Annotated in this window: 55 protein-coding genes and 2 tRNA genes (2 of these 57 cut by a window edge); 24 read left to right on the plus strand and 33 right to left on the minus strand. The window is 71.4% G+C overall.

The window, feature by feature from the left end:
- The 6 genes in view from H7A73_RS04425 to H7A73_RS04450 are tightly spaced (at most 33 nt apart) and all read right to left on the minus strand, a layout consistent with a single transcriptional unit that may run on beyond the window.
- Window positions 1–120 carry the beginning of an endo-beta-N-acetylglucosaminidase H gene (locus tag H7A73_RS04425; protein ID WP_182064844.1) on the minus strand. 849 nt of this gene lie to the left of the window's left edge, so the window shows 120 of its 969 coding nt (coding positions 1–120); it begins with the start codon at window positions 118–120; its stop codon lies off the left edge, out of view.
- Between the two features lie 28 nt (window positions 121–148).
- Complete coding sequence (locus H7A73_RS04430; protein WP_182064845.1) at window positions 149–3,169, minus strand: alpha-mannosidase; 3,021 nt, start codon at window positions 3,167–3,169, stop codon at window positions 149–151.
- A 14-nt stretch (window positions 3,170–3,183) separates the two neighbouring features.
- A complete protein-coding gene (locus H7A73_RS04435) occupies window positions 3,184–4,581 on the minus strand; it encodes a glycoside hydrolase 5 family protein (protein WP_182064846.1) in 1,398 nt (465 codons plus the stop codon).
- Window positions 4,581–5,549, minus strand: a complete 969-nt coding sequence (locus tag H7A73_RS04440; protein WP_220456588.1) for a carbohydrate ABC transporter permease — start codon at window positions 5,547–5,549, stop codon at window positions 4,581–4,583. The genes H7A73_RS04435 and H7A73_RS04440 overlap by 1 nt, the downstream gene beginning before the upstream one ends.
- A complete protein-coding gene (locus H7A73_RS04445; protein WP_182064847.1) occupies window positions 5,546–6,424 on the minus strand; it encodes a carbohydrate ABC transporter permease in 879 nt (292 codons plus the stop codon). The genes H7A73_RS04440 and H7A73_RS04445 overlap by 4 nt, the downstream gene beginning before the upstream one ends.
- A 33-nt stretch (window positions 6,425–6,457) precedes the next feature.
- A complete protein-coding gene (locus H7A73_RS04450) occupies window positions 6,458–7,732 on the minus strand; it encodes an ABC transporter substrate-binding protein (protein ID WP_182064848.1) in 1,275 nt (424 codons plus the stop codon).
- A gap of 118 nt (window positions 7,733–7,850) precedes the next feature.
- Between H7A73_RS04450 and H7A73_RS04455 the strand changes: the two genes are divergently transcribed.
- The gene (locus H7A73_RS04455; protein WP_182064849.1) at window positions 7,851–8,882 is read left to right on the plus strand and encodes a LacI family DNA-binding transcriptional regulator; all 1,032 of its coding nucleotides are present in this window, start codon (window positions 7,851–7,853) and stop codon (window positions 8,880–8,882) included.
- Between the two features lie 209 nt (window positions 8,883–9,091).
- Here H7A73_RS04455 and H7A73_RS04460 read toward each other — a convergent pair whose 3' ends face one another.
- Window positions 9,092–9,922, minus strand: a complete 831-nt coding sequence (locus H7A73_RS04460) for an AraC family transcriptional regulator (RefSeq protein ID WP_182064850.1) — start codon at window positions 9,920–9,922, stop codon at window positions 9,092–9,094.
- A 132-nt stretch (window positions 9,923–10,054) separates the two neighbouring features.
- On the opposite strand from H7A73_RS04460, the gene H7A73_RS04465 reads away from it, so the two are divergent.
- From H7A73_RS04465 to H7A73_RS04475, 3 genes are read left to right on the plus strand one after another with little or no spacing between them, the layout of a single operon-like run.
- On the plus strand, window positions 10,055–11,623 hold the full coding sequence (locus H7A73_RS04465; RefSeq protein ID WP_182064851.1) for a sensor histidine kinase: 1,569 nt from the start codon (window positions 10,055–10,057) through the stop codon (window positions 11,621–11,623).
- Between the two features lie 39 nt (window positions 11,624–11,662).
- Window positions 11,663–12,325: a response regulator transcription factor gene (locus H7A73_RS04470; protein ID WP_182064852.1), complete on the plus strand. Its 663-nt coding sequence runs from the start codon at window positions 11,663–11,665 to the stop codon at window positions 12,323–12,325.
- Window positions 12,322–13,179, plus strand: a complete 858-nt coding sequence (locus tag H7A73_RS04475) for an EamA family transporter (RefSeq protein WP_182064853.1) — start codon at window positions 12,322–12,324, stop codon at window positions 13,177–13,179. The genes H7A73_RS04470 and H7A73_RS04475 overlap by 4 nt, the downstream gene beginning before the upstream one ends.
- A 67-nt stretch (window positions 13,180–13,246) precedes the next feature.
- On the opposite strand, the gene H7A73_RS04480 is transcribed toward H7A73_RS04475, so the two are convergent.
- Both H7A73_RS04480 and H7A73_RS04485 read right to left on the minus strand, forming a co-directional pair.
- On the minus strand, window positions 13,247–13,399 hold the full coding sequence (locus H7A73_RS04480; RefSeq protein WP_017886018.1) for a hypothetical protein: 153 nt from the start codon (window positions 13,397–13,399) through the stop codon (window positions 13,247–13,249).
- Window positions 13,400–13,500: 101 nt separating this feature from the next.
- On the minus strand, window positions 13,501–13,830 hold the full coding sequence (locus H7A73_RS04485; RefSeq protein ID WP_035807629.1) for a hypothetical protein: 330 nt from the start codon (window positions 13,828–13,830) through the stop codon (window positions 13,501–13,503).
- 145 nt (window positions 13,831–13,975) lie between these two features.
- Here H7A73_RS04485 and H7A73_RS04490 point away from each other — a divergent pair, with 145 nt between their 5' ends.
- Window positions 13,976–14,557: a hypothetical protein gene (locus H7A73_RS04490; RefSeq protein WP_182064854.1), complete on the plus strand. Its 582-nt coding sequence runs from the start codon at window positions 13,976–13,978 to the stop codon at window positions 14,555–14,557.
- An 18-nt stretch (window positions 14,558–14,575) separates the two neighbouring features.
- On the opposite strand, the gene H7A73_RS04495 is transcribed toward H7A73_RS04490, so the two are convergent.
- The 7 genes from H7A73_RS04495 to H7A73_RS04525 all read right to left on the minus strand — a co-directional run bounded on the left by H7A73_RS04495 (window position 14,576) and on the right by H7A73_RS04525 (window position 23,171).
- Window positions 14,576–16,237 carry a dipeptide ABC transporter ATP-binding protein gene (locus tag H7A73_RS04495; RefSeq protein WP_182064855.1) on the minus strand — a complete coding sequence of 554 codons (1,662 nt, stop codon included), beginning with the start codon at window positions 16,235–16,237 and terminating at the stop codon, window positions 14,576–14,578.
- Complete coding sequence (locus tag H7A73_RS04500) at window positions 16,234–16,839, minus strand: GbsR/MarR family transcriptional regulator (protein ID WP_182064856.1); 606 nt, start codon at window positions 16,837–16,839, stop codon at window positions 16,234–16,236. The genes H7A73_RS04495 and H7A73_RS04500 overlap by 4 nt, the downstream gene beginning before the upstream one ends.
- Window positions 16,836–18,245 (minus strand): serine hydrolase, encoded by a 1,410-nt coding sequence (locus H7A73_RS04505; protein WP_259362703.1) that lies wholly within the window; start codon window positions 18,243–18,245, stop codon window positions 16,836–16,838. Before H7A73_RS04505 ends, H7A73_RS04500 begins: the two co-directional genes overlap by 4 nt.
- A gap of 105 nt (window positions 18,246–18,350) precedes the next feature.
- Window positions 18,351–19,241, minus strand: a complete 891-nt coding sequence (locus H7A73_RS04510) for an ABC transporter permease (RefSeq protein WP_182064857.1) — start codon at window positions 19,239–19,241, stop codon at window positions 18,351–18,353.
- On the minus strand, window positions 19,238–20,179 hold the full coding sequence (locus H7A73_RS04515) for an ABC transporter permease (RefSeq protein WP_182064858.1): 942 nt from the start codon (window positions 20,177–20,179) through the stop codon (window positions 19,238–19,240). Before H7A73_RS04515 ends, H7A73_RS04510 begins: the two co-directional genes overlap by 4 nt.
- On the minus strand, window positions 20,179–21,579 hold the full coding sequence (locus H7A73_RS04520) for a M14 family zinc carboxypeptidase (protein ID WP_182064859.1): 1,401 nt from the start codon (window positions 21,577–21,579) through the stop codon (window positions 20,179–20,181). Before H7A73_RS04520 ends, H7A73_RS04515 begins: the two co-directional genes overlap by 1 nt.
- An 8-nt stretch (window positions 21,580–21,587) precedes the next feature.
- Entirely contained in the window at window positions 21,588–23,171 is a 1,584-nt protein-coding gene (locus H7A73_RS04525; protein ID WP_247737503.1) for an ABC transporter substrate-binding protein, read from the minus strand.
- A gap of 179 nt (window positions 23,172–23,350) precedes the next feature.
- Here H7A73_RS04525 and H7A73_RS04530 point away from each other — a divergent pair, with 179 nt between their 5' ends.
- The gene (locus H7A73_RS04530; RefSeq protein WP_182064860.1) at window positions 23,351–24,010 is read left to right on the plus strand and encodes an FMN-binding negative transcriptional regulator; all 660 of its coding nucleotides are present in this window, start codon (window positions 23,351–23,353) and stop codon (window positions 24,008–24,010) included.
- Window positions 24,007–25,479: an amidohydrolase gene (locus H7A73_RS04535; protein WP_182064861.1), complete on the plus strand. Its 1,473-nt coding sequence runs from the start codon at window positions 24,007–24,009 to the stop codon at window positions 25,477–25,479. Before H7A73_RS04530 ends, H7A73_RS04535 begins: the two co-directional genes overlap by 4 nt.
- A 27-nt stretch (window positions 25,480–25,506) precedes the next feature.
- Here the strand turns inward: H7A73_RS04535 and H7A73_RS04540 are convergent, their stop codons facing one another.
- From H7A73_RS04540 to H7A73_RS04550, 3 genes are read right to left on the minus strand one after another with little or no spacing between them, the layout of a single operon-like run.
- On the minus strand, window positions 25,507–26,436 hold the full coding sequence (locus tag H7A73_RS04540; protein ID WP_071246661.1) for an Fpg/Nei family DNA glycosylase: 930 nt from the start codon (window positions 26,434–26,436) through the stop codon (window positions 25,507–25,509).
- A gap of 36 nt (window positions 26,437–26,472) precedes the next feature.
- Window positions 26,473–26,961 carry a ribose-5-phosphate isomerase gene (locus H7A73_RS04545; RefSeq protein ID WP_182064862.1) on the minus strand — a complete coding sequence of 163 codons (489 nt, stop codon included), beginning with the start codon at window positions 26,959–26,961 and terminating at the stop codon, window positions 26,473–26,475.
- Window positions 26,962–27,007: 46 nt separating this feature from the next.
- Complete coding sequence (locus H7A73_RS04550) at window positions 27,008–27,649, minus strand: helix-turn-helix domain-containing protein (RefSeq protein ID WP_182064863.1); 642 nt, start codon at window positions 27,647–27,649, stop codon at window positions 27,008–27,010.
- Between H7A73_RS04550 and H7A73_RS04555 the strand changes: the two genes are divergently transcribed.
- On the plus strand, window positions 27,648–28,166 hold the full coding sequence (locus H7A73_RS04555; RefSeq protein ID WP_247737504.1) for a GNAT family N-acetyltransferase: 519 nt from the start codon (window positions 27,648–27,650) through the stop codon (window positions 28,164–28,166). The two genes, H7A73_RS04550 and H7A73_RS04555, sit on opposite strands and share 2 nt — an antisense overlap.
- Before the next feature lie 72 nt (window positions 28,167–28,238).
- On the opposite strand, the gene H7A73_RS04560 is transcribed toward H7A73_RS04555, so the two are convergent.
- Complete coding sequence (locus tag H7A73_RS04560; RefSeq protein ID WP_247737562.1) at window positions 28,239–28,799, minus strand: disulfide bond formation protein DsbA; 561 nt, start codon at window positions 28,797–28,799, stop codon at window positions 28,239–28,241.
- A 213-nt stretch (window positions 28,800–29,012) separates the two neighbouring features.
- Here H7A73_RS04560 and pepN point away from each other — a divergent pair, with 213 nt between their 5' ends.
- The 3 genes from pepN to H7A73_RS04575 all read left to right on the plus strand — a co-directional run bounded on the left by pepN (window position 29,013) and on the right by H7A73_RS04575 (window position 33,250).
- Window positions 29,013–31,592, plus strand: a complete 2,580-nt coding sequence (gene pepN, locus H7A73_RS04565) for an aminopeptidase N (protein ID WP_182064864.1) — start codon at window positions 29,013–29,015, stop codon at window positions 31,590–31,592.
- 75 nt (window positions 31,593–31,667) lie between these two features.
- Window positions 31,668–32,732 carry a mechanosensitive ion channel family protein gene (locus H7A73_RS04570; RefSeq protein ID WP_182064865.1) on the plus strand — a complete coding sequence of 355 codons (1,065 nt, stop codon included), beginning with the start codon at window positions 31,668–31,670 and terminating at the stop codon, window positions 32,730–32,732.
- Window positions 32,733–32,788: 56 nt separating this feature from the next.
- On the plus strand, window positions 32,789–33,250 hold the full coding sequence (locus H7A73_RS04575) for a globin (RefSeq protein WP_247737563.1): 462 nt from the start codon (window positions 32,789–32,791) through the stop codon (window positions 33,248–33,250).
- A gap of 140 nt (window positions 33,251–33,390) precedes the next feature.
- Here H7A73_RS04575 and H7A73_RS04580 read toward each other — a convergent pair whose 3' ends face one another.
- Both H7A73_RS04580 and H7A73_RS04585 read right to left on the minus strand, forming a co-directional pair.
- Window positions 33,391–34,233: an NAD(P)H-binding protein gene (locus H7A73_RS04580; RefSeq protein WP_182064866.1), complete on the minus strand. Its 843-nt coding sequence runs from the start codon at window positions 34,231–34,233 to the stop codon at window positions 33,391–33,393.
- Window positions 34,234–34,303: 70 nt separating this feature from the next.
- Window positions 34,304–35,005, minus strand: a complete 702-nt coding sequence (locus H7A73_RS04585; RefSeq protein ID WP_071405518.1) for a hypothetical protein — start codon at window positions 35,003–35,005, stop codon at window positions 34,304–34,306.
- A gap of 91 nt (window positions 35,006–35,096) precedes the next feature.
- Between H7A73_RS04585 and H7A73_RS04590 the strand changes: the two genes are divergently transcribed.
- Window positions 35,097–35,960: an acyl-CoA thioesterase gene (locus tag H7A73_RS04590; RefSeq protein ID WP_182064867.1), complete on the plus strand. Its 864-nt coding sequence runs from the start codon at window positions 35,097–35,099 to the stop codon at window positions 35,958–35,960.
- Here the strand turns inward: H7A73_RS04590 and H7A73_RS04595 are convergent.
- Together H7A73_RS04595 and ettA are read right to left on the minus strand one after the other, a co-directional pair.
- Window positions 35,947–36,399 (minus strand): acyl-CoA thioesterase, encoded by a 453-nt coding sequence (locus H7A73_RS04595; RefSeq protein WP_182064868.1) that lies wholly within the window; start codon window positions 36,397–36,399, stop codon window positions 35,947–35,949. The genes H7A73_RS04590 and H7A73_RS04595 overlap by 14 nt on opposite strands.
- Before the next feature lie 32 nt (window positions 36,400–36,431).
- Window positions 36,432–38,117, minus strand: a complete 1,686-nt coding sequence (gene ettA / locus H7A73_RS04600) for an energy-dependent translational throttle protein EttA (protein ID WP_071405516.1) — start codon at window positions 38,115–38,117, stop codon at window positions 36,432–36,434.
- Between the two features lie 189 nt (window positions 38,118–38,306).
- On the opposite strand from ettA, the gene H7A73_RS04605 reads away from it, so the two are divergent.
- Complete coding sequence (locus tag H7A73_RS04605) at window positions 38,307–39,044, plus strand: hypothetical protein (RefSeq protein WP_182064869.1); 738 nt, start codon at window positions 38,307–38,309, stop codon at window positions 39,042–39,044.
- A gap of 72 nt (window positions 39,045–39,116) precedes the next feature.
- Here the strand turns inward: H7A73_RS04605 and H7A73_RS04610 are convergent, their stop codons facing one another.
- From H7A73_RS04610 to msrA, 3 genes are all read right to left on the minus strand, one after another.
- Complete coding sequence (locus H7A73_RS04610) at window positions 39,117–39,812, minus strand: single-stranded DNA-binding protein (protein WP_182064870.1); 696 nt, start codon at window positions 39,810–39,812, stop codon at window positions 39,117–39,119.
- A 119-nt stretch (window positions 39,813–39,931) separates the two neighbouring features.
- Window positions 39,932–40,135: a hypothetical protein gene (locus H7A73_RS04615; RefSeq protein WP_027464651.1), complete on the minus strand. Its 204-nt coding sequence runs from the start codon at window positions 40,133–40,135 to the stop codon at window positions 39,932–39,934.
- Window positions 40,136–40,172: 37 nt separating this feature from the next.
- The gene (gene msrA / locus H7A73_RS04620; protein WP_182064871.1) at window positions 40,173–40,700 is read right to left on the minus strand and encodes a peptide-methionine (S)-S-oxide reductase MsrA; all 528 of its coding nucleotides are present in this window, start codon (window positions 40,698–40,700) and stop codon (window positions 40,173–40,175) included.
- 149 nt (window positions 40,701–40,849) lie between these two features.
- Between msrA and H7A73_RS04625 the strand changes: the two genes are divergently transcribed.
- Both H7A73_RS04625 and H7A73_RS04630 read left to right on the plus strand, forming a co-directional pair.
- Complete coding sequence (locus H7A73_RS04625; RefSeq protein WP_182064872.1) at window positions 40,850–41,116, plus strand: hypothetical protein; 267 nt, start codon at window positions 40,850–40,852, stop codon at window positions 41,114–41,116.
- Window positions 41,117–41,205: 89 nt separating this feature from the next.
- Entirely contained in the window at window positions 41,206–42,537 is a 1,332-nt protein-coding gene (locus H7A73_RS04630) for a hypothetical protein (RefSeq protein WP_182064873.1), read from the plus strand.
- Window positions 42,538–42,598: 61 nt separating this feature from the next.
- On the opposite strand, the gene H7A73_RS04635 is transcribed toward H7A73_RS04630, so the two are convergent.
- Window positions 42,599–42,671, minus strand: a tRNA-Arg gene (locus H7A73_RS04635).
- A gap of 152 nt (window positions 42,672–42,823) precedes the next feature.
- Between H7A73_RS04635 and H7A73_RS04640 the strand changes: the two genes are divergently transcribed.
- The 3 genes from H7A73_RS04640 to H7A73_RS04650 all read left to right on the plus strand — a co-directional run bounded on the left by H7A73_RS04640 (window position 42,824) and on the right by H7A73_RS04650 (window position 46,170).
- Window positions 42,824–43,618 carry a cytidylyltransferase domain-containing protein gene (locus tag H7A73_RS04640; protein WP_182064874.1) on the plus strand — a complete coding sequence of 265 codons (795 nt, stop codon included), beginning with the start codon at window positions 42,824–42,826 and terminating at the stop codon, window positions 43,616–43,618.
- Window positions 43,615–44,487, plus strand: a complete 873-nt coding sequence (locus tag H7A73_RS04645) for an N-acetylneuraminate synthase family protein (protein ID WP_071405510.1) — start codon at window positions 43,615–43,617, stop codon at window positions 44,485–44,487. The genes H7A73_RS04640 and H7A73_RS04645 overlap by 4 nt, the downstream gene beginning before the upstream one ends.
- A 117-nt stretch (window positions 44,488–44,604) precedes the next feature.
- Window positions 44,605–46,170 carry a DUF6716 putative glycosyltransferase gene (locus H7A73_RS04650; RefSeq protein WP_182064875.1) on the plus strand — a complete coding sequence of 522 codons (1,566 nt, stop codon included), beginning with the start codon at window positions 44,605–44,607 and terminating at the stop codon, window positions 46,168–46,170.
- Here H7A73_RS04650 and H7A73_RS04655 read toward each other — a convergent pair.
- Window positions 46,114–46,374 (minus strand): thioredoxin family protein, encoded by a 261-nt coding sequence (locus tag H7A73_RS04655; protein WP_110859168.1) that lies wholly within the window; start codon window positions 46,372–46,374, stop codon window positions 46,114–46,116. The genes H7A73_RS04650 and H7A73_RS04655 overlap by 57 nt on opposite strands.
- Window positions 46,375–46,403: 29 nt before the next feature.
- Entirely contained in the window at window positions 46,404–46,694 is a 291-nt protein-coding gene (locus H7A73_RS04660; RefSeq protein WP_017886051.1) for a hypothetical protein, read from the minus strand.
- 82 nt (window positions 46,695–46,776) lie between these two features.
- Between H7A73_RS04660 and H7A73_RS04665 the strand changes: the two genes are divergently transcribed.
- The 5 genes from H7A73_RS04665 (at window position 46,777) to H7A73_RS04685 (ending at window position 50,436) form a co-directional block, all read left to right on the plus strand.
- The gene (locus H7A73_RS04665; protein ID WP_027464646.1) at window positions 46,777–47,226 is read left to right on the plus strand and encodes a MarR family winged helix-turn-helix transcriptional regulator; all 450 of its coding nucleotides are present in this window, start codon (window positions 46,777–46,779) and stop codon (window positions 47,224–47,226) included.
- Complete coding sequence (locus H7A73_RS04670; RefSeq protein WP_182064876.1) at window positions 47,223–48,464, plus strand: MFS transporter; 1,242 nt, start codon at window positions 47,223–47,225, stop codon at window positions 48,462–48,464. Before H7A73_RS04665 ends, H7A73_RS04670 begins: the two co-directional genes overlap by 4 nt.
- Before the next feature lie 745 nt (window positions 48,465–49,209).
- Window positions 49,210–49,848: an oligoribonuclease gene (gene orn / locus H7A73_RS04675; protein WP_182064877.1), complete on the plus strand. Its 639-nt coding sequence runs from the start codon at window positions 49,210–49,212 to the stop codon at window positions 49,846–49,848.
- 75 nt (window positions 49,849–49,923) lie between these two features.
- A tRNA-His gene (locus H7A73_RS04680) sits at window positions 49,924–49,999 on the plus strand.
- Window positions 50,000–50,091: 92 nt separating this feature from the next.
- Window positions 50,092–50,436, plus strand: coding sequence for a metallopeptidase family protein (locus H7A73_RS04685; protein ID WP_182064896.1), 345 nt, complete (start codon window positions 50,092–50,094; stop codon window positions 50,434–50,436).
- A 50-nt stretch (window positions 50,437–50,486) separates the two neighbouring features.
- Here H7A73_RS04685 and H7A73_RS04690 read toward each other — a convergent pair whose 3' ends face one another.
- Together H7A73_RS04690 and H7A73_RS04695 are read right to left on the minus strand one after the other, a co-directional pair.
- Window positions 50,487–51,752, minus strand: coding sequence for an acyl-CoA dehydrogenase family protein (locus H7A73_RS04690; RefSeq protein ID WP_259362705.1), 1,266 nt, complete (start codon window positions 51,750–51,752; stop codon window positions 50,487–50,489).
- On the minus strand, window positions 51,749–53,170 hold the full coding sequence (locus tag H7A73_RS04695; RefSeq protein ID WP_182064878.1) for an LLM class flavin-dependent oxidoreductase: 1,422 nt from the start codon (window positions 53,168–53,170) through the stop codon (window positions 51,749–51,751). The genes H7A73_RS04690 and H7A73_RS04695 overlap by 4 nt, the downstream gene beginning before the upstream one ends.
- Before the next feature lie 102 nt (window positions 53,171–53,272).
- Here H7A73_RS04695 and H7A73_RS04700 point away from each other — a divergent pair, with 102 nt between their 5' ends.
- Window positions 53,273–54,661, plus strand: coding sequence for an MFS transporter (locus tag H7A73_RS04700; protein WP_182064879.1), 1,389 nt, complete (start codon window positions 53,273–53,275; stop codon window positions 54,659–54,661).
- An 86-nt stretch (window positions 54,662–54,747) separates the two neighbouring features.
- Here H7A73_RS04700 and H7A73_RS04705 read toward each other — a convergent pair whose 3' ends face one another.
- Window positions 54,748–54,932: the final stretch of an ATP-binding protein gene (locus H7A73_RS04705; protein ID WP_259362706.1), read on the minus strand. Its footprint extends 418 nt past the window's final position; the window shows 185 of its 603 coding nt (coding positions 419–603); its start codon lies beyond the right edge, outside the window; it ends in the stop codon at window positions 54,748–54,750.

Consider the following 54,932-nt stretch of genomic DNA (forward strand, 5'->3'; position numbering starts at 1 on the left):
GCCCTGCCCGTGGCTGGCCCCGGACGAGGACGGCGCCGCGGATGCTGCAGCGGGTACCAGTGGTGCCGCGAGCATGGCGACCAGTGCGGTCGCGATGCCGAACTTCGTGGACTTCTTCATGGCGTTCCTCCTTGCGTGGATGGATGGATCACTTGCGTGGGAAGCGGAAGGTGCGGACCTCGTAGGCGTCGACGGCGAACGAGGACGCGTCGACGGTGCCGGCCGAGGCCAGCGCCTCTTCGAGCAGGGTCACCTCGGCAGCCGGCCCGAACGCAGCACCGTCGGCCTCGGACAGGGCGATGGCCCCGGTCCCCCGCTGCCCGGTCGGCTCGTACACGCGCACGACCAGGTCACCGGACCGGTCGTCGGCGAGCTTGACGCTCGACAGCACGACGTCGCCGGAGACCTGCACGAGCGGGTCGAAGCCGTGCGCCCCGGTGATGGTTCGCGCGCCCGCGTTCATCCGCACGCCGGCCGACGTGGCTCCGAGCTGGTCGGTGCCGATGACGATGCCGTACCGGTGCGTCTGCACGCCCTGGTCGGTCTCGGGGTCCGGGAACCGCGGTGCCCGCAGCAGCGACAGCCGCACGGTGGTGGTGACGTGCCCGTCGACGGCGTCGCGCGTGGTGTCGAAGCCGTGGATCGAGTCGTTCACGAGCGCGACGCCGAAGCCCGGCTCGGACACCAGCACGTAGCGGTGCATCGAGGTCTCGAACTTCGCGGCCTCCCACGAGGTGTTCGTGTGCGTCACCCGCTTCTGCGCGCCGAACTGCGTCTCGGCGACGGTGTGCTCGGCGCGGACGTCGAGCGGGAACGCGACCTTGAGGAACTTCTCGGTCTCGTGCCAGTCGGTCACCTGGTCGAACTCCAGGGTGCGCGACTCCGGCGCCAGGGCGATCTCCTGGCGGACCGTCGAGTCACCGAACGCCCGCTCGACGACCACGCGGGCGACCCCGGCGTCGTCGACCGACGCGGTCAGCCCGGTGGTCGACACGAGTTCCTCGACGCGGTTGCGGTAGTACCGGTCGACGTCCCACGCGTCCCACATGTTCGGGAAGTCCTGGTGCAGCTGCAGCAGGTTCGCCGCCTGGCCGGCCGCGATCGCCTCGCGCCCGCTCGCCAGGTCGACGGCGCTCGTCACGAGCCCCTGCGCGTCGACGACGACCCGCACCAGGTCGTTCGCCAGCACGTACCCGCCGTCCTGCTCGGTCAGGGACACGGCGGTCGCCGCCGGCACGTCGGTCGCCACGACGGCGCCCTGCGCGGGTGCACCGGCCTGGAGGAACGGGGCCGGGTTCACGACGACGGCCGCGTCCCCGGCACCGGCGAGCGCCGAGAGCGCCTGCTCGATGATCGCGGTCAGCGCCGCGGCCGTCTCGGCGTAGCGTTCGACCGCTTCGCGGTGCACCCACGCGATCGAGGTGCCCGGCAGGATGTCGTGGAACTGCTGGAGCAGGACCTGCTGCCACAGGGCGTCGAGCTCGTCGTACGGGTAGGTGAAGTCGGTGCGGGCGGCGGCGGTCGCGGCCCAGAGCTCGGCCTCGATGAGCAGCTGCTCGCACCGGCGGTTGCCCTGCTTCGTGCCGTGCTGCGACGTGAGCGTGGCCCGGTGCAGTTCGAGGTACAGCTCCCCCACCCACACGGGCGGGTCGGTCAGCTCGGCCTTCGCGCGGTCGAAGAACGTGTCCGGGTGCTCCCACCGGACCTTCGCGCTGCCCTCGAGGTCCGCCAACCGCGCGGCGGTGCCGGTCATCTCGCGGGTCGTACCGCCACCGCCGTCGCCCCAGCCGACCGGGGCGATCGATCCGGTGGCGAGCCGGTTCTCGCGGAACTGACGGGAGGCCTTCGCGACCTCGCTGCCCGACAAGCGCGAGTTGTAGGTGTCCATCGACGGGAAGTGCGAGAACACCCGCGACCCGTCGATGCCCTCCCACAGGAACGTGTGGTGCGGGAACTTGTTCACCTGGTTCCACGAGATCTTCTGCGTGAAGAACCACTCGAAGCCCGCGCGGCGCATGAGCTGCGGCAGCGCCGGCGAGTACCCGAAGCTGTCGGGCAGCCAGACGCCCTTCGGTCGGATGCCGAACTCGCGCTCGAAGAACCGCTGCCCCTGCGAGAACTGCCGGACGATGCTCTCGCCGGTGGGCATCACGGTGTCGGACTCGACCCACATGCCGCCGATCGGCAGGAACCGGCCGGCCTCGACCGCCGCCTTGACCCGGGCGTAGACCTCGGGGCGGTGCTCCTTGATCCACGCGTACTGCTGCGCGCTCGACATGCCGTACAGGAAGTCGTCGGTCTGGTCGATGAGCTCGGTCATGGTCGACGTGGTGCGGGCGACCTTGCGGATGGTCTCGCGCACGGGCCAGAGCCAGGCGGAGTCGATGTGGGCGTGCCCGACGGCCGAGATCGTGTGCGCCGAGGCCTCGGCGGGAGCGGCGAGCACCTCGGCGAGCGCCGCGCGGGCGTCCCCGGCGGTCTCCGGGATGTGCTGCAGGTCGAGCGCGTCGAGGGCGTCGTCGAGGGCCTGCAGGATCCGCATGCGTCGGGGCCCGGCGGGCAGCTCGGCCTGCAGCTCGAGCAGGACGTCGATGTCCAGGGCGAGCTCGTGCACCTCGGACTCGAAGACGGCGAGCTCCATCCGGCGGGTGGCGTAGAGGCGCTTCGAGGACGAGGTCTGCACGTCGCCCTCCTGCGTCGGCAGGAAGGGGTGGTAGTCGAGCAGGACGGGGTTCGACGCGGCCTCGACGAAGAGCTCGACGGTCTCGCCACCCTCGGCCCGCTCGGTGACCAGGACCCACTGGTTGCGTGGGTTGATCGACTTCACGGGGGTACCGTCGGCCAGGTACACGAGCCCCTCGCACTGGAACCCGGGCATGTTCTTGTCGAAGCCGAGGTCGATCACGGCCTCGACCCGGCGTCCGGCCCACTCGGTCGGCACCGTCCCGGTCAGCCGGAACCACGTCGTGCCCCAGGCCGCGCCCCACGGGGTGCCGACCTCGTAGGGCGCGAACGTGAGCGCGAGCCCCTCGGCCGGCGGGACCGGCTCCCCCGGCAGCTCGTGCCAGGCGGCCTGGAGTGCCGTCGTGGTCGCGTGCACCGCGGGGGTGATCCGCTCGTCGAGCACCCGTCGGGCGCGTCCGGTGGTGAGGGGGATGTCGTCGTGCATGGAGCCTTCCGGGGTCAGGGCGTCGTCGCCGGGTGGGCGACGCGGACGGTGGTGGTGTCGAGGTCGGACGGCACGTCGACGCAGCGGTCGATGCCTCGGGCGGCCAGCAGCGCGGTGTCCGACAGTCGGGAGCGCAGGACGACCTGCGGGCCGCGGCCGTCCGGTGCGGCCTCGGCCAGGGCGAGCCAGGCGGCGGCGAACCGACCCCCGGGGGCGCAGTCGGCGCGGGTGCCGTGCCGGACGGTGCCGTCGGAGAGCACGTCGTCGAGGACGAGCGCGGTGGTCGTCGGTGCGGCACGGGCGTCGCGGGTGTGCTCGGCGCGGGCGAGGGCGGCGAACGCCTCGCCGGCGGGCTTCAGTCGTCCGTCGTTCGTGAACAGCCCGAGGTCGTACTCGAGCTCGGGGAAGTCGGCGAGCGACCGGGCGACGTCGTGGGAGCACCACCAGGTCACCCCGAGCACCTGCTGCGCGTCGAGCACGTGCCGGATGGTCTGCTCGGTGAACGCGGCGGCGTCGGCGGGGTCGACGACGTTGGTGGGGGCGCCGACCTCCTGCAGCCAGTTCGGCCGGGCGGCGTCGTGGTTCCAGGCGGCGGCGAGCTGGAGCAGGTACTCCCCGTGCCGCACCGACCCGGCCCCGAGTGCGCCGTGCAGTGCCGCGGAGCCGTTGAACACCCACGAGTGCGTGACCGTCGCGTCGCCGTGGTCCGCCGCGTGCTCCGGGCCGAAGGGCTGGGCGTCGTCGTACCACGCCGCGTCGTACTGCGCGACGGTGACCAGCGGCCCGGGACGCGACCCGGTGGCGGGCGGGACCGACGAGGCGGGGTCGAGCCGCGCCTCCAGGCCGACCGACACGGGCGACGCAGGCAACGCCGATGATCCGTCCGACAGCCCCGCTCGCGCCGCCGCGACCATCGCCGCCGCCCACGCGTGCCCCTGCTCCGCCGTGATCGCGTGCGGTGCGGGGTGCGGCGCGTGCGCGAACTGGTTGACCTCGTTGCCGATGGTGATGCCGAGCAGGTTCGGCCTGTCGGCGACCGCTGCGGCGAGCGCCCGGACGTACGCGGCGGTCGAGGCGACCACGTCCGGGTCGGTGAACATGTTCCGGCGGTGCCAGCTGTCCAGCCAGGACGGCACGAAGTCGAAGCTCGACAGGTGCCCCTGCAGCGCGTCCACGTTGACGTCGAGCCCGAACGACCCGGCGAGGTCGACGACCGTCGCGACGTCGTCGAGGGCCTGCTGCCGGATGAGCGTCCGGTTCGGCTGGACGACCGGCCAGAGCGGGAAGATCCGCACGTGGTCTGCGCCGATCGACGCGATCGCCTCGAGGTCCCTGGCGGTGTCCGACCGCGAGAAGTCGAGCCACGAGTGGAACCAGCCGACCGAGGGCGTGTAGTTGACCCCGAAGCGCATCAGCCCTTCACACCGCCCTCTTCGACGCCCTTGAAGAAGAAGCGCTGCAGGACGGCGAAGATCACGGCGATCGGGATGAAGGCGATCATGGTGCCGGCCGCGATCATCCGCTGGTCGGTGGCGAACGTGCCCTGCAGGTACTGCAACCCGACGGTCAGGGTGAGGTTCTCGGGCGACTGCAGCACGATGAGCGGCCAGAGGAAGTCGTCCCACGCGCCGATGAACGAGAAGATCGCGATGACCGCGATGGTCCCCTGCACGGCGGGCAGCGAGATGTACCGCAGGCGTTGCAGGGCGTTCGCACCGTCCATCACCGCCGCCTGGTCGATCTCCTCGGGGATCTGCCGGAACGCGTTGAACATCAGCAGGACGTTGAGTGCCGCGATCATGCCGGGCAGGGCGACGCCGACCAGGTTGTCGGCCAGGCCGAGGTCCTTCACGGTGACGAACTGCGAGATGATCGTCGCCTCGCCGGGCAGCACCAGGGTGCCGAGGAACAGGCCGAGCACGAGCTTCCGGTGCCGCCACTGCAGACGGGCGAGGGCGAATCCGGCCAGGGTCGCGAACACGATGTTGCCGAGGACGTCGATCGCGGCGACGAGCAACGAGTTGCCGATGTACCGCCACACCGGGATCGCGGCGGCGACCTTGAGGTAGTTCTCGAAGGTCGGCTCCGTCGGGATGAAGGACGGGTTCGCGGTGTAGATGTCCTCGCCGGCACCCTTGAGCGACGTGGACAGCTGCCACAGGAACGGGCCGATCGTGATGAAGAGCACCACGATGAGCAGTGCGTAGCGCAGCACCTTCTCGCGGGTGGACATGACGCCCCAGACCGCGCGGCGCCGCCCGCGTCCGTTCTGCCTGGAGGCCCGTCCCGCGTCGGTCGCGCCGGTCACGTCCGGCGTCGGGCTGGCAGCACCCTGCGCGCCGCCGACGACGGGTTCGGTCGTGCTGGTCGTGTTCGTCACTTGTCCGCCTTGCTGTTCATCCGGGCGAGGGCCAGCATCGGGACGAGCGTCACGACGAAGAGCAGGAGGCTCAGGGCGGACGCGTAGCCGAGGTTGCCGGTGAAGCCGCGGGCGTACTGCTGGATGAGCATGACGAGCGAGTTGTCCTGCCCGCCGGGCCCACCGGTGCCGTTCGTGAGGATGTAGAGCTCGCTGAACACCCGGAGGGCGGAGACGCACACCAGGATCCCGACGAGCGTCATGGTGCCGCGGACCCCGGGCATCGTGACCGACCAGAAGCGTCGGACCGCGCCCGCGCCGTCGAGCGCGGCGGCCTCGTGCAGGTCCTTGCCGACGTTCCCGAGGGCGGCCAGGAAGATGATCATGTAGTAGCCGAGCCCCTTCCACACCGTCAGGCTGATGGCGCTGAGGAGCAACAGCCAGCGGTCGGTCAGGAACGGGACGCTGCCCTGCACGACGCCGAGGGCCTGCGCCATCTCGTTGATGACACCGCGGTCGTCGAGGATCCACGTCCAGATGAGCCCGACGACCACCGCGGACGCGATGACCGGCGTGTAGAACGCGGTGCGGAAGAACGCGATCCCGGGCAGCTTCTGCTGCACGAGCACCGCGATGAGGAGCGGGAGGACCGTCAGCAGCGGCAGGCACACCGCCATGTAGATGACGCTGTTGAGTAGCGCCTCCCACACCTGGGGGTCGGCGAGCAGGGTCTGGAAGTTCTGGACCCCGACCCACTGGCTGACGCCGCCGAGCGGGCTGGCGTTCGTGAACGACAACCGGACCGTGTTGATCGAGGGCCACAGGCTGAACGCGACGAGCCAGATCAGTGCCGGCAGGACGAGCAACCAGGGCGTGTACCAGCGGTTCGCACGCATGACGATCCTCCCTCTTCCTTCTCCGGGACCGGATCAGCCGTTGGCCAGCAGGCTGTTCATCTTGGTCTGGGCGGTCTGCAGCGCCTTCTCGGGCGACACCTGGCCCTTCATCGCGAGGGCGATCTGCTGGTCGAGGAAGTCCGTCATCGCGGAGTTCGCCTCGACCGGGTTGATGACCTTCGCCGTCTTCAGGGCCTCGTTCGCCAGGACCCGGGCCTCGCCGTTCACGGTGCCGTCGTCCTTCGAGAAGTACGGGTCGGACTGCGACGACGTGGTGGACGGGAAGATGTTCACCTTGTGGGCGAACGCCTCCTGGTTCTCGGCGTTCGTCATGAACTTCGCGAAGGCCTCGGCGGTGGCGAGGTGCTTGGACTTGCTCGAGACCGACAGGCCCTGCACGTAGAGCGGCGGGGTGTCGAGTGCGGGGCTGACGGTGACCTTCCCCTTGAGCGACGGGTTGTTCTTCTCGAAGTCGGCGAGCGAGGTGGCACCGCCGGTGGTCCAGGCGACCTTGGCCTGTGTGAACAGGGTGGAGTTGCCGAGGTAGTCGCTGTTCAGCACGTTGGAGGGCATGTAGCCGTCCTGGTACGCGTCCTTGTAGCGCTCGATCAGGTCGGCGGCCTTCGACGAGTCGGCGAAGGTGAACTTCGTGCCGTCGGCGTTGAGCACCTTGACGCCGGCGAGCGTGAAGTCGCCGAGGCCGGGCTTCCGGCTCATCAGGTAGTCGGTCGGGCAGTTGTCGTGCATGGTCTTCGCCTGCGTGAACAGCTCGTCGGTGGTCTTCGGCGGGTTCTCCGCGTCGAGGCCGCACTTGGCGAACATCGTCGAGTTCCAGTAGTTCACGTCGGTGTTGAGGTACCAGGGGTACCCGAACGTGCCGTCCACTCCCTTGTACTCGTAGGAGTCCACCGCGCCGGCGACGTACGTGCTGGCGAGCTTCGGGTCGTCCTTCCCGACGTCCTGCAGGAACCCGCGCTTCGCGAGCGGCAGGGCGATGTCCGGCGGCAGGTTGATCACGTCGGGCAGGCTGTTCGACGATGCCTGGCTGAGCACCTTGTCGGCGTACCCGTCGCCGGGCTGGTCCTGCAGCTTGACCTTCGCGTCCGGGTGGGCCTGCTCGAAGTCCTTGATGACCCCGTTGAGGTACCCCGTGTAGGTCGGCGTGAGCGCCCAGGTCTGCAGGGTGATGGTGCCGCTGATCTCGCCGCCGCCGTTGTCGGCCGCGTTCCCGCCGCTCGAGCAGCCGGTCAGGACGAGCGCCGTGGCGGCGGCCGTCGCGAGCAGCGCAGAGGCGCGGCCCCTCGTCATGCGTGTGGTGGTCCTCATGGCGTCTGACTCCCTCGTCATAGCTGAACCGGTTCAGCAGCAATCGCCGAACCCGTGTGTGGCAGCCACTGTGGATGACTAAAGCGCTATAGTCAACCCCGTGGCCACCAAGCGTCGAACGACGATCGCCGACATCGCCGCGCGGGCCGGTGTGTCCATCAGCGCGGTGTCGTTCGCGTTGAACGATCGCCCCGGAGTCTCCGACGAGACCCGTCGCCGCGTGCGCGAGATCGCCCGCGAGCTCGACTGGCAACCGCACACCGCGGCTCGGGCGCTCGGCGGCGCGAAGGCCGGTTCCATCGGGTTCGTGCTGAACCGCCCGGCCCGGACCCTGGGCACGGAGTCGTTCTTCGGCGACCTGATCTCCGGCATCCAGCTCGGGCTCGCCGGCACCCACGTCGGCATGAACCTGCTCGTCGCGCGCGATGCCGAGGAAGAACTCGAGACCTACCGGGACTGGTGGCGCGGACACCGTGTCGACGGCGTGATCGTGATCGACCCCCGTCGCGACGATGCCCGGCTCGCCCTGCTCGCCGACCTCGGCATGCCGACCGTCGTCGTCGGCTCGCACCCCTCCCCCGACGGTGCCGCTCCCACGGTCTGGATCGACGACTCGGACGCCACCGACACCGTTCTGCGGTACCTGCACGCCCTCGGGCACCGACGCATCGCCCACGTCGCCGGGCGGCCCGAGTTCGAGCACACCGCCATGCGCATGGACCGGCTCCGGGCGTTCGCTGCCGACGAGGGGCTCGACGACGCGGTCTCGGTGCCGACGGACTACTCGGCCGAGGCCGGCGCGAGCGCCACCCGCACCCTGTTGTCCCGGAGCGTCCGACCGACCGCGATCGTCTACGACAACGACGTGCTCGCCGTCGCCGGGCTGGGCGTGGCGAGCGAGATGGGCGTCGCGGTGCCCGGCGACGTCTCGATCGTGTCCTTCGACGACTCGGCGATGATCCGGCTCGTCCGCCCCGCGGTCACCTCGCTCACCCGCGACACCGTCGAGCTCGGGCAGCGCGCGGCGACCCTGCTGCGCGCGCAGATCGACGCCAGCGCCGCGCTCCCGTCACGCCCGGGCCCCTCGCTCACCCTGCGCGTCCGCGAGTCCACCGGCCGCGCCCCCGTCTGACCCGCTCCGGAGGTCGGCCCCGACGACTCGCTCCCCGCTCGCGCCCACTCGTGCTGCCGCCGCGACCGGCGCGCCGCACCGCACCTGCGCCGGCACGGGACGACGTGGTCTTCTCCGCGCCGTGACGGTTCTGGTTCACGAAACCCGAGGATCGTGAACCAGAACCGTCATCGATGTGGAGCGGAACCTCCTTCCTCCGCGGTCGACGGTCAGCGGCGGTTCGCCGGGGGTCGGACCCGCTCGAGGGCCCGCCGCATGGACGACGTCGTGCTGAAGCCGAAGCGGGTCGCGACGTCGGACGGGCGGTCTCCACGACTGAGCGCGCTCCGGACGGCGAGACTGCGGTACCAGCGGCCGAGCTGCGCGGGCGAGCATCCCGTCGCTGCGACGCACCGGCGCTCGAGGGTGCGCGCCGACACGTCGATGCCGACGAGGAGCTCCCGCACGGATGGTCGACCGGCGGGATCGAACAGTCGGTCGAGGACCCGCGCGAGACCGTTGTCGCCGAGCATCGGGGGCGGGTTGTCGCGGAGCACGGTCGTGACGACGAGCCGGGCGAGGGCCTGCTGCTGCGCGCCGTGCCACCTCCCGCCGTCGAGGTGCCCGACGTGGCGGAGCGCGAGGCCGACATCGGGCGAGGGAGCCCCGGGCGGACCGGTCGTCGCGATGGCCGGGAGTGCGAGGACCTCGTCGGCGAGGGGTCCGAGCGTTGCGGCGCCGACGAGGACACCGGTGAGCGCGAAGAGTGCCTCGTGCGGGAGCGCGTACGTCTCCGCGGCCCGGGGTGGGCCGGAGCGCTCCGGGCCCGAGCTGATCGTGATCGTCGCGTGCCCTTCGACCAGGGCAGCGGTTCCGGCGTCGACGAGCGCGATCTTGTCTCCGCGCCGGACCCACACGGAGCGGGATCGCGTCGCCACCCAGGCGTGGGTGCCCGTCGGTTCGACGTCGAGCGTCCACGCCTCGTCGTCGGACCGGACCTCGGCGCCCGCCCCCACCTGGAGCCCGACGGCGTCGATCAGTGCTCGGAGCGCATCACCCATCCGACGAGCGTGATCCACGGGCAGGACGCGGGGGCGTGGATCGGGCGGACTGTGGAAGAGGGGGGATAACCCCACCCGGGGTGGGGAGAGGGCAGGATGGGGGAACGGCTCCGCGATCGCGAGGCTGGATGCATGACCGACACCGACCGCCTCGACCAGGCGCGAACCGTCCCGCTGGACGACGCCACACCTTCGCCCGACCAGGCCCAGACCGTCCCGCTGGGCGGCTCCGTGCCCCCTGGAGCCACCAAGCCGATGCCCCAGTACCCGCGCCAGCACCACCAGGACCCCCAGGACGCCCCGCAGTCCCCGCCGGCGTCGTGGAGCGCCACCCCGCGGGTCGGGTCCGGTCCGGTCGGTGGTTCCGGTCGCGGTTCCGGCATGACCGCCGGGCAGTTCTACCGCGACGCGTGGAAGCGCCTGCCGCGGGACTTCGGCTACATGGCGCTCACCGCCGTGCTGCTCTGCACGCTGTACTTCGCCTTCCCGACCGCGATCTTCGGTGGCGGCTTCCGGGACCTGTTCAACCCCTTCGTCCTGCTCATGTTCTTCATCGCGCTGTTCGTGGCGCGGTGGCTCGGACAGTTCGAGAAGCTCCGCATGAGCTGGGCCGACCCGAGGCCGATCCGGCCGGTGGACTGGACGCCCCGCTGGCAGCAGAACTGGTGGACCCGCACGGGGTCGGCCGTCGCCAACCCGCACTACTGGCTCTACCTGCTGCACGCCGCGGTCGTGTACCCGCTCGTCGCGATCTTCACCGTGGGCGCCGGAGCCCTGCTGATCGTCGGCTTCCTCTGGCCGGTCGCGCTCGCGGTGGTCGCGTTCGCCAACGGGTTGAGCGCGCAGTACTTCGGGTGGGACATGACGGCCGCCGTCGGGTTCGGCGCCCTCGGGCTGCTGTCGATGGCCGCCTCGGTCGTGCTCTTCCCGCTCTGGGCCCGCGGGTCCGTCCTCGCGCACTACTGGGTCGACTTCGGCCTGCTGGGTGGCTTCCGGGCCGAGCAGCTCGAGCAGCGCGTCGCCGGCCTGCAGGCCTCCCGTGCCGGTGCCGTCACCGCCGAGGGGCAGGCGCTCCGCCAGATCGAGCGCGACCTGCACGACGGCCCGCAGCAGCGGCTGGTGCGACTCCGCATGGACCTGTCCGCCGCCGAGCGCGCCTTCGAGAAGGACCCCGAGAAGGCCAAGCAGCTCATCGGTGAGGCATCCGAGCACGCCCAGGACGCCCTCGACGAACTGCGCGCCCTGTCACGCGGCTTCGCTCCGCCGATCCTGCTCGACCGCGGACTCGTCGCGGCGCTCGAGGCACTGGTCGCCCGCACCCCGATCCCGGTGGGCCTGGACGTCCGACTGCCCGAGGGCCTGGAACTCGCCACGGAGATCCAGCGCAACGTGTACTTCACGGTGAGCGAGCTCCTGACGAACACCATGAAGCACGCCGGCGCAACCACCGCCGGGGTGTACCTCGGCTTGGTCGTCGACGCCTCAGGCCTCTGGTACCTCACCGTCAGCGTCACCGATGACGGCCGGGGTGGTGCCCGACCGCAGCAGGGCCACGGGATCGAGGGCCTGATCGGCCGCATGCGGGCCCTCGACGGCGACCTGGTCGTCTCGAGCCCCGAGGGCGGCCCGACCGAGGCCACCGCCCGGATCCCCCTCGGCGCCCTGAACGGCGTCCCGACGGCGGCGAACCAGCGGTCGTGACCCCACCGGGGCGTCCGCGCTCCCACTAGGCTGGTCGGCATGACAGACGGCCCGGATGCAGCACGCGTCCGGGCCGTCGTCGTCGACGACGCCGTCCTGCTGCGCGAGGGCCTGGCCCGCGTGCTCGACGAGGCCGGCATCGACGTCATCGGGCAGTACTCCGACGCCCGGGCCTTCCTGGCGACGCTGCCCGAGGGTGCGCCCGACGTCGTGGTGATGGACGTGCGGATGCCGCCGACCTTCACCGACGAGGGTGTCCGCGCCGCCGTCGAGACCCGCCGGATCGCTCCACGGACGGGCGTGCTCCTGCTCTCCCAGTACGTCGAGGCCACCTACGCCGAGGACGTCCTCGCCGCCGGTGCGACCGGCATCGGGTACCTGCTCAAGGACCGCGTCACCCGGCTCGAGGAGATCGACGACGCCGTTCGCCGGATCGCCGCCGGGGGCACCGTGCTCGACCCCGAGGTCGTCACGCAGCTGATGAGCCGCCGTCGCGACCCGCTCGCAGCCCTGACCCCGCGCGAACGTGACGTGCTCGGGCTGATGGCCGAGGGCCGCACGAACGCCGCCATCGCCCGCGCCCTGGTGATCGGTACCGGTGCCGTCGAGAAGCACGTGTCGAGCATCTTCGGCAAGCTCGCACTCGAGGACACCGGAGAGGACCACCGCCGCGTCCTCGCCGTCCTCGCGTACCTGGGATGAACCGGGTCCCCGCGCCCCTGCTGGCCCTCACCGCGATGGTGTCCGTCCAGCTCGGCGCCGCGATCGCGAAGACCCACTTCGACGACGTCGGCGCGGTCGGGGCCGCCACGCTCCGGCTCGTCATCGGCGCCGTCGTGCTCGCCCTCGTGGTCCGTCCCCGCGTCCGGCACTGGACGCGGGCACAGTGGCTCGGTGCGGTCGGCCTCGGTCTGGCGCTCGGCGGCATGAACGTCTGCATCTACCTGTCGTTCGCGAGCATCCCGATCGGGGTCGCCGTGACGATCGAGTTCCTCGGGCCACTCGCCCTGTCGCTCGTGCACACCCGGCGCTGGCGTGATGCCCTGTGGGCCGTGCTGGCGCTCGCCGGGGTCGTGCTGCTCGGTGTCGGCCCGACCGCGGTGACCGAGGTGGGTGGTGTCGTCTGGGCGGTCCTCGCGGCCGGGTGCTGGGCGGGCTACATCGTCATGAACCGGCGCGTCGGCGCCGCGATCCCCGGTGTCGACGGGCTCGTCGTGTCGATGGTGGTCGCGATGCTCGTGTCGTTGCCGTTCGGGCTCCGGTCCGCCGTCGACGGCGTCGTGCGGGAACCGACGCTCCTGGTCGTCTTCGGCGCCGTCGCCGTGCTGTCGAGCGTGCTGCCGTACGCCCTCGAGATGCTCGCGCTCCGCCGGATGCCGACACGGGTGTTCGGGGTGCTGCAGAGCCTCGGCCCGGCGATCGCCGCCCTGGCCGGCCTCGTCGTGCTGGCCGAGGGGCTGTCGGTACTCGAGACGGTCGCCCTGGCGTGCGTCACCGCCGCGAGCGTCGGTGTGACGCTGTCGGCCCGTCGCCGACGCGGCGGACCGGTGGGGTGAACGAAGAGGAGGCCCGGATCACGTCCGCCGACGGCGGTGCGTGATCCGGGCCTCCTGAGAAGACCGTCTACTCGTCGCGCAGGAAGTCTGCGTACGTGGGTTCCGACTGCTCACCCGACAGGAGGGCCGGATCGTTGATCCGACGCTCGACGTAGGCGCTGATGACCTCGGGCGGGGTGAGCACGTGGGCGACCCAGGACGGCACCGCTGCGTTCTTCATGGTGCCTCCTTCGTGAGCACGGGTCCGGACCGGATGCCTCGATCAGTGAGTTACTTGCTGAACCCGCGTTCGGTAAACCATCCTCGGGGTGAAGACGGAAGTCAACGCAGTGCGTTCTGCGGACTCCGGTTCGCGCTGTCCCGATCGGCACGGAGCGTGCGGTGCTTCACCGCAGAGCGCCACACCCACGCCTCGGCCTGCTGTCCGAACTGCGCCCACTCCACCAGCACGGCATCGCGGGTCCAGCTCTTCGCGAAGGCCTTCACCCGGACGTGGAAGGTCGGGAACTGGATCCACGCCCAGACCGGCTTCGGGGTGACAGCGTGGCAGACGTCACCGCCGCGGGCATCCTCGGACAGGGAGTACGCGCGCGGACGCTCGACCTCCGGGTGTTCCGGGGGCTGCCACCGGTTCTCGCGACGCCGTCCCACGACGGTATTCGAACGTGTGTTCGAACAGCAGTCAAGTCGACCGCGCCGTCTGGACGAGCACCCGGGGCCGGACGGGCGTGTCGTCGGGGCGCTGAACGGTGGGGAGCGTGTTCCGCTGGCGGGGTCCGGGGCATAGGGTGCGGGCATGCAGAGCAGCACGGGGGTACGGGTCGTGTCGGCGGCCGCGGTGGTGGCGGCGCTGGTGTTCGGAGCGGCCGGACTGGTCGGGACGGTCTGGTTGGCGCCCTGGGACCTCCCTCGCGGGCTGCTCCTCGGAGCCACGGTCCTCGGGGGCATCGCTGCCGTCGTCGTGCTCGTCGCCGCGGTACGTGCTCGAGACCGCCGGGCGCTCACGTTCGCGGTGTCCGTGCTCGGGTTCGCGCTCGTTTCGCTGGTTCCCGGACTGTTGATCGACGTGTTCCTCGTCGTCGCGCAGGCGGCGCTCGTGGCCTTCGGCGTCGTCACCGTCCGGAGTGAACCGGGCGTGCAGCGGGCCTTCGGCTGGATCGTCACGGTGGCGGCTGCGGCGTGGTTCGTCACCGCACTGCTGTCGGGGACCGTGCTCCTCACGGCGCTCCCGCAGGAGTCGCTCGGCGTCGCCTTCGCGGTCCCGGGCCTGCTGCAGACCGTCGCCTACCTGGCCGCGGCCGTGCTCGTCGCGGTGCCGCTGCTGCGCCCGGTGGGCCGCGGGGCCGGCGTGCTGTGGGCCTCGGCCGAGGTGCGCTGAGCCGGCCTCCCGCCCGCCTCAGCCCGCGCGAGCGGCCAGGCGCTCGGAGCGTCGGCGTGCCTGCTCCCCGGGGTCCGGCACCGGGGCGGCCTGGGTGAGCCGTCGCGTGTACGGGTCCTGCGGAGACCGGAGGATGGCGTCGCGCGTCCCGTGTTCGGCGACCCGGCCGCCGTGCAGCACGACGACCCGGTCGCACAGGGTGTCGACCACCGCGAGGTCGTGCGTGACGAACAGGCACGCGAACCCGAGGCGGTCCTGCAGCTCGCGGAACACGTCGAGCACGCGGGCCTGCACCGACACGTCGAGCGCACTCGTCGGCTCGTCGGCGATCAGGAGCGCGGGGTCGAGGGCCACCGCGCGGGCGATCGCGACGCGTTGTCGTTGGCCTCCGGAGAGTTCGTGCGGGTAACGCTCGGCGTACCCGCCGTCGAGGCCGACGTCGGCGAGGAGTCGCTCGACACGCTCCTCGACCTGGGCCGCCGGCAGCCGGAGGATCTGGCGGAGCGGCTCGGCGACGGTCTGCCCGACGGTGTACCGGGGATTGAGCGACCGGAGCGGGTTCTGGAACACCACGCCGACGTGCTGGCGCATCTGCCGGCGGGCGGCTCGTCGTGCGCCGGCGACGTCGGTGCCGTCGACGACCACCGAGCCCGAGGTGATCGGCGCGAGGCCGACCGCGGCCCGGCCGATGGTGGTCTTGCCGCTGCCGGACTCCCCCACGAGGCCGACGATCTCGCCACGGCCGACGGTGAACGACACGTCGTCGACGGCGCGGAAGCGTCCGCGCAGGGCGCCGCCGTACTCGACCACGAGGTGCCGGACGTCCAACACGGCGGCCGGGGGCTCCGTGGCGGAACCGAGCCGGGCCTCCTGGCCGGAGCCGGTGCCCATCCGCGGGACCGCAGCGAGGAGTTCCCGCGTGTACTCGGCGGACGGTGCGGCGAAGACCGCCGCGGCGGTGCCGGTCTCGACGACGCGTCCGCGGCGCATCACGACCACGCGGTCGGCGAGGTCCGCGACGACACCCATGTCGTGGGTGATGAGCAGGATCGCGGTGCCGGTGCGCTCGCGCAGCGCGCGGAGGACGTCGAGCACCTCGGCCTGCACCGTGACGTCGAGGGCGGTCGTCGGCTCGTCCGCGATGAGCAGGTCCGGGTCGGCGGCGAGCGCCATCGCGATCATCACGCGCTGGGCCTGCCCGCCGGAGAGCTCGTGCGGGTACTGGCCCAGGCGGCGTTCGGGTTCCGGGACCTCCACGGCGCGGAGCAGCTCGAGCGAGCGCTCCCGGACGCCGGCGCGGTCGTGCGGGCCGTCGGTGCGCCGGACGGCCTCGGCGAGCTGGAACCCGATGGTGAACACCGGGTTCAGGGCCGCGGACGGGTCCTGGAAGATCATCGACACGCTGCGTCCACGGACCGACCGGAGCGTGCGCTCGTCGGTGCCGATGACCTCGAGGTCGCCGAGCCGGATGCTCCCCGAGGCGTGCGCGCCGTCGGGAGCGATGCCCATCGCGGTCATCGCGGTCATGCTCTTGCCGGAGCCGGACTCCCCCACGACCGCGACGACCTCGCCCCGGGCCACGGTGAACGAGGCGTCGTCGACGGCGCGGACCACCTCGCCGTCGACGTCGAAGGTGACGGTGAGGTGCTCGACGGTCAGGACGTCGGTGGTGCCGCTCATGGGGTCTCCGGGGGGTCGGTGTCGTCGCGGGCAGCCTTGAAGGCCTCCCACTCCTCGAGCATCTTGCGGTGGTAGCCCTGCAGCCACTGCATGTAGTCGCGGCCGTTGAGCAGACGCTCGCGGACCTCGGCGTCCACGTCGCCCGTGCCGGTGCGGCCGGCGCCCTCGACGACGGCGAGCCCGCGGCCGATGATGTCGCGCTGCCGGTCGAGGTACTTCCGTTCGCTGGCGAGCCAGGAGCCCCAGACGTCGGCCTCGGCCCGGAAGTAGTGGCTGCGCTCGCCGGGGACGATGTGGCGCTTCACGAACCCGGAGTCGACGAGCCGCCGGGTGGCCATCGACACCGACCCCGAGCTGGCGCCGAGCGCTGCCTGCAGGTCCGACGACGACGAGTGCGGTGCGCGGGTCATCATCAGGTAGCCGAGCACCCGGGCGTCGGTGAGCGGCATGCCGGCACCGTCGTTGAGCATCAGGGCGAACTCCTCGACGAACGCCTGGCGCTCCGGCCCGAGCAGCCGGTCGTCGTCGGGGGCGATGCCGGTGCCGGTGCCGGGGCCGGTGCCGGTGCCGTCGGTACCGGCGGCTCCCCGGTCGTCGGTCACGAGGCCAGCCCGGCGGCCACCTCGGGTCGTTCGTCCGGGATCGACCACGGCTCCTGCGACATGCCGCCACCGCCACGGATCGCCCGCACGGTGCCGTCGTCGTCGCGGGTGTAGGTGATGTCCTCGTCGACCGAGCCGAACCGGTTGCCGTGGGTCATCCGCAGGGTGTCGGCGTCGACGACCTCGAGTCGGGTGGGGGTGTCCATCGGCTCGGGGCCGGACGGGTCGACCTCGACGAGCCGGTCACCGATCCGGGCGACGTCGGTGACGCCCCACGGGTTCGCGAAGCGTCCGGTGAAGGCGGCGGTGTCGACGTCGTCCGGCACCGGGGTCCCCGGGGCGTCGGCGTCGGCTGCGGCGTCGAGCATGGCGATGACCGCGGTGGCGATGAGCGTGGCCGGTCCGGCGGCGGCGCTGGTCAGCACGGAGACGACGAGCCCGGACGCGGGGTCGAACATCGACTGGGTGATGTGTCCCGGGAACCCGCCCGAGTGCCCTCGGATCTCCCGTCCGCCGATCCGGTCGACGATGAACCCGGCGCCGTAGCCGCGGGCCGCGGGGTCGTCGGTGGCGCTCCAGGCCTTCCGCTGTGCGAGGCGCTTGGAGTGGTCGTCGAGCAGGGTGCCCTGCCCGATCACGTGCTGCGAGAAGTAGCGGACCAGGTCGGACGCGGTGCCGTGGAACCCGGTGGCGGCGGCCATCGCGCGGGTGTCGACGTGGTCGATGCGCTGCCGGTGCCGCGCGGTGTGGAAGCCGGTGTAGCCGACCACGAAGTCGTCGGCGCGCGCGGGGTCCCAGTCGGGGCCGGTGTTCCGCAAGCCCAGGGGTTCGGTGATCGACTCGCGCACGAAGTCGTTGTACGACTGCCCGGACACCGCCGCGATGACCAGGCCGAGCAGCGAGTAGCCGAGGTTCGAGTAGTTGAACGACGAGCCGGTCGGCACCTTCTGGCCGCGGTCGAGCACGAGCGCCAGGAGTTCCTGCTCGTCGGGGAACGGGCGGAGCAGGGACCAGTAGTCGCCGTCGTGTCCGTCGCGGATGACGCCGGCACCCATCTCCATGAGCTCGCGCAGGGTGGCGTCGGCGAGCGGCGAGCCGCCGTCGACCAGTGCGGGGACGTACGTGCCGACGGTGTCATCGAGCCGGAGCGACCCGCGCTCGGCGAGCTGCAGCAGGGCCGTCGCGGTGAAGGTCTTCGAGTGCGAGGCGATGCGGAACAGGTCGGTGGTGGTCAGCCGACGCCCGGCCTCGACGTCGGCGTAGCCCCAGGCCTCGTCGAACAGGACCTCGCCGCCGTACCCGACGGCGACCTGCACGCCGGGCACCCGCAGCTGCCACACCTTGTACGACACCCACTCACGGATGTAGGGCAGGGTCTTCCGGTACGCGGAGAGGGTGTCGGTCACGGTGGTCCTTTCGAGAGCGGTTCTGCAGCGAGTCTGACGCGTCGGTGTCGATCAGGGTCGGTGTCGATCGTGGTCGGTGTCGATCGTGGTCAGTGTCGATCATGGTCAGCGCCGACGTGGGTCGAGTGCGGCGCGCAGCGTGTCGCCGAGCGCGATGACGGCGAGCACGGTCACGGCGAGGAACGCCGCCGGCGCGATGAGCATGTGCGGGGCCCGGAGGAACTGCGACGTCGCCGCGGACAGCTGCAGCCCCCACGAGATCGCCGGACGCTCCAGCCCGATGCCGAGGTAGGTCAGCGACGACTCGGACACGATGACCCCGCCGACGGTGATGGTGGCGAGCACGAGCAGCGGCGAGATCGACGACGGCAGCACGTACCGGGTGGTGATCCGCCACGTCGACAACCCCATCGTGCGGGCGGCGAGCACGAACTCGGCGCCCCGGACGCTGCGGACGCTCGACCGCACGAGCCGGGCCATCGTCGGCCACCCGAACAGGGCGAGTACGAGCGACACGGTGAGCACCGACCGCTCCCCCACGCTGTTCAGCACGACGACGGCGCCGAGCAGGAACGGGAACCCGAGGAACACGTCGGTGAGCCGGGCGAGGACCGCATCGACCCACCCGCCGACCATGCCCGCGACGGTCCCGACGACGACCGCGACCATGCCGGCGAGCAGGGTCGTGAGCACCGCGACGGCGATCGACGACCGGGTGCCCCAGATGACGTTCGCGTACACGTCGCAGCCCTGCAGGTCGAAGCCGAACGGGTGCCCGGCGGTCGCCGACGCCCCGCTCCGGCCGAGGTCGCACACCCGGGGGTCGCCGTGCCCGAACAGGCCGGCGAAGAGCTGCGGGAACGCCGCGATGAGCAGGACCACCACGAGCACCGACGCGGGCACCCAGAACCCCGGCGTCCGTGCGGCGGCGAGCAGTGGCCGACGCCGGACCCCGACGGCGGGTTCGACGGTGGCGCCGAGGGCTTCGGTGGTCATCGGGAGGCTCCTGTCCGGACGCGCGGGTCGAGGGCGGCGTGCAGCAGGTCGACGAGCACGCTCGTGACGAGGAACACCAGGATCAGGGCGGTCGAGATGCCCACGACGACGGCGCCCTCGTGCGAGCGGATGCCCTGGAACAGCAGGTTCCCGACGCCCGGCAGGTTGAAGATGCCCTCGATGATGACGGTGCCGCCCATCAGGTACCCGAGGTCGGTCGCCAGGTAGGTGGCGGTGGGGATGAGCGAGTTCCGCAGCACGTGCACGCCGACGATCCGGCCCGGCGCGAGCCCCTTGGCGCGGGCCGTCCGCACGTAGTCGGCGTCGAGCGTCTCGATCATCGAGGTCCGGGTGAGCCGGGACACCGCGGCCAGGCCGAACAGGGCGATCACGAACGCCGGCAACACGTACGCGGTCGGCCACCCGGCGGTGACGCCCGCGACCGGGAACCAGTGCAGCCGCACCGAGAACACCAGCTGCAGGGCCACGCCGAGCACGAACACGGGCACGGCTCCGACGACGATGGTCCCGACGAGCACCGTCTTGTCGAGCACGGTGCCGCGCCGGAGCGCCGAGACCACGCCGAGCCCGATACCGAGGACGATCTCGAGTGCCCACGCGCTCAGCGCCAGCGTGATCGTCACCGGCCAGCGCGAGGCCATCTGCTCGCCGACCGACTGCCCGTTGAAGTCGGTGCCGAAGTCACCCCGGAACAGGCCGCCCAGGTACTGCACGTACTGCAGCCACAGGGGCTGGTCCAGGTGGTACTCCGCCCGCAGCGTCCGCACGACGGTGTCGGTGAGCGGTCGCTCACCGCCGAGCGCCTTGATCGGGTCGCCCGGCAGCGCGAACGTCATCGCGTAGATCAGGAAGGTCACCCCGAGGAACACGATCACCAGGCCGCCGAGTCGGCGACCGGCGGCGAGCGTCGGACGCATCACGCGCCTCCCGCCTGTCCCGTGGTGACCAGGGGCGGACGGGAGGCGCGGGTCGGGTCCGCCACGTGCGCCGCGCAGGCGAGGATCGCCCCGTACTGCACCCCCACCAGCTTGCCCACCGGGATCGGCTGCGCACCCGTCGACGCGTCCGCCTGCCAGTGCGCGTACCGCTCGGCCAGGCGGTCGCGGAGCCGCCGGAGCGGCGCGGACGCCGTGCCGGCGGTCGTCTCCGCCTCGACGGCACGCAGGAGCATGCCGCCGTAGCGCAGGCGGAAGCAGCGGACGAGGTCCTCGCAGCCGAAGCGCTCCGCGACGGTGGCCATCCGGTCGGCCGGTTCCCGCTCGGCCCGGCGGCGGTCGGTGTCCGCGATCCCGACGAGCATCGGCACGAACGCCCGGGAGGCCTCGACGAACGGGGACGGGATCGAGAGCATCGGCGACGCCTCGTCGAGGAACGCCTGCAGTTCCGCACCCGAGGCACCGAGCTCGTCTGCGCACCGGCGGAGCAGGTCGGCGTACGACTCGTCGGTCGGGGCCTGGTCGTCGGCGTCGGGGTGGCTCCAGTACGGCAGCTCGGCCACCATGCAGAGGGCCCCGTGCCGCATCGCCCACGCTGCGCTCGACCCGCCGTGGATGTGCTCGCCGGGGTCGACACCGAGCTCCTCGAGGTAGGTGTACGCCGTCTCGATGCCGTCCATCGCGAACACCGCCGGGGAGAGCTCCCGCAGGTACGGTGACTCCGGCTCCCCGGTGTCGAGCGGCAGCCCGAGTGCGGCCGGCACCGCGTGCAGGGTGTCGACGACGTCCGGCAGGTCCTCGGACAGGTAGTAGTAGACCCCGCCCATCTCGCCGTTGTGCAGGCTCACGAGCAGGTCCGGCTCGGTGTCGTCGATGAGCCGCATGAACGCGAGCGTCTCGGGCAGCACCTGGTCGAAGTACACCGACTTGTAGCTGTTCGGGAACGTCCACTCGACCTGGCTGTCCGGGGCGGGCCGGTAGAAGTTCCGCGCGTAGAAGACGCGGTCGTGCGGGTCGTGGAACCACGCCTCGTTGAGCCGCATGCCGTCCGGGTCGATCGTCGGGACGATGTGCCAGGTGACGTCGAGCGTTCGCACACGCTCGTCACCCAGGGCCGTCTCGGCGAGGTGCAGCGCCGTCCACGAACCGATCGGCTCGTTCGGGTGCACCCCGCCGACCACGACGGCCGCGTGCGACCCGGTGCCGATGCGGTAGCTGTGCAGGGGTTCGCCGAGGCGGCTCGTGCCGATCCGGGTCACCGTGACCCGGTCCGGGTGCGACGCGGCGAGCGCGGCGAACCGGGCGTGCAGGTCGTCGACGAGCGGGAAGCCGTCGCGGTCGGGGACGTCGCGGACCAGGTCGAGGACGGTGTGCTGCTCCATGCCCCGCCCTACTTCACGGCGATCTGCGCGATGACCGGACTGCCCGCCACCGCCGGCAGCTTCGCGATCTTGTCGCTCGTGACGTACGAGTACTTGTCGAAGAAGGTCGGGACGATCGGGAAGTCCTCCAGCACGGCCTCCTGCGTCTTCGTGTAGTACCCGTTCGCCTCGTCCTGGGACCCGGCGGAGTCGGCCTTCGCGAGCAGCGAGTCGACGTCGTCGGACTGGTAGTAGCCGGTGCACGGGGAGCAGCCGCCGGCCGTGGTGAACAGCGCGCGGAGCGTGTTCTGCTGGCTGATGTACAGCGCGCCCCAGTGGCCGAAGTGCGGACCGGCGACGGTCTTGTCGGTGAGCTCCGAGTAGTACGACGCCCAGTCGGTGGTGGCCTTCGCCTCGGCGTCGACGCCCAGGTTCTGCCGGATCTGGTTGGCGTACGCCTCGTACAGGGAGTCGAGGCCGGTGCCGCCCGGGTAGACGAGCGTCATGGTGCCGTCGAACCCGCCGGCGCTCGCGAGGAGCTTCTTCGCCGCTGCCGGGTCGAACTCGCAGGCGTCGCCGCAGATGCCCTCCTCGGTGCCGGACATCGACGGTGGGGTCAACGCGGTGGCCGGGTCGTACAGGCCGCCGTAGATCGCGTCGTTGACCTCGTCACGGTCGATCGACATCGAGATCGCGCGGCGCACGTCGGGGTCGGAGTACCGGTCGTCCCACAGCGGGAACCCGAGGTAGTCGATGCCGGGGGCGTCGAAGGAGTGCAGGCGGTCACCGAAGTCGGCCTTCGCGCTCGTCATCTTGTCGGTCGGCAGGAACAGCACGTCGGCGTTGCCGGCCAGGACGTCCGTGTAGGCGGTGTTCATGTCGGAGTAGCTGCGGAAGGTCACCTCGTCGGTGGCGGGCTTCGTGCCCTCGTAGTCCTTCCACGCCGTGACGGTGAACTCCTGGTCCGCCTTCCACGCCTTCGTCATTTCGTAGGGGCCGTTGCCGATCGGCTTCCTGTCGTACGCCTTCAGGTCGTCGTAGGCGGCCTCGGGCATCGGGTAGAACGCCGTCTGGGCCTGGCTGAGCTGCAGGGGGAACTGGCTGTCCGCGTGGGTGAGCGTGACCGTGAAGGTGTCCTTGCCGGTGACCTCCAGCCCCGACATCTCCTTGGTCTTCGGGGTGCCCTTCGCCGGGTTGAGGTCGGTGTACCCGACGATCCCGGCGAGCTGACCGCTGTTCTCCCACGCGTTCGGGCCGTAGGCGACGTGGTTCCAGGCCTTCACGTAGCTCTCCGGCGTGACGGCCTCGCCGTTCTGGAACGTCCAGCCGTCCCGCAGCGTGATCGTCCAGGTGGTGGCGTCGTCGCTCTCGACGCTCTTCGCGGCGACGTCCTGCAGATCACCGTCGGCGTCGGTCTGGGTGAGCGGCGCGAAGACGCTCATCACCTGGTCGAAGGCCACGGTCTGCCGGCCCGGGGTCAGGTGGTCGGGTTCGCCGGTCGCGTAGACCAGGCTCGAGGGAGCGTCGTCGGCCGCGCCGCCCGCCGAACAGCCGGTCGCCACCAGTGCCAAGGTTGCCGCCGCGGCCAGCGCGGCGATCGTCCTGCGTCGCATGATCTCTCCTCGATCGGGTGCGGCCGGATCCCTGCCCGGTCGTCGTGGTGGGAAAGCTAGGACGGTTCGAATCCCGACCACAAGACTTCTTTCAATGCGCTCTGAGAGTTTTACCGCGCAGAAACACAGAAGAAACGACACCCGTCGCGCGACCGAGCCCGTTGTGCAACGCTCGGAGCATGCGCCACACACCGCACTTCCTGATGACCGACGTCGACGAGGTCCGACGCCTCATCACCGGGAACCCGTGGGCGACGATCGTGTCGCACACCGCGGCCGGGCTGGTCGCCTCGCACTACCCGGTGCTGCTCGAGGCCCCCGGCCCCGACGACGACCCGGACGCCCTCGTCCTGGTGTCTCACGTCGGCCGCCCCGACGAGCTCGCGCACGAACTCGGACGGCACGAGGTCCTCGTCGTGTTCCAGGGCCCGCACGGCTACGTCTCCCCCGCCTGGTACCCGCCGGAGCAGTTCGTGCCGACCTGGAACCACGTCACCGCCCATGTCTGGGGCACCCCCGAGCTCCTGTCCGACGACGAGAACTTCCGGGTGCTCGGCGAGCTCGTCGACCACTTCGAGCAGGTCATGCCGGAGCCGGTCTCGCTCGAGATCGACGAGGAGACCGCGCGCCGGATGGCGAAGGGCACCGTCGGCATCCGGATCCGCGTCACCCGGTTCGACGCCCGCGCGAAGCTGTCGCAGAACAAGGCTCCCGAGGTGATCGACCGCATCGTCGCCGGGCTGCGGGGCGACGGCCCCTATGCGTCGCCGGCGCTCGCCGCCGAGATGGAACGGGTCCGGTCCGGAGGGTCCACGACGGACAGCCGGGAGGCTCGATGAGCGAGATCCTGCTGCGCACCGTCCGCAGGGTGGGCACCTCCGGGGCCCCTGCCGACGTCCGCGTCGTCGACGGCCGGGTCACCGAGATCGCGCCGACCGGCACGCTCGACCCCACGGGCGTCGACACCGACGTGGTCGAGGCGGCCGGCGCCTGGCTCGGCCCGGGGCTCCGCGACCACCACACGCACTTCGACCAGTGGGCACTCGTCCGCCGCCGTGTCGACGTCACCGGCTGCGACTCCGCCGAGGCGACCGCCGACCTGCTCGCCGCCGTCGCGCGGGCGGGCGTGGCGGACCGCGTCGTGGTCGGACACGGCTACCGCGACGGGATGTGGCCGCGCCCCGCACGGCGCGAGCTGCTCGACCGAGCCGCACCGGGCCTCCCGGTCGTCGTCATCAGCGCGGACCTGCACGCGGTGTGGTGCAACGCGCTCGCACTCGCGCACTTCTCGGCTGTTGTCGGCCGACCGCTCGAGGCGGGCGAGGACGGGGTCCTGCGCGAGCAGGACGCGTTCGACGTGACCGGTGCGCTGTCGCAGGTGCCGGACGACCTGCTCGACGCCTACGTGACGGAGGCCGCCGAGGCCGCGGCGGCCCGCGGGGTGACGGGCGTGGTCGACCTCGAGATGCGCTTCGGGCTCGACCGCTGGCGCCGCCGGATCCACGCCGGCACCGACGCGATCCGCGTCGAGTCCGGGGTGTACCCCGCCGAGCTCGACCAGGCCATCGCCCGGGGGCTGCGCACCGGCGACGTGGTCGAGGGCACGCGGGGCCTGCTCACGATGGGACCGTTCAAGGTGGTCACGGACGGGTCGCTCGGCACCCGGACCGCCGCCATGACCGACGGCTCCGGCGTGCTCGCCTGGCCGTTCGAGGAGCTCGTCGCGATCACCCGCCGCGCCGTCGATGCCGGGCTCGTCCCCGCGATCCACGCGATCGGCGACCGTGCGAACACCCTGGCGCTCGACGTCTTCGAGACCGTCGGTGCCCGCGGCACGATCGAGCACGCACAGTTGCTCGTCGACACCGACGTCGACCGGTTCGCCCGGCTCGGGGTGGCCGCGTCCGTGCAACCCGAGCACGCCATGGACGACCGGGACATCGCCGACCGGCACTGGGCGGGGCACACCGACCGGGCCTTCGCCTTCGCCTCGCTCGCCCGGGCCGGAGCACGCCTGCTGCTCGGGTCGGACGCCCCGGTGGCGCCACTCGACCCGTGGGTGTCGATGGCGGCAGCCGTCGGGCGGGACCGTGACGGACGGGACCCGTGGCACCCGGCCGAACGGCTCTCGGCACTCGTCGCGTGGCAGGGGTCGACCGACGGGCGCGTCGGCGTGTCCGTCGGCGACGTGGCGGACCTGGTGCTCGTCGAGTCCGACCCGCTCGCCGCGTCCTCGTCCGCCGCACTCCGTGGGACGCAGGTGCTCGGGACGGCCGTCGCGGGACGCTTCACGTACCGGGAGCTGTGAGCGGACGGGTGTGCCCGCGCCCGTGGGTTACTTCTGGTCCTTCGGGCACCAGTAGAGCTTCCGGCCGGCCATGTCGGCCATCCGGATCTCGGTGCCGCACACCCGGCACGGCTCGCCCTGGCGGTGGTAGACCCAGTGGCGGTCCTTACGGGAGCGCAGGGCCTTCTTGTGGTCGGCCTCGGACAGGTCGTCCATCGTCATCATCAGGCCGTCGCGGACGCCGTCGTGCAGCAGCTTCGACCAGTCGGCCCAGAGCGCCTTCGCCTGCTTGACGGTGATCTTCTTGCCCGGCTTGTACGGGTCGATGCGCTGCCGAAACAGCAGCTCGGCGCGGTAGATGTTGCCGATGCCGGCCACGACGGACTGGTCCATGAGCAGCTGCCCGATGGCGACGTTCCGACGGCGGACGTTGTCCACGAAGGTCTTCTCGGCCTCGGGCCCGTCGTCGTTCATCGGGTCGGGGCCGAGCTTGTCGAGCGCGCGCTGCACCTCGGCCGGGGTCTCCACGACGCACGCGGTCGGGCCGCGCAGGTCGGCGACGGTGTCCTCGGTGAGGATCCGCACCCGGACCTGGCCCACCGGGTCCGGCGGGAAGGACTCGATCGGGTCCTCCGCCTTCTCCTGCTCGGCCATCCGGTACCGGGCGAGCCGCGGTGCGCCGATCGAGCTGAGCGACTCCTCGCGGTCGTCGTCGTCCGACAGCGCCTCGGCCGTGGAGATCACGCCGGCGAAGTCCCACGCTCCGTACAGCCCGAGGTGGACGCGGAGGAACAGGTCGCCCTCGAACTCCAGGAACATCTGCTTCGCGACGGCACGCGCGGCGATCATGCGCTTGCCGTCGAGCTGCGCGGCCCCGGCGGCGAAGCGACCCTGGGGGCTCGACACCTCGCAGCGCTTGCCGACGAAGTGCCGGGTGAACTGGTTGGCGATGCGGTGGACGGAGTGACCCTCGGGCATGGCTACCGTTCTACCCGGTACCCCTGACGAGCCGGACTACGCGTCGATCTGGCGGCCGGCGATCAGCCCGGTGGTCTCGTACTCGGCGAGCTGCGCGATGCGGCGGGCGTGGCGCTCCTCGCCGGAGAACGGCTCGGCGATGAACAGGTCGACGAACCGGATCGCCTCGTCCTCGGTGTGCTGGCGCGCGCCGATGGAGATGACGTTGGCGTCGTTGTGCTGCCGGGCGAGCAGCGCGGTCGACTCGTTCCAGACGAGCGCGGCACGGATGCCCTCGACCTTGTTGGCGGCGATCTGCTCGCCGTTGCCGGAACCGCCGAAGACGACACCGAGGGCCTGGACACCGGCGCGCTGGTCCCGCACCACGGCGTGCGCGGCGTTGATGCAGAACGAGGGGTAGTCGTCGAGCGCGTCGTACTCGGTCGGACCGTGGTCCACCACCTCGTGCCCGGCTTCGGTCAGGTGGGTTGCGAGGGTCTTGTTGAACTCGAGGCCGGCGTGGTCCGTTCCGAGGTGGATGCGCATGGAACCGATCCTATTCCCGCGGCTCCGGGGCCCGGACCACCACGGACTACGGCGCGCGGACCACCACGACGAGGTACCGGGTGGGGTCCTCGCCCGGGTTGCGGTAGACGACGTCGGCGGGGTCGCCGAGCTCGATCCGGTCTCCCGCCGCCAGACGCGTCGGCTCGCCGCCGACGGCGACCTCGAGCACGCCGTCGACGACCCAGATGCAGTGCCGCAGGAACGCGTAGGCGGACGCCGGGTAGGCCACTTCGCGGCCGGCCGGGAGGCGCACCTCGGTGACGTCAGCGGGGAACGCCGCGCTCGAGACCGGACGGCGGCGGTACCCGGTGTCGGGATCGGTCCAGGAATCGGCGGTCGCGCCGCGCTGGACCCCGCGCGCCTCGTCGGGGTCCGTCACCCTGGGCACCTCGTGCTCCAGGGCATCGTCGAGGAGCTGCGAGATCGTCAGGCCGAAGGCACCGGACAGGCGACCGAGGATCGTCGCGGTGGGGCTGGAGACCCCGCGTTCGACGCGGTTGATCATGGCGCGGGAGACGCCGGACTCCTCGGCGAGCTCGGTGAGGCTCCACCTGCGCTCGGTGCGGAGGCGCTGGAGGCGTTCACCGAGCGCCCGCTGCTCGGCGACCGAGGTGTCGTCGGCGCCGGTTGCGGGATCGGTGTGCTGATCGTCTACGATGTGAGACATGACGACAGCATATGCGACGAACGGGGTCGTGATCCGCGACTGCTCCCCGAGCGACCTCGACGTCGTGCACGCCCTGCACGTCGATGCCGTGCTGCACTCCACCGCCATCTGGCAGGACACCCCGCACCCGCGTGCGTACTTCGACGGGTGGCTCGCCGAGCGGCAGGGCGGCGGGTACCCGGTGGTCGTGGCCGAGGTCGACGGCGTCGTGGCCGGCTACGCCACGTACTCCCAGTGGCGGCCGCACCAGGGGTACCGGCTGACCGTCGAGCACAGCGTCTACGTGGTCGAGGCGTTCCGCGGCCGGGGCATCGCGACCACTCTGATGGCCGAGTTGGTCGCGCGCGCCACCACCGAGGGGCGACACGTCATGATGGCCGGGATCTGCAGCACCAACACGGGGTCGATCGCCCTGCACGAGCGCCTGGGGTTCACCACGGTCGCGGTCGTGCCCGAGGTCGGACGCAAGTTCGACCGCTGGCTCGACCTGACGCTCATGCGCCTGCCGCTCGTCTGACGCGACGGGCGGGGCGGGCGCACCACGGGCCTCCCGGCCGCCCGTCGACGAACGGAACCCGGTTCCGGAGCGTCAGTCGGTGGTGTCGAAGACCGGGCCGACGGTGCGCGAGCGCTTGAGCTCGAAGAAACCGGGGTACTTCGCGACGGCGACGACGCCGTCCCACAGGTCGAGCGCCTCCTGGCCCTTGGGCGCCGGGGAGATGACCGGTCCGAAGAACGCGGTGCCCTCGACGGCGATGACCGGCGTCCCGACGTCCTGTCCGACGCGGTCGATGCCGTCCTGGTGGCTGGCGCGCACGGCGGCGTCGACCTCGTCCGTCCAGGCGTCCTCGAGCAGGTCGGCGTCGAGGCCGAGCTCCGCGAGCACGGCGGGGACGACCTGCTCCGGGTCGGACTCCTGGCGGTGGTGGATGTGCTCGCCGAGCGCGTCGTAGAGCGGCTTCACGACGTCCTGCCCGAGCCGGAGCCGCGCCGCCGTGACGATGCGCGGGTAGACCTGACCGGCGTGCAGGCGCTCCTTGTAGCTCTCCGGCACGTCCTGGTCCTCGTTGAGGACGAACAGGCTCATCACGTTCCAGGTCACGTCGAGGTCGCGGTGCTCGGCTACCTCACCCACCCAGCGGCTCGTCATCCAGGCCCAGGGGCAGTTCGGGTCGAACCAGAACTCCACGGCGGTGCGCTCGGTGGTGGGGTCGGTCGGGTTGTCCACAGTCGTCTCGGTCACGATCCGAGGGTACGCGGCGTCGCTAGGCTGGAACCCATCGTCCCGCCGGCGCACGACGCCGTCCGGGGCCCCGCACGCGGACACCGATCGTCCGCGTCCCCAGCGAAGATGGAGCGTTGCGTGCCCGGAGAGAACCTCACCCGAATCGAAGCCCAGGAGCGCGCGGCCGTCGTCGCCGTGCAGACGTACGACGTCGAGCTCGACCTGACCCGCGGCGCCGACAGCTTCGGCAGCACCACGCGGGTGCGCTTCACCGCCACCGCCGGCGCATCGACCTTCATCGACGCCATCACGAAGACCGTGCACTCGATCACGCTGAACGGCACGGCGCTCGACGTCGCCGCGGTGAACGACGGCGTGCGCATCCGGCTCGACGACCTGCAGGAGCAGAACGAGCTCGTGGTCGTCAGCGACGCGCTCTACACGAACACCGGTGAAGGCCTGCACCGCTTCGTCGACCCGGTGGACGACGAGGTGTACCTGTACTCCCAGTTCGAGGTCCCGGACTCCCGCCGGATGTTCGCGGTGTTCGAGCAGCCCGACCTGAAGGCCGAGTTCTCCTTCACCGTGACGGCGCCGTCGCGGTGGCAGGTCGTCTCGAACTCCCCCACGCCGGAGCCGCACGTCGACGGAGACGTCGCGACCTGGGCCTTCCCGCCCACCGCGCGCATCTCGAGCTACATCACCGCGCTCGTCGCCGGCCCGTACGAGGTCGTGCGCGACGAGCTGACCAGCCGCGACGGCCGGACGATCCCGCTCGGTGTGTTCGCGCGCAAGTCGCTCGCCTCCTACCTCGACCCCGAGTACGTGTTCGACATCACGAAGAAGGGCTTCGCGTACTTCGAGGAAAAGTTCGACGTCGCCTACCCCTTCGACAAGTACGACCAGCTGTTCGTGCCGGAGTTCAACGCCGGTGCGATGGAGAACGCCGGCGCGGTCACGTTCACCGAGACCTACGTGTTCCGGTCGAAGGTCACCGACGCCATCAAGGAGCGCCGGGTCGTCACGATCCTGCACGAGCTCGCCCACATGTGGTTCGGCGACCTGGTCACCATGAAGTGGTGGAACGACCTGTGGCTCAACGAGTCCTTCGCCGAGTGGGCCTCCACGATCGCCACGGCCGAGGCCACCGAGTGGACCGAGGCCTGGACCACGTTCCAGGCGATGGAGAAGTCCTGGGCCTACCGCCAGGACCAGCTCCCCTCGACGCACCCGATCGTCGCGACGATCAACGACCTCGAGGACGTCCAGGTCAACTTCGACGGCATCACCTACGCGAAGGGCGGCTCGGTCCTCAAGCAGCTCGTCGCATGGGTGGGCATCGACGCGTTCTTCGCCGGTGTCTCCGCCTACTTCAAGAAGCACCACCACTCGAACACCGAGCTCCGCGACCTGCTCGTCGAGCTCGAGGCGACGAGCGGCCGTGAGCTGACCGAGTGGTCGAAGCTCTGGCTCGAGACCGCGGGCGTCAACACCCTGCGGCCCGAGATCGAGACCGACGAGTCCGGCGTCATCACGTCGTTCACCGTCCTGCAGGAAGCCCCCGCCGACCACCCGACGCTGCGCCCGCACCGTCTGGCGATCGGCGTGTACGCCTTCCGGAACGACGAGTCCGCGCCGTTCGGCGCCGACACTGCCTCCGCCGGCGGCAAGCTCGAGCGGGTCCACCGCGTCGAGATCGACGTCGACGGCGCCCGCACCGAGGTGCCCGAGCTCGTCGGCGTCCAGCGCGGCGACCTCGTGCTGCTGAACGACGACGACCTGGCCTACGCCAAGATCCGTCTCGACGAGCACTCGCGGCGCACCGCGATCGAGCACCTCGCGTCGATCGCGAACCCGCTCGCCCGCTCGATCGTCTGGGGTTCCGTGTGGGACGCCACGCGCGACGCCGAGTCCCCGGCCAGCGACTACGTGCGCCTCGTGCTCGGCAACATCGCGACCGAGACCGAGTCGACGACCATCCGCACGACGCTCTCGCAGCTGCTGCTCACCGCACGCAACTACGTGGCACCGGGCTCGGTCGAGGCCACGGTCCGCACCGTCGGCGACACGCTCTGGCAGCTCGCGTCCTCGGCCGAGGCCGGTTCGGACGCGCAGTTCCAGTTCGTGAAGTTCTTCGCGCAGATCCCCTCCACGCCCGAGCACGTCGCGACCCTGCAGGGTCTCCGGGACGGATCGGTCACGCTGCAGGGCCTCGAGATCGACACCGACCTGCGCTGGGAGCTGCTCGAGGGCCTCGTGCTCACGGGCGCTGCGGACAACGCCGAGATCGACGCCGAGCTCGCCGCGGACAAGACCGCGTCGGGTGAGCAGGCCGCAGCCCGCGCACGGGCGACGATCCCCACGGCCGAGGGCAAGCTGGCAGCGTTCTCGTCGCTGGTCGACTCGTCCGAGCTGCCGAACGCCATCGTGCGCCAGACCACGGTCGGGTTCCAGCACGTCAACAGCCCGGTGCTGCTGGAGGGCCTCGTGCCGAAGTACTTCGAGGTGCTCACCCGCATCTGGGCCGAGCGCAGCTACCACATGGCGGACACCATCGTCTCGGGCCTCTACCCGGCGCCGCTCGCGTCGGCCGAGCTCCGTGACGCCGCCGCCGCGTGGCTCGAGGAGCACCCGGAGACGCCGGCGCTGCGCCGCATCGTGTCCGAGAGCCTCGCGGGCACCGAGCGCGCGCTCCGGGTCCAGGCCGCCGACGCCTGACCCCTGCTCTGATCCGGCGGGGTCTTGGTGTTCCTCCAGGGACGCCGAGGCCCCGCCGCTTAGCATCGACCGGATATGAACTTGGCTGCAGACTCCACCGACGTCCCGAAGTGGGCCTCCAACACCTTCACCCAGTTCGTCGATGCGTGGCACATCCCGATCACGATCGTCATCACGATCCTCGCGGCGATCCTCGTGCGCGTGTTCCTGCGGCGCATGATCAAGCAGGTCGTCGACCGGGTCGTGAACGGCGTCAAGAAGCGGCAGGGTGCTGAGGACACACAGGCCCTCATCGCCTCGCCCGTGCAGACCGCCCGGGTCGTGCAGCGGACCCGGACGCTCGGCAGTGTGCTCGAGAACCTGGCGACGGTCATCGTCGTCGTCATCGCGTTGGCGATCATCATCCCGGTCGCGATCCCGAACGCCGCGGTCGGCATCGTCGGCGGTGCGTCCCTCGTCGCCGCCGGTCTCGCCGTCGGCGCCCAGTCCATCGTGAAGGACCTGCTGTCCGGCGTCTTCATGATCCTCGAGGACCAGGCCGGCGTCGGTGACGTCGTCGACACCGGGCAGGCCACCGGTGTCGTCGAGAACGTGGGGCTGCGCGTCATGCAGATCCGCGACGTGAACGGGATCCTGTGGTTCGTGCCGAACGGCCAGATCCTGCGTGTCGGCAACCTGTCGCAGGGCTGGTCGCGCGTGCTCGTCGACATCACCGTCCCCTACGACACCGACATCGACGCCGTGCAGGACGCCCTGCTCAAGGCGGCCGTCACGATGTCGCAGGAGTCCCGCTGGCGGCAGCGGATCGTCGAGAAGCCGGAGATCTGGGGCCTGCAGTCGATCACCGACGCCGGCATGGTCTTCCGCCTGGTCGTGAAGACCCGCGCATCGGAGCTCGACGTGGTCGGTCGGGAACTCCGCACCCGCCTGAAGCACGCCGTCGACGAACTCGGCATCACCCTGCCGGCGATGGCGATGATCATGCCCGAGGGCTGGGAGAACGCCACCTCGATCAACGGCCTGCGCACCGTCCGCACCCAGCCGACACCGGCACCCACGAAGCCCCGGCGCACCAAGCGCAACATCCTCGGGCAGCCGATCCGCACCGACGACCCCGACAGCGGGAAGGACCCCCGATGACCGACCCCACACCCCCGAGCGGCACGGGCGGGCCCGGAGCACGCGGCTCGCTCGGCATGCCCGGCGCCCCCGGCATGCCCGGCTCGGTCGGCGTCCCGGCGCAGCCGATCACCCTGCGCGTCGGGGAGCACGGCGCCTCGGCCACGGGGTCGCTGTACGAGCGGATCGGTGGCGCTCCGACCTTCGACCGGCTCGTCCGGCGCTTCTACGAGGGCGTGCAGCAGGACGAGGTCATCTGGCCGATGTACCCGGCGGACGACCTCGAGGGTGCGATCTGGCGCCTCTCCGCCTTCCTGCAGCAGTACTGGGGCGGCCCCGGCACCTACAGCGAGCAGCGCGGCCACCCTCGCCTGCGGATGCGGCACAACCCGTTCCGCATCACGTCCGAGGCCCGGGAACGCTGGCTCCACCACATGCACGAGGCGGTCGAGTCGCTCGAGCTCCCTCCCCTCGACGAAGCCGAGCTCTGGGGCTACCTCGACCGCGCTGCCCACGCGATGACGAACACCTTCGACTGACGCGCTCCGGGCGCGTCGCCGGCGCGGTGGACCCCGCACGTGGCGGACGGGAGGCCCGTGGCGGCGCCGCCACGGGCCTCCCATCCGCCGGTCCCCGCGTCCTCGTGCCCCGGGACGCCGGCGTCTTCTGGCGGCGCGTCTCAGCGCACGGACGAGCCAGAGGCGAGGTCCTCGACCAGGGACGGCCGTGACGGCCGCCAGCCGAAGGCTGACCGGGCGTGTGCGCCGGACGCCTCCTGGTGCAGCAGCAGGGCGTCGGCGAAGTCCCGCCCGAGCCGTTCGCGGCTCGCGTCGACGCTCTCGGCGACGACCGGTGCACCGTGGGCCCCGGCCTCGGCGATCTGGCGGACGGTCGGGTTGTCGCCGGTCGCGGCGACGATGTACCCGTCGGCCTGGCCGCGGTGCAGCGCGAGGACGTAGAGCTCGCCGAGGTCGTCGACGTGCACCGTCGTCCACCGCTGCGAGCCGTCGCCCACCAGCCGCACCGGCTGCTCGCCGTCGCTGACGAACATCGCCGGGATGCCGGCGCCGCGCCCGTAGACGATGCCAGGGGCGACGATGGTGCTCCGCACGTCGCTCCCCCGCAGCAGGGCCTCGTTCGGCCCGCGCCAGGCTGTCAAGGCCGGCGGGTCGATCGGCGACTGCTCGGAGATGTCCGTCGAGTCGCCGAAGGTGAAGATCCCGCCGGTGTGCACGAACGGCTTCGGTGTGCCAGCCAGGGCACCGATCGCGGTGCGGATGAAGTCCGGGTCGACGCCCGGCGCCGATGCCGTGTGGACCACGCCGTCGCTCTCGTGCAGCAGGCGTTCGACGACGTCGGTGTCGGTGACGTCGCCGACCAGGGCCCGGCCACCGGCGTCACGGACCTGCTTGGCCTTCTCGTCGGAGCGGACGAGCGCGGTGACCTCGTCGCCGTGGGCCACGAGGGAGCGGAGGACGGAGGATCCGATGTAGCCGGACGCACCGGTGAGGAAGACGTGCATGCCGCCAGCCAACCACGGCGACCGGGCGGCGTCGCGGTCGGCGTCGTCGTCGCCGCAGCCGTCGTCGTCGCTACGAGCTCAGGGTCCAGGCGCGGCGCTTCACGAGCACGTGGCCGCGCGAGGTCGTGAGTCGGCTCCACGGGCCCGTCTCGAACAGGCGGACCGGGTCGTGCCCGAGGAACCCGAGACTCTCGCCCGCGAAACCCGCACCTGCGGGCAGGTGCTCGACGCCGGGGACCGGTCGGCCCCAGACCTCGGCACGGATCCGCCGGACGATGGCCTCGCCCGCGTTGGACGGCACGGCGTCGGCGACCTCGGCGATGCCGTCACGGGTGGCCCGGCGGAGGAGTTCCGGTGAGACGTCCGGCAGCGGGACCCAGCCGCCGCGGGGCGGGGAGATGGCCGCCCACGTCACGGTGTGCACCTCGTGCGGCAGCTCGACCTCGATCGGGGTGGCCCGCGTCGGGTCGGCGCCCTCGGCGTGTTCGGCGTCCTGTGCCTCGGCCAGCAGGCGGAGGCGCTCGAGGAGCGACTGCAGCGGGACCACGGTGTCGATCGACGCGGGCTCGGTGAGCGAGAACGTGCGCAGCCCGAGCACCGTCGGCAGTTCGTCGAGCAGCCCGAGCGGGTAGAGGATCGCCGTGTAGACGGCCAGGACGCCGGAATCGGCGATGAGCCGGACCGAGCCGTCCTCGATCCGAGCGGCACGTCCGAGGTACGTGCGGAGGTCACCGAGTGAGGCGGCGTCGGGAAGCGTGAACGAGTTGCCCATGTCGTGCCCGATCCTACCGGCCATCGGGACCGCGCAGCCTGGGCGCGGCGACCTGCGACGGCGGCGGGCAGCCGTTCGTAGACTGCACAGCGTGAACGGCGAACCCGACTTCCTGCGGACCCTGCGACTCGAGGACACCGGCGCGAGCACGGGCGAGACGATCCTGACGGGCGCCAGCCACTGGTCACCCGGTGGACGGGTGTTCGGCGGCCAGGTGTTGGCGCAGTGCATCGTTGCCGCGCAGCGCACGATCGAGGGACGCGACGTCCACTCGATGCACGGCTACTTCCTGCGGCCCGGCGACATCGACGTGCCGATCACCTTCGGCGTGGAGCGCATCCACGACGGCCGGTCGTTCGCGGCCCGTCGCGTGCAGGCGTACCAGCGCGGTGTCCCGATCTTCTCGATGATCGCGTCGTTCCAGGTGCCGGACACCGGCATCGAGCACCAGGACCCGTACCCGGTGGACACCCCGGACCCCGAGTCCCTGCCGTCGGCCGCGTCGATCCTGTCCGCGATCGACCACCCGGTCGCACGTGCCTGGGCCGCGCGGTCCATCGACCTGCGACACGTCGAGGGCCCGGTGTTCGTCGACGTGCAGGGCGAACACGTGCCGCACCAGGCGGTCTGGTTCCGGGTGCAGGGCGACCTGCCCGAGGACCCGGCGCTCCACCGAGCCGTGCTCGGGTACGCGAGCGACCTGTCGATCCTCGAGCCGATCATGCGGCGGCACGGCGTCGCCTGGGGCACCCCGGGGGTCAAGAGCGCGAGCCTCGACCACGCCATGTGGTGGCACCGCGACGGTCGCGCGGACGAGTGGATCCTGTACACGCAGGAGTCCCCGAGCGCACAGGGCGGACGGGGACTCGCGTTCGGGCGGATGTTCTCCCGTGACGGCACGCTGCTGGCCACCGTCGCCCAGGAGGGCATGATGCGGGTGCCTACGGCCGGCTGAACTGCACCGGTTCCTCGAGGTAGCGCTCGCACGCGGCACGCTCGGTGTCGGTCAGCCGACGAGGACGGCTCGTCGCCGCGTCGACCATCACGAGTGCCGTCGTCGCCCGGGTGTACAGCACGGCGGGGTGCTGTCCCACCGGCGACCAGACCTCGTACGAGACGTCGATGCTCGCACCCCCGAGCCGCCCGATCCACATCTGGATGTCCAGCGGCTGACGGAGGTACGGGATCGATTCCAGGTACTCGAGGCGCTGGCCGGCGATCACCGTCATGGTGCCGGAACCGGGCCGACCGTCGATGATCGGCTCGGGCAGGTCGCCGTCGGGGTCCTCGCCGGGGTCGGCACCCCAGAACCCCACGATGCGCGCCTCCTCGAGGAGGCGCAGCATCGCGGAGTTGTTGACGTGACCGTAGGCGTCGATGTCGCTCCACCGCATGCGGATGGGAGCGTGCAGTCTCGCCACGCGGGTCAGTCGCGGGTGAGCTTGCGGTACGTCGCGCGCCCCGGCTTCGCGGCGTCGGCGCCGAGGCGCTCGATCTTGTTCTCCTCGTACGCCTCGAAGTTGCCCTCGAACCAGTACCAGTTCGGCGTGCCGTCCTCGTTGAGGCCCTCCCACGCCAGGATGTGCGTGGCGATGCGGTCGAGGAACCACCGGTCGTGGGTGATGACCACGGCGCAACCGGGGTACTCGAGCAGGGCGTTCTCGAGGCTGCCGAGCGTCTCGACGTCCAGGTCGTTGGTCGGCTCGTCGAGGAGCAGCAGGTTGCCGCCCTGCTTGAGCGTCAGCGCCAGGTTCAGACGGTTGCGCTCACCACCGGACAGGATGCCGGCGCGCTTCTGCTGGTCCGGGCCCTTGAAGCCGAACTGCGACACGTAGGCGCGAGACGGGATCTCGGTCTTGCCGACCTGGATGTAGTCGAGCCCGTCGGACACGACCTCCCACAGGTTCTTGTTCGGGTCGATGCCGCCACGGGTCTGGTCGACGTAGGAGATCTGGACGGTGTCGCCGATCTTCAGCGTGCCGCCGTCGAGGGGCTCGAGGCCGACGATCGTCTTGAAGAGCGTGGTCTTGCCGACACCGTTCGGGCCGATGACACCGACGATGCCGTTGCGGGGCAGCGTGAACGACAGGTCGCCGATGATGACGCGCTCACCGAACTGCTTGCGCAGGTGCTCCGCGTCGATGACCTGCGAGCCCAGACGCGGGCCGACCGGGATCACGATCTCCTCGAAGTCGAGCTTGCGCGTGCGCTCGGCCTCGGTGACCATCTCCTCGTACCGGGCGAGACGGGCCTTCGACTTCGCCTGACGGCCCTTGGTGTTGCTCCGGACCCAGTCGAGCTCCGAGGACAGGCGCTTCGCCAGCTTGGCGTCCTTCTTGCCCTGGACCTCGAGGCGAGCACGCTTCTTCTCGAGGTAGGTCGAGTAGTTGCCCTCGTACGGGTACAGGCGGCCACGGTCGACCTCGGCGATCCACTGGGCGACGTGGTCCAGGAAGTACCGGTCGTGGGTCACGGCGAGGACAGCACCGTGGTACTGCTGCAGGTGCTGCTCGAGCCAGAGCACGCTCTCGGCGTCGAGGTGGTTGGTCGGCTCGTCGAGGAGGAGCAGGTCGGGCTTCTGGAGCAGCAGCTTGCAGAGCGCGACGCGGCGCTTCTCACCTCCGGACAGGTGGGTGACGAGTTCGTCCCCCGGGGGGCACTGCAGCGCGGCCATGGCCTGCTCGAGCTGGGAGTCGAGGTCCCACGCGTCGGCGGCGTCGATGTCCTCCTGCAGCGTGCCCATCTCGGCCAGGAGCGCGTCGAAGTCGGCGTCCGGCTCGGCCATGAGCGCCGAGATCTCGTTGAAGCGTGCGAGCTTGCCGTGGATCTCGCCCACGCCTTCCTGCACGTTCTCGAGCACGGTCTTGCTCTCGTCGAGCTCCGGCTCCTGCATGAGGATGCCGACGCTGAAGCCCGGCGTGAGCTTCGCCTCGCCGTTGGACGGCTGGTCGAGACCCGCCATGATCTTCAGGATCGTCGACTTACCAGCACCGTTCGGTCCGACGACGCCGATCTTGGCACCGGGGAGGAACGACATCGTGACGTCGTCGAGGATCAGCTTGTCGCCGACCGCCTTGCGGGCGCGGACCATCTGGTAGATGTACTCAGCCATATCGGCCCCAAGTGTAGTGACACCACCGGAGCACCGCTCGCCCGACGCCGGATCGCCGCTTCCCGCACCTGTACGAACAGGCCTGTTGTTCGCGGCAACGACGACGTAGCTTTGGCTCACCCCGCTACCTCGGGCCCGTCGCCCACCACGACGAGGACCAGGATCAGGACCACGGACAGGACGAGGACCATGACCACGCACACGACCACGACCCCGTCGCGGCTCCGCCGCCTCGCGCTCCCCTTCGTCGGAGCGATCGCACTCACCGTCGCACTCATCGCCCCGGTGTCGCCGGCGTCCGCCGCCGGTGCCGTGCCGAAGGGCAGCCCGTACCTGCTGTACACGGCGAGCATCAGCGCCAACGGCACGGGGACCGGCTACTCGTCGTACATCAACGTGCACGACGCCCACAACAACGCGTACGCCTTCGGGATCCAGTCGGACAAGGGCTCCCCCGAGAGCAAGGGCAAGCCGCGCTACATCTGGGAGCGCGTGCAGAACGGCAAGTTCACCTACGGCTACCTCGGTCCGGCCACCAACAAGCTCACGCCCATCGGCATGCGCTGGTACAAGAACGACGTCGCGACGATGATCGTGAACCACAAGACGATCGGAACCCTCAAGCTCAACCTCGACGGCCGCCTGTTCTTCAACGCCGAGGCCAACGCACGCCTGAACGGTGACGTCGTGCACTCCACGGTGCAGAACACCCGAATCACGGTGGGTGACCGCAAGTCGAACACCGGCCTGAACGGCAAGTGGGACACGAGTTTCTCGTTCCACGGGCTGAAGGCGAAGCAGACGAACAGCCCGCGGGTGCAGGGCGCCAGCTTCAAGATCGACGGCCGTGTGACCGGTCTGCCCCGCGGCGGCAACTGGGACACCACCCAGGTCTCCGGCATCGCGATGATCGCCCAGAAGTGGTGACCGACGCGACGCGGTGAACCGTCTGCACACCCTGCGGCCTGACCCGCACCCCGACTCCGGTCGGCGGGCGGATCAGGCCGCTTCGGCGTCGGGTGCGTGGTCCTCGAGGGGCGGCGAAGGGTCCCAGGGGGCGGCGTCCTGTTCGAGGACGTGCTCGGACGGCCCCGCCGGCTCCTCGCCGTCACCGAGGGCCGGCGCGCCGTGCAGCCCGTCGACGTCACCGACGCCGACGCCGACGCCGACGCCGTCCGGACCGTGCTCGGTCGCCGGTGCGTGGTCGTGCGAACCGTCCGGCTCCGCGCCGTGGTCGGACCCGTGCCCGGCGCCGTGCCCCGCCGGGTCGCGGACCTCGCCGGTGCGGGGGTCCACACCGCGCAGGCCACCCTGCCCCGAGGCACCGTCACCGACCTGCCGCGGCACCCGCAGCCAGTTGCTGATCCCCCACGCCAGGTCGTGGCCGATGCCGTCGGCGTCGATCTCGACCGAGGTCCCGCCGCGACCGTCCCGTTCCCACGTGCGGATGCGGACCCGGCCGGCGACGACGATCCGGTCGCCCTTCTTCAGGGACTTGTACACGTTCGACGCGAGCGACCGGAACGCCGTGACGGTGTACCAGTTGGTCGCGCCGTTGACCCAGGCGGCGCTGGCCCGGTCCCAGCGGCGTGAGGGTGACGCGAGTCGGAGACTCGTGATGGCGATGCCGGTCTCGGTGACGAGGTGCCGGGGCTCGGTGGCGACGATTCCGCAGACGGTGATGATGTCGTTCATGCGTCGATCGTCACGGAGCCCGGGGCCACGTCAGCGGCCCCGGGCTCGATCTGTGGCGGGTGGACCCGATCAGGCGACCTGTGGAGGAGGAGTCCCCCGGGCCTCCTGTCCGGACCCGGTCAGTGCGCTCGGAACTCGGGCCGGGCGGCCAACGGTCCGAGCGCCGCGTGGACCGCGCCCTTCGCCGATTCGAGGGACGGGTACGGCCCGCCCGCCCGTCGTCGTCCGTAGAGCTCGACCTGGAACCCGTCCGCCGCGCGGTGGATGCTGCCCACCGCCCCGGCCGGACCGATCGCGACCCAGGTTCCCGTGTTGTCCGTCATGTTCGAACCACCTCCTCGTGGCCCTGCCGCCCCGGGGTCAGGACGCCAGGATGTACTGACTGTAGGCCTTCCGGACGTTGTTCACCTTGGGCAGCGCGACTGCGAGGCAGTAGCCCTGCCCGGGGTTCTTCGCGAAGAAGTCCTGGTGGTACTCCTCGGCCGTGTAGAACGTCGAGAGCGGCTCGATCGTGGTGACGATGCCGCCGTCCCAGATCTCCGACGCCCGCTCGATGGCGCGCTCGAACAGCTCGCGTTGCGCGTCGTCGGCCGGGAACATCGCCGAGCGGTACTGCGTGCCGACATCGGCCCCCTGGCGGTTCAGCTGCCGGGGGTCGTGCAGCGTGAAGAAGACGTCCAGGATCACGTCGGCCGGGATCACCGACTCGTCGAACGTCACCGCGACTGCCTCGGCGTGCCCGGTCGTCCCGGTGCACACCAGTTCGTAGGAGGGGTCCTCGACCTGTCCGCCGACGTAGCCGGACACCACGTCCTGCACACCCTGGAGTGTGCGGTACACGGCGTCGAGACACCAGAAACATCCACCTGCGAGCACGAACGTGGTCATGGCCACAACCTCCCTGCGGGCCGCTGGTGCAGCCCCTCGTTCCTCCACAACAGTGTGCGCGGAGACCCTGTTCCCCAGGTCGGACGGCGCCCCTCGGCGTGTCGGTGGTCCCCCGTAGCGTCGGAACCACACCGACCAGGAGGCCAGCGATGCAGACCACGACCGAACCCGCCCTGCGGATCCGCACCGTCCCGCTGGCCCGCGCCCGGGGCGACTACCGCATCCTCGACGTCCGCGACGACCTGAGCAGGGTCACCCGGGCCAACGGCGAGATCGTCGGGTACGTCGACCGCATCGACGTCGCCGGTGACACCGCCTACCGTGCCCGCCGGTACGTCGCGACCGAGCGCCGGTTCGTCGAGCTACCGAGCGTGTGGTCCGCCGACGACGCCGTGGACACCCTGCGCTGGTCTTGATGTTCCACATTGCAATCATCTGCACCGGGATGCACGGAACGCCGCCCGGCCTCCCCGACGCCTGACCGTTCCGTGGGTATGGTGCGCGCATGGACTGGTGGAACGACCTGACCGACTGGACTTCGTCCGACACGGGGTGGCGGGTGCTCTCGGGCGCTGTGATCCCCTTCGTCGCCATCGTCGTGGCGGGTGTCATCGCAGCGCTCATCGGGCGCAGCGCGACCAAGCGGGTCGTGGCGCTGCAGGAGCGGGAATCGAAGAACGCGGCGGTTGCGGCGATCCTGACGGCTGCGCGCAAGGCAGCGGCGTGGGGATCGCTCGGGCACGACGAGCGGGCCTACGCGGACCACCTCGCCGAGGATGCCGACATCCGGCTGCGCCTGCTCCCCGTGCAGGGTTCGCCGCTGGCCGCCAACTGGGCCCAGCACGAGATCGCCGACATCAAGAAGAACTCGTCGACGTTCAGCTTCCAGGCAGACCAGTCCCTCGCCGAGTTCCGTGACCGCCTGCTCGACTGGCAGGCACGACCGAGCCGTGCGCGCAAGCTCTTCAAGGCCGACCTCGAGCGCTGGAAGTTCGAGTCCCCGGATCCCGACGCCGACCTGATCAAGCGTCAGCAGGACTGGAACGCCGACCAGGCCGAACCCACTCGTGCGCAGGCGCAGGCAAAGACGCCGACACCGGCGCCGACTGCTCCCGCCGAGCGTCCCACCCCGACGACGACCTCGCTGCGTCCGGCCCAGCGCCCCGCGTCCGCACCCTCGACTCCTCCGGCGCCGGCCGCTGCTGCACCCGGTGCTGCGTCAGCCGGTGCTGCGTCAGCCGGTGCTGCCGGCGGGACGACCCCGTCGTTCTCCGTGAACCGTGGCGCGGGCACGAACCCGAACCGCGGCAGCGCCGACCCGAACGCCACGCGCTCCTTCGGTGACAACACCACCCGCGTCTACGGCGACGACGAGGCTGCACCCCCGGTCCGTCCGGCGCTCGGCACCCCGACCTCGCCCGCCCGCTCCGTCCAGGGCCGCGGCACGGACGACACCGAGGTCGTGGGCGACGACAGCGCCACGCGGGCCTTCGGCGACGCGAGCGCCACTCGCGCGTCCGGCGACGCCGGCGCCACCCGCGCCTTCGGTGACACCGACCGCGGACCGCGGAACGACCGTCCGTCCTCGTCCGATCGCCCCGTCGCGACGCCCACCGCAGCCGACGCGCACGTCAACCGGGAGCCCGCGAACGACGTCCCGCCCGCATCGGCACCGCGGGTCGACTCCCCGGGCGCGACGACCACCACGTCCGTCCCGACGCGGCTCAACCAGGCCCCCGCCGAGCCGACCGACGCGAACGAGACCTCCGAGGCGCCGTACACGCAGCCGATCAGCGCCGCCGAACTCCGACGCCGCGCCGCGGACGACGACGAGTAACCACCCCACGACGAGAACGGGGCCGCCATCCGGAGAGGATGGCGGCCCCGTTCGTCTTCGGCGCCCCCGGCAGGAATCGAACCCGCGGCACGGTGGGTAGAAACCACCTGCTCTATCCACTGAGCTACGGAGGCGAGCAGCGTCGATTGTAGCGGCGAGCGGCCACCGGACGCTCGACGTACCTCCCGTCGCGTCGCCGTGGCAGGACCCGGCGGTCGCCCAACGGTCGGCCGCCGTCTGCCGTCCGTTCCCCTCCGGGACACCCACGCTTCGTAGCGTCCGGAGCATGCGCACCACCGGTTCCGTCCTCGCCGTCGTGCCCGCACGTGCCGGGTCGAAGGGGATCCCCGGCAAGAACCTCCGCACGATCGCGGGTCGTTCGCTGGTCCGTCGGGCGGTCGAGTCGGCACGACGTGCCACGCGCATCGACCAGGTGGTCGTCACGACCGACGGCGACGCCATCGCCGCCGAGGCGGTCGCCGCCGGTGCCGCCGTGGTCCGCCGTCCGCCCGAGCTCGCCGGCGACGAGGCGTCATCGGAGTCCGCTCTGCTGCACGTCCTCGACGCGATGAGCACCCCGCTGCCCGAGGTCCTCGTCTTCCTGCAGGCGACCTCGCCGTTCATCGACCCGGCCGACCTCGACGCCGCCGTCGCGCGCGTGGTCGACGGGCACGCCGACGCGGTGTTCGCGGCCGCTCCGTCACACGCGTTCCTGTGGCGGACCGCCCCGGACGGCACGGCGATCGCGGTGAACCACGACGCGGCGACCAGGCCCCGTCGGCAGGACCGCGAGCCCGAGTACCGCGAGACCGGCGCCTTCTACGTGATGCGGACGGCGGGGTTCCTCGAGAACCGACACCGGTTCCACGGCCGCGTCGAGTTGGCCGTCGTCGTCGGTGCCGGCGCGATCGACATCGACGACGAGGCCGACCTGGCCCTCGCCGAAGCCCTCGCCGAAGCGCCCGGCGAAGCGCCCGGCGCGCCGACCGACGCACGCGTCGGCAAGCCGGCACCAGCACCCACGACGACCCGAGACCCATCCCCGACGCGGGCCACGCCCGCACCGAACGGAGCACCATGACCGTCACCATCGGTACGTCCACGATCGGCGCGGGCCACCCCGCGTACCTCATCGGCGAGATCGGCCTCAACCACAACGGCGACGTCGACATCGCGAAGCAGCTCATCGACGTCGCCGCCGACGCGGGCCTGCAGGCCGTGAAGTTCCAGAAGCGCACCCCCGCGATCTCCACGCCGGAGCACATGAAGAACACCCCGCGCAGCACCCCGTGGGGCGACATGACCTACCTGGAGTACCGCTACCGCGTCGAGTTCGACCGCGACCAGTACATCGAGATCGGTGACCACGCGACCCTCCGCGGCCTCGACTGGTTCGCGTCGCCGTGGGACGAGCCGTCCGTCGACTTCCTCGAGGACCTCAACGTCGTCGCCTACAAGATCGCCTCGGCGTCCGTCACCGACCTCGGCATGCTCGCCGCCGTCGCCGCGACCGGCAAGCCCGTCATCCTGTCGACCGGCATGTCCACGCTCGAGCAGATCGACGCCGCCGTCGAGGCCCTCGGCACCGACCGCCTCGTCCTCATGCACGCGACATCGACCTACCCGCTGCCGGCCGAGGAGGCGAACCTCCGCATGATCGACACCCTCGCCCACCGCTACGCGGGCGTCCCCGTCGGCTACTCCGGCCACGAGCCCGGCCTGCAGATCTCCATCGCCGCCGTCGCTCTCGGTGCCACGGCCGTCGAACGGCACATCACGCTCGACCGCACGATGTGGGGCTCCGACCACGCCGCGTCGCTCGAACCACACGGCCTGAAGACGCTCGCCCGCGACATCCGCATCATCGAGACCGCGCTCGGCGACGGCGTCAAGAGGATCTTCCCCGGCGAGCAGGCACCGCTCGCGAAGCTGCGTCGCGTCGGCGCGTGAGCGGATGCAGTCCCCATCCGACCGCCGGCGAGCAGGCACCGCTCGCGAAGCTGCGTCGCGTCGGCGCGTGAGCGGAGCGCGCGTGAGCGGAGCGGAGCGCACGTGAGCGGAGCGCACGTGAGCGGAGCGCACCCGAGCGGAGCGCACCTGAGCGGCCCGGTCGACGGGACCGGTGCCCTGGACGGGCCGGGTGACGGCGGCGGGTTGACGGACGGACTGGAGGCGCGCCTCCCGTCCGACGCGTCACCACGCGTCCGACGCGTGGTCGGCCTGGTCGACACCGACTCGTTCGCCAAGTGGGGCGCCCACCTGCTGTCGAGCGCCCCGGCGGACTGGGATCTGGAGCTCCGCACCGTGGCGACCCCGCGGTCGGCGAGTCCGGAGCAGCTGCGGTCGGCGTTCCGCGGGCTGGACGGGCGGCTCGCCCACCTGCACCGCGACCCACCCGCTCCGAAGGACGTCGACGCCGTCGTCGAGGAACTCCGACGGGACCCGCCGGACGCCGTCCTGGTGTCGTTGATCGGACCGGTCGCCGAACTCGTGATCGATGAGGTGCACCGGCGGATCCCGGATCGGCCGGTACTGGTGTCGGGGCTGCCGGGGATCTCGTTCCCGTCGAAGTGGAAGGGCATCTTCTTCCGCGCCCGGGCCGACCTGTTCGTGCTGCACAGCCACCGTGAGGTCCGCGCGTACGAGGAGATGGCTCGCGATGGCGGCGTCGAGCCGCACTTCGCACTCGCCACGCTGCCGTTCGCACGCGGCGCGGGCGGTGTCGGCTCGGCGGGCGCGACCGTCCGCGACTCCGTCGTCTTCGCGGCGCAGCCGAGCGTGCCGTTCGAGCGGGCCGACCGGGCCCTCGTCGTGCGGTGGCTCGTCGGTACGGCGCGGGCGCACCCGGAGTGGCGCGTCGTCATCAAGACGCGCGCTGCGGCCGGCGAGCACCAGACGCACCGCGAGGAGCACCCGTACCCGGACCTGGTGCCCGCGGACGCGCCGACCAACCTCGTGGTGGAGAGCGGGCCGATGGCCGAACACCTCGACCGGGCGGTGGCACTCGTGACGATCAGCTCGACCGCGGTGCTCGAGGCTGCGGCCCGGGGCGTCCCCGCGCTCACGCTGACCGACTTCGGCATCGGGCGGCACCTGATCAACGAGGTGTTCGTGGGGAGCGGCCTCGAGGGTGACGCCGTCGACCTGGTCGACGGACGGTTCGGCGTCGTCCGGCCGGAGTGGATGCGGGACAACTACTTCCACCCGGCCTCGGAGGACGACTGGCAGCACCGGCTGGTGGAGCTCATGGCCCGACGGGACGCCGGGAACTTGATGGACCGGGCGCCGGCTCGGCGGAGTCGCGGTGGGCCGCTGCGCCGTGCGTGGGAGCGGAAGAACGCCCTCGGCGCGGCCGATCGCAGTCCGCTCGGGTTGGTGGCGCTGGGCATCGGGGCACCGATCCGGGGCGCCAAGCGTCTGGCACGACGCGTGCGGGCGCTGGTCGATCCGCCGGAACCCGTCGTGGTGGCGGCGCCGACGTCGCAGCGCGCGGGGACTCGCGCCGCTGTGCCTGCGCCGGGGGCCGCCGCAGGCACGGCCGCGAGGCCCGCGGCTGCCGCTGCGGCGGACGCTCGCTCAGAGCGCCCTGGCCACCGCGAGCAGGAGTTGGTCGCGGGTCGGGACGCCGGGTGAACGGAAGACCTCGGTGCCGTCGTCCTGCCGCACGATGATCGTGGGCGTGGACCGGATACCGAGGTCTTCCGCGTCGTCGGGGTGTGCCGCCACGTCGCGTTCGGTCACGGTGAGCCCGGGGACGAGCGCCGAGGCCTCGGCCGACACCCGGCGGGCGGCGGCACACGGCGCACAGAAGGCGGACGTCCAGAGGTCGAGCTGCATGTGGTCCTGCAACGCGGCGGGAGCGGGTTCTACTCCCGGTCGAACTCGCCGCTGCGGTCGCCGCGGTCCTGCAGGTCGTCGACCGGGTCGGACTCGCTGGGCTCGTAGGTGAACTCGACCGAGATCTGGTCGAGGACCTGGCGGGACTTCGTGGCGCGGTAGGTGAAGGCCGTCTGCAGGCCCTCGACGTCGGCGAACACCGTGACCTCGTCGTCCAGCGCGTCGCTCGTGGCGGTGCGGGTGTCGGTCGTGCCGTCGAAGGGGCCGCCGTGGAAGATCGCGGTGTACTCGTCGCCTTCGTGGATGGTGATGTCGCTCATGCCTCCCTTCTACCAGGCGGCGGCTGGTGCAGTCTGTCCGGCCCGCGTTGCGCTATTCATAGCACGGCTATATAGTTCAGCTATGGAAACACCGCGTGAGCAGACGATCGAGACCCTCCTCGTCTCCGTCAACCGCCTGATCCGCAGCGCGGTCCAGTCGACGGGTAACACCACGTCCGCGGCGGTCTGGCGCACGCTCGGCATCCTCGAGACCGACGAGCCCCTGCGACTCGGCGAACTCGCCACCGCCTCCCGCGTAGCGCAACCCACGATGACCCGACTCGTCGCCGGCATGCTCGCCGACGGCCTGGTGAGCCGCAGTGTCGACCCGGACGACTCCCGCGGGCAGCTCATCGAACTCACCGAGGCCGGACGCGAGCGGCTCGCTTCCTGGCGCTCCACCCTCACCAGCACGGTCGGTCCGTTGTTCGCCGACCTGACCGACGACGACTGGGACGTCCTGCACCACGCGGCGAACCTGATCGCCCAACGCACCCGGACAACCCCCAACGGAACGGAGATCCCCGCGTGAACGCCCACGCACCCGCCGGCCAGTCCGGCTCCATCCTCAAGCAGTCGTCTGCGGTCTGGGCGATCGCCTTCGCCTGCGTCGTCGCGTTCATGGGCATCGGCCTCGTCGACCCGATCCTCCCGGCGATCGCGGCGTCCCTCAAGGCGACCCCGGCGCAGACCGAGTTGCTCTTCACGAGCTACCTCGCCGTCACCGGTGTCGCGATGTTCTTCACCAGTTGGGTCTCCAGCCGCATCGGCGCGAAGCGCACCCTGCTCATCGGACTCGCCCTGATCGTGGTCTTCTCGGTGCTCGCCGCGACGTCGAACAGCGTGTGGAGCATCATCGACTTCCGCGCCGGCTGGGGCCTCGGCAACGCGCTCTTCATCTCCACCGCGCTCGCGACCATCGTCGGCGCAGCGTCGGGTGGCACCGCCTCGGCCATCATCCTGTACGAGGCAGCACTCGGCCTCGGCATCGCCGTCGGGCCCCTCGTGGGAGGCCTGCTCGGCTCGGTGAGCTGGCGCGGCCCGTTCTTCGGCGTCACGACCCTGATGGCCGTCGCGTTCATCGCCATCGTCGCCCTGCTGAAGACCGGCAGCCTCGAGAAGCCCACACCGACGAAGCTCTCCGCCCCCTTCCGCGCCCTGGCCCGTCCGGCACTCGCCGCCCTGGCCGCGACCGCACTGTTCTACAACATCGGCTTCTTCGTCCTGCTGGCGTACACCCCGTTCCCGCTCGGCTTCGGCGCGCTCGGCATCGGCTTCACGTTCTTCGGCTGGGGTGTCGGTCTCGCCATCACGTCCGTGTGGGTCGCCCCGATGCTCACCGCCCGTCTCCGGCGGACGACGGTGTTGAAGATCGCACTGCCGCTGCTCGCCCTCGACCTGTTCGCCGCGGCCCTGGTCGTCCGCTCCCAGGTCGGCCTGATCATCTGCGTCGTCATCGGTGGCCTCGTGCTCGGTGTCCTGAACACCGTGCTCACCGAGTGCGTCATGGAGGCCACCGACCTCCCCCGCTCGGTCGCCTCGAGCGCCTACTCCGCGGTCCGGTTCATCGGTGGCGCCATCGCGCCGCCCGTCGCGACCCTGCTCGCCGACGCGTACTCCCCCTCGGCCGCCTACGTCTTCGCGGGTGCATCCGTTGCGGTCGCCTTCGTCGTGATCCTCTGCACCACCAGGGTCCTGCGCCGCGTCGACGACGGCCCCGAGCCGGAGCGTGTCGAGGCCGAGGCCATCACCGCCGGCGACATGGCCTAGCCGCCGGCGTGCGGGGGCCTTCCCCCTTCCCCCTTCCCCCTTCCGCGCGGGCGCTCGCCCACCCCTCGTTCCACGCCCCACCCGCGAGCGGGCGAAATGCCCGGCCCCGACCGCGGAGCAACTCCGGCATTTCGCCCGCTCGTGCGGGCTGGCGAGAACCGTGCGGCAGGCGGGGTGGAGGGCGACCGCCTGGAGGCGCGGGGCGGCCTGCCGGGGTCGCCACGGGCCTCCAGGCGATCGCTTCACGATGCACGCGGCTCGCGTCGCGGACGAGCGGGCGGAACATCCGGGTGCGCCAGCAGGACGACCGCGGCATTCCGCCCGCTCGGCAGCACGCAGCCGTGCGAAGCCGGGAGCGCGGCGCGGCCGCTGTCGGCGAGCGGGCGGAATACCGCGGTCCGTTCGAAGGGTGACCGCGCCATTTCGCCCGCTCGCGTCGACGACGCGGGACCGGGCCGGATCGGTGCGGCAGGCGGGGTGGGTGGCGACCGCCTGGAGGCGCGGGGCGGCCCGTCGGGGTCGCCACGAGCCTCCCGGCGGTCGCCTGCACCGCATGCGGCTCGCGTCCCGGACGAACGGGCGGAACATCCGGGTGTGTCCGCAGGGCGATCGCGGTATTCCGCCCGCTCGCGGGACGGGCGGGACGGGCCGGCGCGAGCGGACGCGGCCGGGCACGGTCGGGCCGGCACGGGCTGGCGCGGCGGCACGTACGGGACGATCGCGGGGCGGGAATAGGATCGGGGACATGGCAACCGCGAATGACCGCCTCGTCTGGATCGACTGCGAGATGACCGGCCTCGACCTCGAGGTCGACGAACTCGTCGAGGTGGCCGTGGTCATCACCGACTTCGACCTCGAGCCCGTGCACCCCGGCTTCGACATCGTCATCAAGCCGGACCAGTCGGCGCTCGACAACATGAACGAGTTCGTGACGAACATGCACGTCACCTCGGGGCTCATCGACGAGATCCCGAACGGCGTCAGCCTGGCGGACGCCGAGTACCAGGTGCTCGAGTACATCCTCCAGCACGTCCCCACTGAGGGCTCCGCGCCGTTGGCCGGCAACACGATCGGCACCGACCGAGCGTTCCTGTCGAAGTACATGCCGCGGGTCGACGGGCACCTGCACTACCGCAGCGTCGACGTGTCGAGCATCAAGGAGCTGTGCCGCCGCTGGTTCCCGCGCGTGTACTTCAACGCGCCGGAGAAGCACGGCGGGCACCGCGCGCTCGCGGACATCCTCGAGTCGATCCGGGAGCTCGAGTACTACCGCCGCGCCGGCTTCGTCGCCGAGCCCGGCCCGAGCACGGACGACGTGCGTGCCGTGCAGGCCGACGTCGTGGCGAAGTGGGAGTCACGGCTGGCGCAGCCCGCGGCCGAGTAGCGACACGGGTGGTCCGCACCCCGTCCCGCATGTACTACTATTGAGTGGTCGCGCCGGTCCGCCGGTTCGAACATGGTGGATATAGCTCAGTTGGTAGAGCGCCTGGTTGTGGTCTAGGAGGTCGCGGGTTCGAGACCCGTTATTCACCCCAGTGTTCAAGAACAGACGAAGGCCCCGGTCCGTTGGATCGGGGCCTTCGTCGTACCGCGGGTGGTCAGCGCGGTGTGGGACGATCCCCTCGTGATGGAGATGTCCGCCGACGACTTCGAGCAGCTCGTGACCGACGAACTCGACCTGCTGCCTGACGAGATGGTCGACGAGCTCGACAACGTGGTGTTCGTCGTCGAGGACGAACCGGAGAACGGCGAAGAGCTCTTCGGCGTGTACGACGGCATCGCGGCCACCGAGCGCGGCCAGTACGGCTTCGGCGAACTGCCTGACCGCATCGTGGTGTTCCGGAAGCAGCACCTGGCCGAGTGCGACACCGTCGAGGAGCTCAAGGACGAGGTGCACACCACCCTCGTGCACGAGATCGGACACTTCTACGGCATCGACGACGAGCGGCTGCACGAGCTCGGCTGGGCATAGCGGCCCAGCGACTCGCCCGCGCACCGCACCGCACCGCACCGCACCGCACCTCAGAACCGCGTCGGCCCCACCTCGTGGTACTTCTCCCACGCGCCCACCGGCCCCCGCCCGTGCAGCGCGTACTCCCCCACCATCCGTTCCTTGTAGACGGCCGGGTTGTGCGACGCCACCACCCGCGCGTTCCGCCAGTGCCGGTCCAGCGCACGCGTCCGGTCGGCCGCGGACGCCCCGCCGACCTCGAACAGCTCGGACGCCGACCGCAGCACCCGCGGCCCGATCTCGACCTGCGCCTGGTACACGGCGTTCTCGGCCGCGTCGAGCAGCACGCGGTCGACACCGACCCCGGGCTCGTTCGTCGCGACGACCCCGTCGAGCAGCCCAGCGGCGGCGACGACGAGTGACCGGGCGGTGAACGCCCCGGCCGACAGCCGCCCGAGCACCTCGAGCACCTGCGGGTCCTCCCCCGGCACGGCCGCGTTGGCGTGGATGTACGTGCGGGTCCGTGGTCGCACGAAGGCCACGGCGTCGTCGGACACCGCCTGCCCGATCCCGGCGAGGACGGCCAGCAGGTACAGCTGGTAGACGGCCTGGATGTGCGACAGCGGAGCGTCCCGGTACGCCGACACCACCGACGGGTCGACCGCCACCCCGTCGAACACGGTGGTGCCCGACGCGGTCAACCGCTGCCCGAAACCGTCCCAGTCGTCGATGCTCCTGACCCCCGGCGCGGTGGCGTCGACGGCGAACGTCACGCGCTCCCCGTCGCGATCCGCCGCCAGGTAGATCCAGTCCGCGTAGAGCGTGCCGGTCGAGTAGAACTTCCGCCCGTCGAGACGCAGGGAATCACCAGCCGGTGTGACCGTCGTCGAGATGTCGGCGAGCGTCGTGCCGGTCCGCTCCGAGGTCGCGTTCCCGATGACCGCCCCGTCGACGATGCGCTGGAGCCACTCGTCCCGCCCGGCCGAGTCCGGCCGCAGCAGCACGAGCTCCGTGTACCCGAAGTGCCCGCGCCACAGGTGGGCGATGTTCGAGTCCGCGGCGGCCAGGTCCGCCACGAGGTGCGCGAGTTCGACGAGGGTCACCCCGAAGCCGCCGCGGTCCTCCGGCACACGCAGCCGCCCGAACCCCGCGTCGGCGAGCGCGCGGACCTCGTCGTGCGGTAGCGGCCGGTCTCCCGGCGTCCCGGATGCGAGCTCGCGCGCGACCGCGCCGTCGCGGATGGTCGCGAACAGCGGTGCGAAGCGCGCCCGCAGGGTGGTCAGGCGGTCGGCCGGGAGGCCCGTCCTGCGCCCGTCGGTCGTCGTCGCCGCCGTCACGCGGTCACCTCCACGGCACGTGCCGCGTCCGCGACGCCGCTCGCGCCGCCGGTGAACGCTCCGCGCCACTGCCTGGCCGGGTGCGAGTCCGGCAGCTGCGCGTGGCCGAAGAGCTTCTCGCGCAGGGTGCCCTCGCGGTACTCGGACTGCATCAGCCCGCGCGCCTGCAGGGTCGGCGCGATGTGGTCGACGAACTCCTCGTACGAGCCGGGCAGCGTCCAGTTGATGACGTTGACGCCATCGACACCCACCCGCTGCCAGTCGGCGAGCTCGTCGGCGATCTGCTCCGGCGTGCCGACGACCCGGGCGCGGAGCTTGGCGGACAGGCGAGCCAGGTCGGCGATGGTCGGCTCGCGGTCGCCGGCGGCCTCGCGGAGCCACTGCAGGTGCGACTGCCCGGCGTGGGTGCGGACCTCGGACAGGGGGGTGTCCGGGTCGAGGGGTTCGCCGGTGTCCGGGTCGAAGCCGAGGTTCGAGTGCACCAGGAACCCGTCGGCGGCCAGGTACTCGTCGATCTCCGCTTCCTTGGCCTTCGCCTCGGCCTCGGTGGAGCCGGTGACGAAGGTCAGGCCGAGGAAGAACGCGATGTCCTCCCGTCGGCGCCCCGCTGTCGAAGCGAGGTCGCGGGTCTCGCGGATGAGCTGTTCGGTGGCGTCCCGGTTCGAGGTCAGGATGAACTGGGCCTCGGCGTTCCGCGCGGCGAAGGCACGGCCGGCCGGCGACGACCCGGCCTGGAACAGCACCGGCGTCCGCTGCGGCGACGGAGCCGACAGGTGCGGGCCCTGCACGTCGTAACGCGTGCCGTGGTGGTCGATGCGGTGCACCTTGTCGGGGTCGGCGTAGCCGTGGACGGGGTCCTTCAGCACGGCGCCGTCCTCCCACGAGCCCTCCCAGAGCTTCGCGCAGACCTCGAGGTACTCCTCGGCCCAGACGTAGCGCTCGTCGTGCTCCTCGAGCCGGTCGGCGCCGAAGTTGCGGGCGGCGCTGTCGAGGGCGCTCGTGACGACGTTCCAGCCGATGCGGCCCCGGGTGATGTGGTCGAGCGTTGAGACCTTGCGGGCGAAGTCGAACGGGTGCGCCTGGATGACGCTCGAGGTGAACGCGAGCCCGAGGTGCTCGGTCGACACGGCGAGCGCGGAGAGCAGCACGGAGGGGTCGTTCGAGGGGATCTGCAGCCCCTCGCGCACGTTGGTCGAGTAGTCGCCGCGACCGGGGCCGTAGGTACCGACGACGTCGGCGAAGAACATCGCGTCGAACTTGCCGCGCTCGAGGGTCCTCGCCAGGTCGGTCCACAGCGTCACGTCGTCGAAGTCCGCCTGCCGGGCGTCCGGGTGCCGCCACAGGCCGTGCTGGATGTGCGAGGTCGTGTTCATGACGAAGGCCGCGAAGCGCAGCGGGCGGTTCGGTGCATCGCTCATGCGTCCCATCGTGGTCGGCGGGCACCGCCCGACGACAGCGACGTGACCTCCCGTTACGCGCGGTGTTCCCCGCAGCCCTGGACGCGACCATGCTCCTGAGGCATGCCGAGCCAGACCACCGTCACCGCGCCTCCCGGCCGTCCCGCTGCACCGTCGACCACCGCGACCCGTCGTCGGGTCGCCCTCGCGTCGTTCGTCGGCACGACCGTCGAGTACTACGACTTCTACCTCTACGCGACGGCATCGGCGCTGGTGTTCGCATCGACGTTCTTCCCGTCGGTGACGCCGGCCGTCGGGGTCATCGCGTCGTTCGCGACCTACGGCGTCGGGTTCGTGGCGCGGCCGCTCGGCGGCGTGATCGCCGGCCACCTGGGTGACCGGATCGGGCGGAAGAAGCTGCTCGTCGCGTCGCTGGTGCTGATGGGCATCGCCTCCACACTGATCGGGGTGATCCCGTCCGCCGCGACCATCGGGGTCGGTGCCGTCGTGGCGCTCGTGTTCCTGCGGCTGCTGCAGGGCGTCGCGGCCGGTGCGGAGTGGGGCGGCTCGGCGCTGCTGTCCGTCGAGCACGCACCGGAACGGCACCGGGGGCTGTTCGGGGCGTTCACGCAGATGGGGTCGGCCGGTGGGATGCTCCTGGCGACCGGGGTCTTCACGCTCGTGCGGTCGACGCTCGGCACCGAGGCGTTCCTGGCCTGGGGCTGGCGGCTGCCGTTCCTGTTCTCGGCGGTGATCGTGGCGGTCGGGCTCGTCATCCGGCTCGGCGTGCAGGACGCCCCGGTGTTCCAGGAGCTGCGCGCCGCGGGTGGGGTCGAGCGGTTCCCGGTGTGGCAGGCGATCCGGCAGCATCCGCGGTCGATCCTGGTGACGGCGGGCCTGCGCCTCGTGCAGCCGGCGCTCTACTCGATCCTGACGACGTACTCGCTGACCTACCTCGGCAACGTGCGCGGGCCGGCGGGCTCGGACGCGGGACTGCAGGCCGTGCTCGTGATCTCGGCGGTGTCGCTCGTGTCGACGCCGTTCTGGGGGTGGCTGTCCGACCGGGTCGGGCGGCGGGTGCTCACGATCTGGTCGGCGGCGGGCATCGCGGTGCTCATCTGGCCGTTCTTCGCGTTCCTCGACGCCGGTCCGCTCGTGCTGCTGCCGCTCGTGGCGCTGATCGGGATGTGCGTCTTCCACGACAGCATCTACGGGCCGCAGGCGGCGTGGTTCGCGGAGCAGTTCCCGACCGGGCGGCGGTACTCGGGGATGTCGCTCGGGTACCAGATCGGGTCGATCTTCTCGGTGGGGCTGACGCCGCTGCTGGCCGCGGTGTTCGTGCAGCTCGGGGGTGGCTCGCCGTGGATCCTGTGCGGGTACCTCGGGGTGTACGCCGTGCTGACGATCGTGGCGGCGGTGTTCGCGGTGGATCCGCGGGCAGTGGCGCGGCGGGAGGCGGGCACGGGCACGAGCGCGGGGGCGCGGGCGCGGCGGGCTGACGTTCCGCGCTGAGCGACAGCTCTCGCCGTCCGGAGCCCGTGAGGTGTCGCCGAGCGCGAAACCTCGATGCTCGCCGCCGGCCGCGGTGCTGCGGCGCCCTACGTCCGCAGGACCACGTCGGCCAGGGCGGCCGGGTCCTCGGCGGCGATGAAGGCCTGCTCCTGCGCGGCCCAGCGGTCCCACTCGCGCGCGAAGACCGCACCGTCGCGGCCGATCGCCCGGCCCCACCGCACGGCGTCGTCGGCCTCGAGCCACACCCGCAGCGACGCCAGCGGTGCCGACG

The organism is Curtobacterium sp. ME12 (genome assembly GCF_903970855.1).
Taxonomy (GTDB): domain Bacteria; phylum Actinomycetota; class Actinomycetes; order Actinomycetales; family Microbacteriaceae; genus Curtobacterium; species Curtobacterium poinsettiae_A.

Bases quoted from the DNA above. Each gene is read 5' to 3' on its own strand.
- H7A73_RS04430 (WP_182064845.1), bottom strand. From the start codon at position 3,169: ATGCACGACGACATCCCCCTCACCACCGGACGCGCCCGACGGGTGCTC.
- H7A73_RS04435 (WP_182064846.1), bottom strand. From the start codon at position 4,581: ATGCGCTTCGGGGTCAACTACACGCCCTCGGTCGGCTGGTTCCACTCG.
- H7A73_RS04445 (WP_182064847.1), bottom strand. From the start codon at position 6,424: ATGCGTGCGAACCGCTGGTACACGCCCTGGTTGCTCGTCCTGCCGGCA.
- H7A73_RS04450 (WP_182064848.1), bottom strand. From the start codon at position 7,732: ATGACGAGGGGCCGCGCCTCTGCGCTGCTCGCGACGGCCGCCGCCACG.
- H7A73_RS04460 (WP_182064850.1), bottom strand. From the start codon at position 9,922: ATGGGTGATGCGCTCCGAGCACTGATCGACGCCGTCGGGCTCCAGGTG.
- H7A73_RS04465 (WP_182064851.1), top strand. From the start codon at position 10,055: ATGACCGACACCGACCGCCTCGACCAGGCGCGAACCGTCCCGCTGGAC.
- H7A73_RS04470 (WP_182064852.1), top strand. From the start codon at position 11,663: ATGACAGACGGCCCGGATGCAGCACGCGTCCGGGCCGTCGTCGTCGAC.
- H7A73_RS04475 (WP_182064853.1), top strand. From the start codon at position 12,322: ATGAACCGGGTCCCCGCGCCCCTGCTGGCCCTCACCGCGATGGTGTCC.
- H7A73_RS04480 (WP_017886018.1), bottom strand. From the start codon at position 13,399: ATGAAGAACGCAGCGGTGCCGTCCTGGGTCGCCCACGTGCTCACCCCG.
- H7A73_RS04490 (WP_182064854.1), top strand. From the start codon at position 13,976: ATGCAGAGCAGCACGGGGGTACGGGTCGTGTCGGCGGCCGCGGTGGTG.
- H7A73_RS04495 (WP_182064855.1), bottom strand. From the start codon at position 16,237: ATGAGCGGCACCACCGACGTCCTGACCGTCGAGCACCTCACCGTCACC.
- H7A73_RS04510 (WP_182064857.1), bottom strand. From the start codon at position 19,241: ATGACCACCGAAGCCCTCGGCGCCACCGTCGAACCCGCCGTCGGGGTC.
- H7A73_RS04515 (WP_182064858.1), bottom strand. From the start codon at position 20,179: ATGCGTCCGACGCTCGCCGCCGGTCGCCGACTCGGCGGCCTGGTGATC.
- H7A73_RS04520 (WP_182064859.1), bottom strand. From the start codon at position 21,579: ATGGAGCAGCACACCGTCCTCGACCTGGTCCGCGACGTCCCCGACCGC.
- H7A73_RS04525 (WP_247737503.1), bottom strand. From the start codon at position 23,171: ATGCGACGCAGGACGATCGCCGCGCTGGCCGCGGCGGCAACCTTGGCA.
- H7A73_RS04530 (WP_182064860.1), top strand. From the start codon at position 23,351: ATGCGCCACACACCGCACTTCCTGATGACCGACGTCGACGAGGTCCGA.
- H7A73_RS04535 (WP_182064861.1), top strand. From the start codon at position 24,007: ATGAGCGAGATCCTGCTGCGCACCGTCCGCAGGGTGGGCACCTCCGGG.
- H7A73_RS04540 (WP_071246661.1), bottom strand. From the start codon at position 26,436: ATGCCCGAGGGTCACTCCGTCCACCGCATCGCCAACCAGTTCACCCGG.
- H7A73_RS04545 (WP_182064862.1), bottom strand. From the start codon at position 26,961: ATGCGCATCCACCTCGGAACGGACCACGCCGGCCTCGAGTTCAACAAG.
- H7A73_RS04555 (WP_247737504.1), top strand. From the start codon at position 27,648: ATGACGACAGCATATGCGACGAACGGGGTCGTGATCCGCGACTGCTCC.
- H7A73_RS04550 (WP_182064863.1), bottom strand. From the start codon at position 27,649: ATGTCTCACATCGTAGACGATCAGCACACCGATCCCGCAACCGGCGCC.
- H7A73_RS04560 (WP_247737562.1), bottom strand. From the start codon at position 28,799: ATGACGAGCCGCTGGGTGGGTGAGGTAGCCGAGCACCGCGACCTCGAC.
- H7A73_RS04570 (WP_182064865.1), top strand. From the start codon at position 31,668: ATGAACTTGGCTGCAGACTCCACCGACGTCCCGAAGTGGGCCTCCAAC.
- H7A73_RS04575 (WP_247737563.1), top strand. From the start codon at position 32,789: ATGCCCGGCGCCCCCGGCATGCCCGGCTCGGTCGGCGTCCCGGCGCAG.
- H7A73_RS04580 (WP_182064866.1), bottom strand. From the start codon at position 34,233: ATGCACGTCTTCCTCACCGGTGCGTCCGGCTACATCGGATCCTCCGTC.
- H7A73_RS04585 (WP_071405518.1), bottom strand. From the start codon at position 35,005: ATGGGCAACTCGTTCACGCTTCCCGACGCCGCCTCACTCGGTGACCTC.
- H7A73_RS04595 (WP_182064868.1), bottom strand. From the start codon at position 36,399: ATGCGGTGGAGCGACATCGACGCCTACGGTCACGTCAACAACTCCGCG.
- ettA (WP_071405516.1), bottom strand. From the start codon at position 38,117: ATGGCTGAGTACATCTACCAGATGGTCCGCGCCCGCAAGGCGGTCGGC.
- H7A73_RS04605 (WP_182064869.1), top strand. From the start codon at position 38,307: ATGACCACGCACACGACCACGACCCCGTCGCGGCTCCGCCGCCTCGCG.
- H7A73_RS04610 (WP_182064870.1), bottom strand. From the start codon at position 39,812: ATGAACGACATCATCACCGTCTGCGGAATCGTCGCCACCGAGCCCCGG.
- H7A73_RS04615 (WP_027464651.1), bottom strand. From the start codon at position 40,135: ATGACGGACAACACGGGAACCTGGGTCGCGATCGGTCCGGCCGGGGCG.
- msrA (WP_182064871.1), bottom strand. From the start codon at position 40,700: ATGACCACGTTCGTGCTCGCAGGTGGATGTTTCTGGTGTCTCGACGCC.
- H7A73_RS04625 (WP_182064872.1), top strand. From the start codon at position 40,850: ATGCAGACCACGACCGAACCCGCCCTGCGGATCCGCACCGTCCCGCTG.
- H7A73_RS04630 (WP_182064873.1), top strand. From the start codon at position 41,206: ATGGACTGGTGGAACGACCTGACCGACTGGACTTCGTCCGACACGGGG.
- H7A73_RS04640 (WP_182064874.1), top strand. From the start codon at position 42,824: ATGCGCACCACCGGTTCCGTCCTCGCCGTCGTGCCCGCACGTGCCGGG.
- H7A73_RS04645 (WP_071405510.1), top strand. From the start codon at position 43,615: ATGACCGTCACCATCGGTACGTCCACGATCGGCGCGGGCCACCCCGCG.
- H7A73_RS04655 (WP_110859168.1), bottom strand. From the start codon at position 46,374: ATGCAGCTCGACCTCTGGACGTCCGCCTTCTGTGCGCCGTGTGCCGCC.
- H7A73_RS04660 (WP_017886051.1), bottom strand. From the start codon at position 46,694: ATGAGCGACATCACCATCCACGAAGGCGACGAGTACACCGCGATCTTC.
- H7A73_RS04665 (WP_027464646.1), top strand. From the start codon at position 46,777: ATGGAAACACCGCGTGAGCAGACGATCGAGACCCTCCTCGTCTCCGTC.
- orn (WP_182064877.1), top strand. From the start codon at position 49,210: ATGGCAACCGCGAATGACCGCCTCGTCTGGATCGACTGCGAGATGACC.
- H7A73_RS04685 (WP_182064896.1), top strand. From the start codon at position 50,092: ATGGAGATGTCCGCCGACGACTTCGAGCAGCTCGTGACCGACGAACTC.
- H7A73_RS04695 (WP_182064878.1), bottom strand. From the start codon at position 53,170: ATGAGCGATGCACCGAACCGCCCGCTGCGCTTCGCGGCCTTCGTCATG.
- H7A73_RS04700 (WP_182064879.1), top strand. From the start codon at position 53,273: ATGCCGAGCCAGACCACCGTCACCGCGCCTCCCGGCCGTCCCGCTGCA.